The following is a 57,087-nucleotide window of genomic DNA, read 5'->3' on the forward strand; positions in this document are numbered from 1 at the left end:
GTCGCGAAAGCCACTTTCGAGACGCCTGACGTCCCGAAAGTGGCTTTCGCGACACCCTGACCCAGTCCTTCCGGCGCACTCGCGCTGGTGCTCAGCCTGACGGCGGGCCGGACCGCCGCCACGCGCGAACTCACTCCATGACGCGGATGGGCGAACCCGCCTGGAAGGCCGCGATGTCCTCGACCGCGTCGCGGTAGAAGATCTCGTAAGTCTCACGCGTGACGTAGCCGATGTGCGGGGTGAGCACGACGTTGTCCAGCGTCCGCAGCGGATGCTCCGCGGGCAGCGGCTCGACGTCGTACACGTCCAGCGCGGCGACCGCGATCTCCTTGCGGCGCAAGGCGTCCACCAGCGCGGCTTCGTCCACGATCGGGCCGCGCGAGGTGTTGACCAGCATGGCCGTCGGCTTCATCGCGGCGAGTTCGGGCGCGCCGACCAGCCCCCGGCTGCGGCGGCTGAGCACCAGGTGGATCGACAGCACGTCCGCGCGGGCGAACAGTTCGTCCTTCGACACCGCCGTCACCCCGTGGGGATCGGCCTTCTCCTGGGTCAGGTTCTGACTCCAGGCGATGGTCTCCATGCCGAAGGCCTGGCCGATCTTGGCCGCGCCCGCGCCGAGCCTGCCGAGCCCGAGCAGCCCGAGGGTCTTGCCGGACAGGATCGTGCCGACGGTGGTCTGCCAGCCGCCCTCACGCATGTTCCGCGACTCCACCGGCACGTTCCGCGCGGCGGCGAGGATCAGCGCCCAGGTGTGCTCGGCCGCCGGGGCCGCGATGTACCCGGTGGAACAGACGACCACCCCGTTGCGCCGGGCGGCGGCGACGTCGATCGCGGCGTTGCGGTGGCCGGTGCTCACCAGCAACTTGAGCGAGGGCAGCCGGTCGAGGACCTCGGCCGGGAAGCGGGTGCGCTCGCGCATCGCGACCACGACGTCGAAATCCCGGAGACGGCCCACCACGTCGGCGGGATCCGCGAACGGCTTCGTGAACACCTCGATGTCGGCGCCGAGGGAATCCCAGTCCCCGAAACCGAGCGCCACTTCCTGGTAGTCGTCGAGAATCGCGATCTTCATGCTTCCCAGGCTAGAGTCGGCGCCGAAGCCATGCCTGGGGAGGCCACCGTGATCCTGGAGTTCCGCACCTACCGGTTGAAGCCGGGGACCAGCGAAGAACTCCTCCGGGTGATGACCGAAGAGTCCATCCCCCTGCTGGAGCGGGCGGGGTTACGGGTCGTCGACTTCGGACGCTCGCTGGTCGCCGAGGACGGTCACGAAGAGGCGTACCTGATCCGCGCGTTCGGATCTCTCGAAGAACACGAACGGCAGGAACGCGAGTTCTATGGCAGCGAGGCCTGGCTGACGGGCCCGCGCGAGGCGATCGTCTCGCGGATCGAGAGCTACCACACGATCGTCGTCGAGACCACCGAAGAGGCGGTCAAGGCACTTGACCGACGATGACCGGGAACGAGGAGCGGGGATGCACGACGGCGAGATCCTGGCCTGGACCGAGACCGAGAGGCTGAGCTTCGCGGATCTGCTGGAGGGTCTCGCCGAGCGGGACTGGTCGGCGAAGACCCTGTGTACGGAGTGGACGGTCCACGCGATGGCGGGCCATCTCGCGCAGACCACCAGGAACCGGCTCAAGGACACCCTCGCCGGCATCGTGAAGGCCAGGGGGAACTGGGACCGGATGAACACCGACCAGGCCATCGCCTACGCCGCGCGGTACACCCCGGCCGAACTCGTCGCCCAGATCCGCGAGGACGCCGGATCGGCCCGCCGCTCGCCGGGCGCCAAACCGGTCGACCCGCTCGCCGACGTCCTCATCCACGGCCAGGACGTCGCCCGCCCGCTCGGCGTCGACCGCCCGATGCCGGAGAAGCCGGCGATCGCGGCACTGGAGCACATTCTCGTCAGCCCGTTCTGGGGCGCCAAGAAACGTTGCCGGGACCTCAGGCTGATCGCCACCGACTCCGGCTGGTCCGGCGGAACGGGCACCGAAGAGGTCCGGGGCCCGCTCGCCGACCTGCTCCTGGCGGTGAGCGGGCGCGGCGCCGGGCTGGCCACGCTCACCGGCCCGGGCGCCGCGCTGCTCGGCGCCCCCTGAGGGCTACCAGCGCGGGACGAACACGTCGACGCGCACCAGGTGGTGGTCCGACGCGTCGTTGAGCCGGGCCAGCGGTGAATCGGGCAGCGGCCAGAAGACCTCGGCGCGCCAGGGGAACAGGCCCTTCGACGGCAGGACGTAGTCGATCCGCAGGTTCCCTGGCGCGTTGTCGTTGAAGTCGCCGGTGTCGAAGTACGGGTCGCCCTTCTGGCCGATGTTGGCGCCGGCCTGGTCCTGCGCGGCCCGCACGCCGCCTTCGCTGCCCGGCCGGGTTTCGATGACGCGCGGGGCGTTCAGCAGGCGCGAGATGGCGCCGGGAACGCTGTCGCCGTCGAGCGGGTCGGAGTTCTGGTCGCCGGCGATGACGAACTTCTCGTGCGCGCCCAGCCCGCCGCGGCGGCCGCTGTCGTCGCGGATGTAGCGGCCCTTGCCCGGGGTCACGTAGTCCGCCCAGAAGCGGATCTCGTCGTGGTTGCGGGTGCCGTTGCGGTCTTCGGGGCCGTCGAAGGTGGGCGGCGTCGGATGCGAGGCCAGGAAGTGCACGGTCGAGCGGCCGACGCGGATCGGAACGTCCCAATGGGACTTCGACGACAGGCGCAGCACGTCGAGCACCTGCGGCGAGTACCAGTCGTTCGGCGCCGCGGTGGCCGGGTCGTCCGGGAGCAGCGCGCCCGGCATGTCTTTCCAGAGGAACTTCTGGAAGGTCCGCGCGTTCTTGGTGTCGATCGGGTACTTCGACAGCACGAGCATGCCGTACTGGCCCTCGAAGAGGCCGAAACCGTGCGCGTCGTTGCCGCCGCCGACCTGGCCGTTGCGGTCGAGGTCGAAACCGGTCGCGACACCGGTGTTCGACGGCGCGGTGAACGCGTACGGATAGTCGATCGGCGCCGCGCCGTTCTGGCCGCGCTTCAGGTAGTTCTCGCGGAACAGGTCCGCGGCGCGGTTGCCGGGCACGTAGTCGAACTCGTTGATCAGCAGCACGTCGGGCCGGTTGCGCTGGATCACCTCGGCGACCTCGTTCGCCTGCGCGTTGCCCGGCTGCGACAGATCGGTCACCAGCTGGCCGGCGGCTCCGCGGTTGAGCGAGGCGTTGTACGTCGCGAAGCGGATGTTCTGCCCGACGGTGGCTTCCGCCGGTGTGGCGGCCAGCAGCGTCCCGGCCAGCATGGCGCCCGATGTGAGCACGGCGGCGATGCGTTTCACGGTCTTACCTCCCGGAGTCCGGTGCGACCTTACGCACTCCGCGCGGCCGTACGGGTGAGCTTCAGGTGAACAGCGTCTCTTGAACGCGTTCAAAATCTGGGCTACGGTTCTTCTTGAACACGTTCAAAAGGAGGTCCCCATGCAACCCGTAGTCGTGGCCTACGCGCTCTACCTGGCCATCGCCGTTCCATTGACCGTGCTGGTCGCCCGCACGCTGAGCAGGCACGGCAAAACGTTCCTGGAAGACGTCTTCCAGGACAAACAAGCGCTGGCGCATTCGGTCAACCAACTGCTCGTCGTAGGCTTCTACCTGGTCAGCCTTGGTTTCGTGACCCTGTTCCTGACCAGTGACGACACCGTCCTCGACGCGCGCGACGTCTTCGAGATGCTGTCGGTCAAGGTCGGCACCGTGGCGCTCGTGCTCGGCGTGATGCACGTCGGGAACGTGCTGGTGTTCAACGGGATCCGGCGCAAGCACCTCAACCACGCCGCCGCGCGGCCCGCGCCGGTGCCGCCGCCCTACCCCGGCTACCCGGCGCCCGCTCCACACCCCGCGCCCTGACCGGATACCGTGCAGTGGTGGCGAAGAGTGAGGAAACCAAGTCACTGATCGTGGCGACCGCGTTGCGGTTGTTCGCCGAGAACGGCTACGACCGCACGACCATGCGGGCCATCGCCGCCGAAGCGGGCGTGTCGGTCGGGAACGCCTACTACTACTTCGCCTCCAAAGACCAGCTGATCCAAGGTTTCTATGACGAGATCGCCAACGCGCACCTGACCACCGTGCGCGAGACGATCGCAGGTGAGCGGGACTTCAGCGCCCGGCTCAGGTCCGTCCTGCTCACCTGGCTCGACGTCGCCGAGCCGTACCACCGCTTCGGCACCCAGCTCTTCGTCAACGCCGCCGACCCGGACTCACCGCTGAGCCCGTTCAGCGAGGAGTCCTCGCCCGCCCGGGACGCCTCCGTCGGCCTGATGCGCGACGTCATCGCCGACTCCGACGTCAAACTCGACCCGGACCTGCGGGACGATCTGCCCGATCTGCTGTGGCTGTACCAGATGGGGGTCGTGCTGTTCTGGGTCCACGACCGGTCCGCCGGGCAGAAACGCAGCCGGATCCTGGTGGAACGGACGGTCCCGCTGATCGCGCGGCTGGTGGGCCTTTCGCGGCTGCGGGTACTGCGGCCGGTGAGCCGGGAGATCGTTTCGCTGATCCGGGACCTCTCGAAGCGGGACGACGACTGAGCGGCAGACCATGTCGCGAAAGCCACTTTCGCGACGTCCGATGTCCCGAAAGTGGCTTTCGCGACGCCTCCGGCTTCCCGGGCGAGCCGCATTCAGAGGACTAAACGCGGGAGTCCCGGACGGTCCGGAAATACAGGAACCGCGGCTCGGTCCGCAGTTTCGCGTACCACTTCGGGTCCGATTCGGCGATCGCCTCGACCGGCATCGGTTCGACCAGCCGGTCGACGGCGAAACCGGCATCCCGCACCGCGTCGAACGTCCAGCTCAGCGGCCGCCGGTAGAACCGGACCTTCTGGCCCGCCGGGAACTCGTCCTCCAGCAGTTCGAGCTGGAAGTAGTTCCGCTTCTCGAACCAGCGCCAGTCCTCACCGGGATGGTGCACCGAGAACACCAGGAGACCGCCCGGTTTGAGCACCCGCCGGAACTCCGCCAGCGCCGGCGCCCAGTCCTTCAGGTAATGCAGCACCAGCGACGCCGTGACGACGTCGATCGAGCCGTCCTCGATGAACGGCATCGGCCGCGAGACGTCCGCCGTCTCGAAGCGAGCGACCTCCCCGAACTTCTCCCTGGCCACGGCGACCATGCCCTCGCTGGCGTCGACGCCGAGGACGTCCGCGCCCTTCGCGGCGAGCAGGGCGCTGAGGTGTCCGGCCGCGCTGCCGACGTCCAGCACCCGTTTGCCCGCCACGTCCCCCGCCAGCTCCACGATGGCGGGCCGGTCGTAGTGGGCGTTGGTGCTGCTGGTCTCGGCGTGCGCCGCGTAGAGCCGCGCGAAACCGTCGTACTGGGCGGCGCGCGCCCGTTCGATGATCGCGTCGACGACCTCGGATTTGGCGTCGGCGTACTGCTGGATGTACTTCCAGGTGCGCGACGCCAGTTCCCGTTTCCTGTCTTCGTAGAGCTTCCGCTCGTCCTCGTGCGCGATCAGGCGGTCACGGAAGAGCCGGTAACGCTCGGTCTGGCCGTTGTCCGGCGAGTAGACGTGCAGGTTGATGTTGGTGTCCGGGCCTTTGAAGCAGCGGTGCTTCTCCCACTCCGGCTCACGGATGACGAGCTTGTAGCCCTCGGCCTCCAGCTGCGGCACATAGGCGTCTTCGTCGTCCGAATCGGCGACGATCAGCATGATGTCGATGATCGGTTTCGCGCAGAGCCCCGGCACCGACGTGGAGCCGACGTGCTCCAGGACCAGCGCGCGCTCCCCCAGGATCCCCCTGACGCGCTTCGCTTCCCGGTCGAACAGCTCGGGCCACTCCGGGTCGTATTCGGCCAGCGTGACGGTGGAATTCAGTACCGGAGCCTGATCGACCCACGAGTCGTTGATGTCTTCTTCGGTGTAGTCGTCTCGATCGGGTTTAGGCATTGACCCCTTGTTCCTTCCTCAGCACTCCTCGCGAGTCTGCGCGCGACCACGATCGCGTCGCCAGGGCGCAAGTAGGAATCAGACGTCTCATCCCCCATCAAGAGCGCCCTGCCGCCGAGATCGCGGGCCGTCCGGCCAGGGGCGCGCGCGGAGGCAGTCCGACTGCCGCGACGCCCCTCTCGAGGCAGTCGGCCAGATTATCGAACCCGGGCGATCTTGTCAGCCGATCGGCAGAGAAAGGATCCCGCCGGTCGCCTCGCGCAGCGCGTCCCGCATCTCCGCCCGCGGCGCCGGCTGTCCGGTGAAGTACTCGGACTGCCCGAAGGCCTGATGCAGCAACATGTCCAGCCCGGTCGCGAGCCGCCCTCCCCGCTCCGCGACCGCTTCGGCGAGCGCGGTCGGCCAAGGGTGGTAGATGACGTCGAGGACGCAGGCGATCCGGGACAGCTCAGCGAGATGCGGCCGGACGGCGTCCGGGGGCACGGTGTTCACGAGTACCGCCGAATCGGCCGCGAGTTTCCCGAAGTCGGCCTCCGCCCAGCGGAGGACCTCGACATCGAGCCCGGCTCGCTGAGCCGCCTCGACCGTCTCCGTCGCCCGTGCGGGATCCCGCACGACGAGCCGCACCGTCCGCACGCCGAGCGACGCCAGCCCGACGACGGCCGCGGCGGCCGTGCCACCCGCACCGAGGACGACGGCGTCGTCGTCCGCACCGGGCGAGTACTCACCCGCGATCCGCAGCGCCTCGGTGACCCCGTCGACGTCGGTGCAGTCGGCGAGCCAGCCGGTTTCCCGGCGCACCAGCGTGTTCGCCGCGCCGACGGCCGCCGCGCGCGGCGTGACCTCGTCGGCGTGCTCCAGCGCGGCCCGTTTCCCGGGCATGGTCACCGAAAGCCCGGTCCACTCCGGACCGAGGCCGTCGACGAACGCGGGCAGCCCGGGACCGTCCATCTCGACCCGCTCGTAGGTCCAGCCGTCCAGCCCCAGCGCGCGGAAGGCGGCGCCGTGCAGCACGGGCGAGAGCGAGTGTTCGACCGGTTTCCCGAGTACCGCGGCCTTCCGGCTAGATGACACCTCGCCTCACCGCGTCGTCTCGGTTCTTCCGGTGGTCGTCGAAGTTCACCGCGAAGCAGGAAAGCCCGTTCTTCTCGCATTTGACGAAGAACAGCCACTCCCCCGCCGTCGGCTTCAGCGCGGCCTGGATCGCCTCCGCGCTCACGACCGCGATCGGTGTCGGAGTCAGGCCGACCGACTTGTAGGTGTTGTAGGCGCCCGCTTTTTCCCGTTCTTCGGGTTTGGTGAGCAGGGTCGGCCGGTCGAGGACGTAGTTGACCGTCGAGTCCATCTCGAGCCGCATCTTCTTGTCGATCCGGTTGTAGATGACCCGCGAGATCTTCCCGAAGTCGGCCTTCACCGCCTCGCGTTCGATGATCGACGCGATGACGAGCGTCTCGTAGGGGGTCTTGCCCTCCCCCTTCGACTGATCGCTCAACCCGGCGTTCAGGATGCGCTCCGCCGAGGTCTTGACGACGAACGTCAGCAGCTCTTCGGCACTCCAGCCGGGCTTGATGTTGTAGATGCCCGGGGCGATCAGCCCTTCGAGCCGCCGGTCCTTGTGCTCGGCGTTCGTGGCGGCCTCGACGGCCCAGGACGGGACGCCCAGCTTCGCCAGATCCGCGTTCTCGATCGTCTTGCGGAGCTCCTCGACCGGGATACAGGTGCTCTTGCCGTTCAGATCGGCGCAGGAAGCCTTGGACAGCAACGAATACACACCCGGGGTCACCTTGCCGTCGGGCTGGGTGATGTCGTGGAACTGGGTGTACGGCCGGATCTCGACCTGGCCGACCTTCGACGCGGGCGCGATCATCTTCTCGACCGCGCTGGCACCGGACATCTTCGTCTTCATGACGTAGTAGCCCTGCTGGAGCCGCGAGACGGCGGTGTTGTCCTCCCCCGCCTTCACGAACGCCTTGCCGCTGGCGACCACCCCGGCCGCCTGGAGCCGGTTGCCGATCGCCGACGTCGAGTCGCCCTTCTCCACCTGGACGAGGACGTCGCTCTCGCCGGCGCCTTCGTAGTCGTCGTACCCGAAGATCTCGGTGAAGCCGTAGTAGGCGCCACCGGCGAGCAGGACGAGCACGGTCAGCGCGGCGATCCAGCCCAGCGCGCGCTTCTTCTTGCGCTTCTTGGGCGGCGGCCCTTGACGTTCCGGGCGCTCGTCCTCGATGCGTTCGGGCTCGGCCCGGTCTTCGTCGTCGAAGTCTTCGTAATCCTCGTAGTCGTCGTACTCGTCATAGTCGTCGTACGGGTCGTCACCGAAGATCTCGTTGTATTCCTCTTCGCTGCCCTCGGGCGGCGAACCGGGTTTCGCGCCGGGACGCCGGGCGATCGGCGCCTCCTGGATGGCGGGGAGGATGTCGGTCGGCCGCTCGTCCGGGAGCGGGCCGTCGTCCTCGATGCGCCTGCGGCGGCCGGGACGGGGTACCTCGTCCTGGGCGTAGGCGGGCATGCCAAGACCCCGGTCACCCGGCTGGGCGGACCGTCGCTGCGGAGCGGGCGGCGGTGGCGGGACCGCGGGTTCCGGCACCCGCCTCGGCGGAACCGGACGCGACGGCTCGTCGGCGGCGCGCCGGGCACGCGGCGGCGGCTCCTCCGGCGACCGGCGGGCACGCGGCGGTTCTTCCGCCGGACGCCGCACGGGCGGCGGCTCGGGCGGTTCCTGCCGGACGTGCCGTCGTCCCGTCGGCTGGGGTTCCGGCCGTCGACGCGGCGGGGCCGGTGGCGGGCTGGCCTCCTCAGGCTCCCGCAACCGTCGTCTACCGCCCTGACGGCGCTCGGGCCGGCCGTGGGGCTCGGTCATGTATCGCCCTTCCGTGCGCGATGTGCCGCTACCGCGTCGATCCACGCCTGCAGGATCTCGACCGCGGCCGCCTGATCGACGACGGCACGTTGCTTACGTCCCTTCACCCCACGCTGCGACAGCATCCTGGATGCCGTCACCGTGGTCAACCGCTCGTCGGCCAGGCGCACCGGCACCGGAGCGATCCTGGCGGCGACCTTTTCGGCATAGTCCAGCGCCGCTTCGGCCGCCGGTCCATGACGGTCCTTGAGCGTCCTCGGCAAACCGACGACGACCTCGACCACGTCGTGTTCCGTGACGAGTCCGACGAGCAGGTCGACGTCCTTGTCGCCCGCCGCGTCGCGAGTGAGGGTAACGAGAGGGCTCGCGAGGATGGGGTCGGGATCGCTCAACGCGACCCCGACCCGGACGGATCCGACATCCACGCCAAGCCGCCTGCCACGCCCCGGATCGGACTCCCCTGGCCGATCCGGGCGCCGCTGGGGGGCGTCGTCAGCCAACTTGGGCGACCGCCGCGCGCAGGGAGGCGATGGCCTGCTCGGCCCCGGCCGGGTTGGTGCCCCCGCCCTGCGCCATGTCCGGCTTGCCGCCGCCACGGCCGCCGATCGCCTTGGCGAACGACGGGACGAGCTTGCCAGCCGCGATGCCCTTCTCCTGCGCCGCCTTCGTGGTGGCGACGACGAAGGCGACCTTTTCGCCCTGCGGGGCGAACAGCGCGACGATGCCGGGACGGTTGCCGAGCCTGCCGCGGATGTCCGAAGCCAGCGCGCGCAGGCCGTTCGAGTCGACCCCCTCGCCGAGCTTCTCCGCCACGACCGCGACGCCGCCGATGTCCTCGGCCTTGTCCGCGAGCGAGCCCGCCGAACCGAGCACCTGCTGGGTGCGCAGCTGCTCGATCTCCTTCTCGGCGTTCTTGAGCCGGGTGAGCACGTCGTCGATGCGCGACGGCAGCTGCTCCGAGGGCACCTTGAAGGTGTTCGCGAGCTGCGAGACCAGCAACTGCTCCTTGCGGACGTACTTGAGCGCGTCCGTGCCGACCAGCGCCTCGACGCGGTGCACGCCGGATCCGATGGACGAGTCGCCCACCAGCTTCACCAGGCCGAGCTGGCCGATGCGGTCGACGTGGGTGCCGCCGCAGAGTTCGCGGGAGTACTCGCCCATGTCGACGACGCGGACGTCGTTGCCGTACTTCTCGCCGAACAGCGCGACCGCGCCCAGTTCGAGGGCCTTGTCCTTCGTGGTGACGAAGGTGTTCACCTCGACGTTGGTCTGGAGGTAGTCGTTGACCTCCTCCTCGACCTCGGTCAGCACGTCGGCCGACACACCGCCGGAGGTGGTGAAGTCGAAACGCATCCGGCCCGGCGAGTTCAGCGAACCGGCCTGCGCCGCGCGCTTGCCGTACGCGCCGCGCACGGCGGCGTGCACCAGGTGCGTCGCGGAGTGCGACCGCTCGATCGACAGGCGGCGGTGCTGGTCGACCGAACCGGTCAGCGTGCTGCCGATGCCGACCTCGCCCTCGGTCACCTCGACGCGGTGCACGAACAGGCCGGGCACGATCTTCTGCACGTCGTGGACCTTGAGCTCGACGCCGTCGCCGAGCAGCACGCCGGTGTCGGCGACCTGGCCACCGCTCTCGGCGTAGAACGGCGTGCGGTCCAGGACCAGCTCCGCCTTCTTGCCCGCGCCGACACTGCGCACCGGGACGCCGTCTTCCAGCAGCGCGACGACCTTCGCCTCGGCCTGCAGATCGGTGTAGCCGAGGAACTCGGTCTCGCCGTTCTGTTCCAGCACCTTGCGGTACTCGGACAGGTCGCCGTGACCGGTCTTGCGCGACGCCGCGTCGGCCTTCGCGCGCTGCCGCTGCTCGTTCATGAGCGTGCGGAAGCCCTCTTCGTCGACGGTCAGGCCCTGCTCGGACGCCATCTCCAGGGTCAGGTCGATCGGGAAGCCGTAGGTGTCGTGCAGCTGGAACGCCTTGTCCCCGGCCAGCAGCGAGCCGCCGGCGCGCTTGGTCTCCTCGGCCGCGAGGTCGAAGATGCGCGAGCCGCTGGTGAGCGTGGAGAGGAAGGCCTCCTCCTCGACGCGCACGACGTCCTCGATGCGGTCGAAACCGGAGACCAGCTCGGGGTACGTCGGGCCCATGGTGTCGCGGACGACCGCGGCGAAGGCGGGCAGCACCGGCTCGTGCACGCCGAGCAGGCGCGCGGAGCGGATGATGCGGCGCAGCAGGCGGCGCAGCACGTAGCCGCGGCCGTCGTTGCCCGGGGTGACGCCGTCGCCGATGAGCAGCACGCCGGTGCGGGCGTGGTCGGCGATGACGCGGAAGCGGACGTCGTCGGTGTGGTCGGAGCCGTAGCGGCGGCCGGAGAACTCCTCGGCGCGGCCGATCACCGGGCGGACGAGGTCGGTCTCGTAGACGTTCTCGACACCCTGCAGGATCGTCGCGACCCGCTCGACACCCATGCCGGTGTCGATGTTCTTCTTCGGCAGCTCACCGATCGGCTTGTGGCCGTGTTTCGGGCTCTTGTCGCCCCGCACGTCCTGCATGAAGACGAGGTTCCAGATCTCGATGTAGCGGTCCTCGTCGGCGACCGGGCCGCCCTCGCGGCCGTAGTCCGGGCCGCGGTCGTAGTAGATCTCCGAGCACGGGCCGCCGGGACCGGGCACGCCCATGTCCCAGTAGTTGTCCTTGCCGTCACGGGACTGGATGCGCTCGCCGGGCAGGCCGGTGAGCTTCTTCCACAGGCCCGCGGCCTCGGAGTCGTCCTCGTAGACGGTCGCCCAGATGCGGTTCGGGTCGAGGCCGTAGCCGCCGTCGCTCTGGGGCTTCGTGATCAGCTCCCAGGCCGCCTCGATGGCGCCTTCCTTGAAGTAGTCGCCGAAGGAGAAGTTCCCGGCCATCTGGAAGAACGTGTTGTGCCGGGTGGTCTTGCCGACCTCGTCGATGTCCGGCGTGCGGACGCATTTCTGGACGCTGGTCGCGCGCGGGTACGGCGGCGGGGCCTCGCCGAGGAAGTACGGCTTGAACTGGACCATGCCGGCGTTGACGAACAGCAGGTTCGGGTCGTCGAGGATCAGCGGCGCGCTGGGGACGCGCGTGTGTCCCTTGTTCTCGAAATGGCTCAGAAAACGCTGGGTGATTTCGTGTGTTTCCACGGGATCGTCCTTGTATACGGGCTCGCGCGAAGGCGCTGGGAATGCGGACAGGCGGGAACGGCGAAGGGCTGGGCTTCCGGACGCGGCCGGATCAGCCCTCCGCCCGGCGAGCTCGCCGGACCGGGCGCCGCGACGACGCCGCGTGCCTGCCCTCGGTCACGGGGGCCGTGCTCAAGCCGGTCCGTTCGGACACCATGTCGTGCAACTCCTGTTCCCGCTCGCTCATCCCGGCGCGGACCTCCGCGCCGAACGAACCGACGGCGCCCGCGAGTTCCCGCACGGCGTCACCCAGGTTCGAGGCTAACCCCGCCGGGGTGGCCTGGCGAGCGGTTTCCGTCGCTTTGCGTGACAGGGCGACGCCGGCGACCACGCCGACGCCGAGCCAGAACAGGCGCTTCATTTGCGGCCCCGCTTCTTCGCCGGACGAGAGGCTTTCGCTTCCGCCTTCTTCCGGCGGGCCTTGATGGCCTTGCTGAGGCCGTAGGACAGCGCGGCCGTCTTCACCAGCGGTCCGCCGAGCGTCGCGGTGAACACCGACGACAGCGCGGACACGTTGCCCGACACGGCCTGCGCGTTGGCGGTGATGCCGTCGACCCGCTCCAGCTGCGTGTTGACGTGCGTGATCGTCTCGTTCGCGCCGATCAGCAGCGGGTCGGTGTTCTCGTGCGCCTTGCGGATGGCGATCGTGGCCTCGTCCAGGGTCCGGCCGAGCTTGAACAGCACGATCGCCAGCAGCACGACGAGTACGACGAATGCTCCTGCGGCGATCAGCGCGGCGATCTGCCCTGCCGACACGGGCCCTCCTCAAGGGTCTGCGGTCTTTGGTGCCCGTGAGGTTACCGCGCAGGCGCCCGTTCAGCGGTGTCACCCCGCCGAACGGTCACTCAGCGCAGTGACCTCACGACCGGCGGACTGGAATCGGACCCTCAGCGCCCGCTCTTGGGCGGCGTGGTCTTCGCGTGCTTGTGCGGGTCTTCGGGCGCGCGGCCGTTGCGGCGGTCGTTGCCCGGCTGCGGGGAGGTGGCGGGGGCCCGCGTCTCCGGCGTCTCGGGCGTCGCACGCGAAGCCGGGGCCTGGGCCGGAGGCGGCCCGGCGCTCGTGGGCGGAGCCTCGTGAACCGGCTCGGACGTTCCCCGCGATACCGGTGGCGAAGCCGTACGAGATGGCCCGTCCGGTGTCGTGGCGGACGGCGGCGTGGTGGGCGGTGCCACGGTGGGCGGCGCCGTCACGGGCGGCGGGGGCGTCACCTGTGGCGTGGGGAACGGCCTGAGCTCCAGCGCGCTGGGCAGATCCGGCACGCCGGAGAACGCCACCAGGAGGAGGACCCCGTAACCGGCGGCGGCACCGGCACTGATCGCGGCCCGGCGGACGAAGACGCGACGACGGCCATCAGGGTCTGCGAACATCGGTCTCACGAGGCCTCCCCGCCTTCGTTTCGTCGTGATGTCCGGGAACCACGGCCCTCCGGCTATCGACGCCGAGTGGACCTGTTCGGTTCTTGTGACGTTCATGTTACTGGGTCAAGGTTCCGGCATGCCTGAACTGTCACGCCGTACGTTGCTGGGCGCCACCGGCGCCGCGGCCGCCACCACCCTTCTCCCGCCGTCCGTGCACGCCGCCATGGCCGAACCCATGCGGCGGGGCGGGCTCGACGCCATCGAGCACGTGATCGTGCTGATGCAGGAGAACCGGTCGTTCGACCACTACTACGGCAGCCTGCGCGGGGTCCGGGGCTTCTCCGACGCGCATCCGCTCGAACTGCCGTCGGGGACGTCGGTGTTCGAGCAGCCGAATCCGGCGGGCGGCACGGTGCTGCCGTTCTCGGTGCGCGAGGCGGCCGAACTCGCCGGGCGGAAACCGGACGACATCCAGTACCTCGGCGACCTCGACCACAGCTGGAACGGCAGCGGCAAGGCGTGGGCACGCGGCTGGAACAACGGCTGGATCGCGGCGAAGACGCCGGCCACCATGACCTACTACGAGCGCCGCGACATCGCGCTCCAGTACGAACTCGCGGACACCTTCACCATCTGCGACGCCTACCACTGCTCGGTCTTCGGCTCCACCAACCCGAACCGGAACTTCCTGTGGACCGGGACCACCGGGTTCGAACCGGGCAGCACGACGAACCGCGCGGTCACGAACGCGGCGTACTCCTACGACCACAAGGGCTACGACTGGACGACGTACCCGGAGCGCCTGGAGGCCGCCGGGGTGCCGTGGCAGATCTACCAGGAGTGGGACAACTTCACCGACAACGCGGTCGAGTACTTCGTGCCGTTCAAGAAGGTCGGCACGAAGATCCTGGCTTCGGTCGAGGAGAAGTTCCGCACCACCGAAGAGTTCTACGACAACCTCCTCAAGAAGACCCCCGAAGAGCGCACCAAACTGCTGGCACAGTTCGACGCCGGGGTCGCGAAACTGACGCCCGCCGAGCGGAACCTGTTCCGGAAGGCCATGTACCGCAGCGAGCCGGAGACGCTGGTGACCCGGCTGAAGGCGGACATCCAGGCGCGGCGCCTGCCCGCGGTCAGCTGGCTGGTGCCGTCCGCGAAGGACTCCGAGCACCCCGGCGCGTCCACCCCGGTCGGCAGCGCGAACCTGATCTACCGCGTGCTCGACGCGCTGGCGTCCGACCGCGAGACCTGGTCCAAGACGGTGCTGCTGATCAACTTCGACGAGAACGACGGCTACTTCGACCACGTCCCGCCGCCGATGCCGCCCGGGAACGCGGCCAACGACGCCGACCACTTCAACGGCCAGCCGCTCGGCTTCGGCCCGCGCGTGCCGATGACGGTCGTCTCGCCGTGGTCGATCGGCGGCAACGTCGACTCCACCGTGTACGACCACACGTCGGTGCTGCGGTTCCTCGAACGCTGGACCGGGATCGCCGAGCCGAACATCAGCAAGTGGCGGCGGACCGTCGCGGGCGACCTCACCGGCGCCTTCGACTTCTCGCGCGCCGGACGTCAGCCGCGGGTGAACCGGCCCGGCCCGGTGCCCGCGCCGATCAGCCGCTGGCGGCCGTCCGCCCCGGCGGAGCAAAGCCTGCCCGTGGCCGAGCCCGGGAACCGGCCGTCCCGGCCGCTGCCGTACCAGGTGTCGGTCTCCGGCGCGGTGGACAAGTCGGGGAACCTGGCGCTTTCGCTGGCCAACAGCGGCTCGTCGTCGGCGCATTTCGCGCTGTACCCGTACAAGGGCGAATTCCCCGAGCCCGCGCACCGCGACGTCCGCGGCGAGGCGCCGGAGCTCGTCCGGCCGGCCGGTGACGAATACCGCGTCGTCGTCCAGGGACCGAACCGGTCGTGGTGGGAGTTTCGCGGTAACCGTCGCGGGGCCGCCGCGGGTGTCGATGTCCGGACGCGGTTCCTCACGTGGCGCTCGGGTGTCGAGTTCAAGCTGTCCAACTCGGGCGCTTCGGCGCTGACGCTGCGGCTGTCGTCTTCGCGGTTCACGCGTGTCGTGCGGGTCGGGGCCGGGCGTTCGGTCACGGTGGACTGGCCGGTTTCGGGTGGCTGGTACGACGTGAAGGTCACCGCGGACGGCGATCCGTCGTTCCTGCGGACGCTGACCGCGCGGGTGGAGAACGGGCGGACCGGCGTCTCCTGCTGATCGTTCCGTGAAGGCCTCCTTCCCTACTCTCAAGGTAGGGAAGGAGGCCTTCACGGACTCACGGCCGGCGCCTCCGCCAGTACGCGAAGCAGACTGCCGCCAGCAGCGGCCCCCAGAGCAGGAGCGGGGCGTAGGTGAGTTCGAAGAAGGCGAGTTTCCAGCCGTGCAGTGTCTTCGTGGGGTAGTCGGCCGGAAGGGGATCGCCTTGGAGGGTGATCCCGGCCATCTCGGTGACCACGGCGGAGGTCCACAGAACGGTCAGGACCGCGGCGCCGAGAGCGGCGGGCACGACGGCGGCGAGTGGCGGCACCCGTCGGCCGCCGAGTAGCGGAATCCAGCGCGGGAAGACCTCTCCCCACCCCGCGATCAGCCCGATGGCGGTGAAGGCGATCAGCTCGGAGACGACGGACAACGCGACGACGTACACCGGCCCCGGCAACCACGACGGGAGCTGGCCCGAACCGTGCGGGCCGTCACCGCCGATCTCGAAGACGACGGTCATGATCCGCCACAGGCCGGACGGGAGCACGGTGAAGGGGATGGCGTAAGCCGCCACCTTGGCCCAGCGGGGGACGCCGGGCACCGGGGCGTGCGCCCTGGTCCACGCGGCGCGCAGCCGCCCGGTCGCGGTGGCTTGGTGGACGGTCATCCGGGCTCCTCGGGTTTCGCTCGCTTGATCGGTTCCCACGATCACAGCCGCCCCGGTCCGCTTGCGTCCCTCGCCGGATGGAAGCGGGTCCACTCCATGGGGGAACGCGCCTTATCCGGTTGCGTGGAGGTCGCCGTCGTTCCTAGCGTCGCTCATGACCGTCACCCTGCACTCGCTCAGTTTCGCCGCACACGACCCGCGTCGTCTCTCCCGTTTCTGGACGGGCCTCCTCGGCCCGGAAATCGACGACGAGACCGGTTTCCGGCTCAGCTTCGTGCCGTCGGACGAACCGAAGACCCGCCAGAACCAGATGCATTTCGACCTGACGAGCGAGTCCATCGAAGACCAGGAGCGGACGGTCGCCAGGGCGCTCGAACTCGGCGGACGGCATATCGACGTCGGCCAGCGCCCCGAGGAGGGGCACGTGGTGCTCGCCGACCCCGAGGGCAACGAGTTCTGCGTCATCGGGCCGGGCAACGACTTCCTCGCCGACTGCGGTTTCGTCGGCGCCGTCGCGTGCGACGGTTCACAAGAGGTCGGCTACTTCTGGAGCGAGGCGCTCGGCTGGCCGCTGGTGTGGGACCAGGACCAGGAGACGGCGATCCGGTCTCCGCACGGCGGCCCGAAGATCACTTGGGGCGGCCCGCCGTTCACCCCGAAGGCCGGGCCGAACAGGCTGCGTTTCATTCTGACCGGCTCCCTGCCGGAAGTCGAGCGGCTCGTCGCGCTCGGCGCCACCCGGCTCGGCACCGGGGAGGGACCGGTGGGGATGGCGGATCCCGACGGGAACGAGTTTTCCTTCGTGGCACGGGCATAACACGTGTCGGATGTGGCCGGAGCGCCGGACGGCCTCCCTTCACCGGACCGCGTCCCTCACCGTGTGGATTTTGGTGCGTTGGATGACCCGAAATCCACACAGTCCGGCCGAGCCCGTCCCTGTCACCACGGGAACGAGTTTCCGTCGTGGTACGGGAAACGGCGGCATAACACGGATCGGATGGGGCCGGAAGTATGGTCACCGCCGGCAAAGCCGGACCTGACGGACCACAGGTACGCTCCGCCGTACGGCACCGGGCGGAAATTGGTCTACACCTATTGACGCGCGGCAGGTCAGCGGCCCAAGCTGCTGGGACCGAGGGCCATCTTCCACTGTCGGAGGTTCGGCGTGCCAAGGAGAACCAGGAAACTACTCCCCCTGCTGGCGTCGCTCGTCACGCTGGCCGGACTGATGATCGTCGTCGTCACCCCGTCCCCGTCGAGCGCGGCCGGCCATGAGGACTGCCGTCCCGACGGGCTGTACCGGACACCCGGCGTCGACACCCCCTACTGCACCGTCTACGACACCGCGGGCCGCGAATCCCTGGGAGAAGGGCATTCCCGCCGCGTGATCGGCTACTTCACCAGCTGGCGCACCGGGAAGAACGGCGCACCGGCCTATCTGGTCAACAACATCCCGTGGTCGAAGGTCACCCATCTCAACTACGCGTTCGCGCATGTGGACGCGCAGAACAAGGTCTCGGTCGGCGCGCCGAGCGCGACCAACGAGTCCATCGGCATGGAATGGCCGGGCGTGCCCGGCGCCGAGATGGATCCGTCGTTGCCCTACAAGGGACATTTCAACCTGCTGACCAAGTACAAGAAGCAGCACCCGAACGTGAAGTCGCTGATCTCGATCGGCGGCTGGGCCGAGACCGGCGGCTTCCTGAACCCCGACGGCACCCGCAACGCCTCCGGCGGGTTCTACAAGATGACGCAGACCCAGGCCGGTATCGACGTCTTCGCGGATTCCGTCGTGGAATTCCTGCGCGCCTACGGTTTCAACGGCGCGGACATCGACTACGAGTACGCGACGTCGGCGAACTACGCCGGGAACCCGGACGACTACTGGATCGCGCAGGCCAACCGGGGCACCCTCTGGGCGGGTTACGAGAACCTGATGCGCACGCTGCGCGAGAAACTCGACCGGGCGGGCGCCGCCGACGGCAAGCACTACCTGCTGACCGCCGCCGTGCCCGCGTCCGGCTGGCTGCTGCGCGGCCAGGAGGTCTACGGCGTCACGCGCTATCTCGACTACGCCAACATGATGAGCTACGACCTGCACGGCGCGTGGAACCAGTTCGTCGGGCCGAACGCCGCGCTCTACGACTCCGGCAACGACGCGGAACTCGCGCACTGGCAGGTGTACACGACACCGCAGTACGACGGGCAGGGCTACCTCAACACCGACTGGGCCTATCACTACTTCCGCGGCGCGATGCAGGCCGGCCGGATCAACATCGGCGTCGGGTTCTACACCCGCGGCTGGCAAGGCGTGTCCGGCGGGACGAACGGATTGTGGGGCAAGGCTCCGCTGCCGGACCAGAAACAGTGTCCACCGGGCACCGGGTCACACGTCGGTTCGACCGTGCCGTGCGGCAACGGCGCGATCGGCATCGACAACCTCTGGCACGACCTCGGCCTGGCGGGCGGCGAGGTCCCCGCCGGCGCGAACCCGATGTGGCACGCGAAGAACCTCGAAAACGAGATCACCCCGGACTACCTGGAGGCGTACGGGCTGACGCCGAAGACCGACCCGACGGATCGGATCTCCGGCTCCTACAACCGGTATTACGACAACACGATGGTGACACCGTGGCTGTGGAACAACGACAAGAAGGTGTTCCTGTCCACTGAGGACGAAGCCTCGCTCGCCACGAAGGCCAAGTACGTGGCCGACAAGGGCATCGGCGGGATCATGATCTGGGAACTGGCGGGCGACTACGCCTTCGACGAAGCCAAGGGCCAGTACTTCATGGGTGACACGCTGATCACGAAGATCAACGACGGCCTGCGCGGCGCCGCCCCGTACGGCAACGCCAAGTCGCCGCGTCCCGCGCCGTCGTCGGTGCTGAACGCGAACGTCAACCTGACCGGCTTCGCGCTGGGCGACGCGAACTACCCGATCACCCCGCGGATGCGCATCACCAACAATTCGACCACCACCATCCCCGGTGGAACGAAGATCGAGTTCGACTACGGCACCAGCGCACCCGGCAGCATGTCCGACCAATCCGGCTTCGGCCTGACCGTCACGAGCAAGGGGCACAGCGGGCCCAACGTCGGCGGGATGAAGGGAGACTTCCAGCATGTCGCGGTGACCGTGCCGACCTGGCAGAACATCGCGCCAGGCGCCACCGTCGAGATCCGGCTGAACTACTACATGCCGATCGCGTCGCCGTCGAACTTCACGTTCACCTTCGGCGGGACCACGTACGCGATCGCGTCGGATCACCCGCGTGGCGGTGGTGCTCCGCCGACCACCACCACGACCACGGGAACGACGACGGGTACGACCGCCACGACCAGTCCGACGACCACGACCCGGACGACCACCACCAGCCCGACGACGACCACGTCGGTGCCGTCCGATGCCTGGAAGCCAGGTGTCGACTACGCCACCGGCGCCAGGGTGACCTACAACGGCACGGCATACGTGTGCCGCCAGGGCCACCGGTCGCTGTCCGGCTGGGAGCCGCCGAACGTGCCCGCCCTCTGGACCCCCGCCTGACAGAGCCCGGCAGCGCGCTACGAAAGGTCCTTTCCTTGCGAATTTTGCAAGGAAAGGACCTTTCATAGCGTCCGGAGTGTCATCAACGGGTCAGGCGGACTCAGTGGCGCTCGGCGTCGCGAAAGCCACTTTCGCAACCACGCGTGTACCGCTGAGCGCCGCCCGCCGCCAACGAAGGCCCGAGCACGTCGCGAAAGCCAGGCGGGTTCAACTGGTTGTTGCAAGTAGTGCTTTGTCGAGTGCTTGTGCTGGTGTGAGGAGGCCGAGTGTAGGGCGTGGTCGGGTGTTGAGGCGTAGGGCGATGGTGTCGCAGTGGGTTTGGGTGAGGTGGCGCAGGTCTGAGCCTTTGGGCCAGTAGTGGCGTAGCAGGCCGTTGGTGTTTTCGTTGCTGCCGCGTTCCCAGGGGCTGTGGGGGTGGCAGAAGTAGACCTGCAGGCCGGTGTCGAGGGTGAATTGGGCGTGCTGGGCCATTTCGTTGCCTTGGTCCCAGGTCAGCGATCGTTTCAGTTCGGTGGGCAGGGTAGCGATCATGCTGGTGAGCAGTTCCCGGACTTCGACGGCTTTGTGGGTGTCGGGCAGGGGGGCCAGCAGCACGAATCGGGAGTGGCGTTCGACCAGGGTGATGACCGCGCCCTGGCCGACTGCCCCGAGGAGCAGGTCGCCTTCCCAGTGTCCGGGCACGGCCCGGTCGGCGGCCTCGGCGGGGCGTTCGCTGATCGGGGTCATCCCGGCGATCCGGCCCTTGCGGCGGCTGGAGGTGCTGGTGCGTGACCGGCGCTGGTCACGGCCTGACCGCAGGTGCTCGGTGAGTTCGTTGCGTAGTTCACCACGAGTCTGGATGAACAGTGACTGGTAGATCGTCTCGTGACTCACCCGCATAGCCTGATCGTCGGGGAACAACCTCGGCAACATCAGGGAGATCAGCCGGGGTGACCAGTCCGCTTGCAGCAGACCGGTCACCACCGCCGCCAACCTACCGGCCAGCAGGTGGGTTTTCGGGCGCCGGCCGCGGTCGACGGCCAGGCGCTGGGCTCGGTCGGCCCGGTAGCGGCGAGGCCGGCCCGTGACCTTGGTGCCGGGCCGCGAGCACCGCGGTCCACCACCGCGCGTACTTCTCGTGAAATCGTCGAGGGTGACTTACCCAGCACCTTCGCCACCGCCTCCTGGGTAAGACCTTGATCCAGACCGTTCTGGATCTTCTCCCGCTCCTCGCGCGTCAACCGGGCTCCTGGCATGACGACCTCCCTATCAGCCGCCACCACTTGCAACAACCAGTTGAAACCGCCCCACTTTCAGGACGTCAGATGTCCCGAAAGTGGCTTTCGCGACATGCCCACCACGCCCAAAGCGGTCAGTAGCGCCCGGCGGTCAACGTGTCGAAGTCCGGGAAATCCCCCGCCAGCGTGGCGCCCGTGAAGTTCCCGACCCACCCGCCGTCGTCGTGGAAGAACCGGATGGACACGTAGTCGGGCCGCGTCCCCATGTCGAACCAGTGCGTGGTGTTCGCGGGCACGCTCAGCAGATCCCCCGCCTCGCACAGCACCGCGTACACCTTGCCCCCGACGTGCAGGTAGAACACGCCGGCACCCCGCGCGAAGAAGCGGTCTTCGTCATCGTCGTGGGTGTGCTCGGCGAGGAACTTCTGCCGGGCTTCGGCGGCCTCGGCCGACCAGCCGGGCTCGTCCGACGGGGTCATGCGCACGGCGTCCACGAACGTGTAGCCCTCGGCCGCCGAGACCTTGGCGATCGGCTCCTCGTAGGCGGCCAGCACCTGCTCGGGCGTCACTTCGCGCGGCAGATCCGGGACGAGGTCCCACCGTTCGAAGCGGACGCCGAGCCGCCCCAGTTCCCCGGTGATCACGGCCGGATCCTCGGTCCTGAGCGCGATCTCGCCGGGCCGGTCGTCCGGCCACACGGTCAGCAGGGTCATCGCACTCCCCTTTCTCCACCGACAAGTCTTGTCTCTACCCGGAACCGGAGCAACCACTCCAAACATTCCAGGCGATGGCGCGCGTGGCGCAGGTCGTCGCCCCAGACGTAGATCCCGTGCCGCGCGACGATCACCGCCGGCGTGTCCGCCCGGAACCCCGCCTCGAACGCGTCACCGAGGACACGCATGTCCTGGCCGTTGGCGATCACCGGGATGGTCACCAGGTCGTCGTGCGCGGCGCGGCCGAAACCCTTGAGCATCTCCAGGTCCCGCAGTTCGACGCCGTCCGGCCAGTGCTCGGCGGCGACCACCGGCGCGAGCGCGTGCACGTGGATCACCGCTCCCGCGCCCGACACCGCCGCGATCCGGGCGTGCAGCCCGGCCTCGGCCGACGGCACCTTCTCCGGATGCGGCTGGTCGGCGACGGCCAGCCCGTCCTCGCCGACCACCACGACGTCGTCGCTGGTCAGCTCACCTTTGTCCCGGCCGCTGACGGTGACGGCGACCCGCAGCGGATCGCGCCCGAGCACCACCGAGAGGTTGCCGGACGTACCCCGCATCCAGCCCAGCCCGGCGAGCCGGGCGGACTCCTCGGCCAGCGCGCGTCCGGCGAGCTCCAGAAGACTCATCGAGGGACGACCTTCACCTCGTCGAACGTCCGGATCATCCGGTGTGTCCCGAAATCGGCGTCGCCGAACGGTTCACCCTCGCGGGCGAGGCCGACGGTCTGCCAGCCGTCGGCGGCGGCACCGTCGAGTTCGGCGGGGACGTCGGAGAAGAACACGATGTCGCCCGGCTCGGCGTCCAGGGCGGAGGCGATCGCGCGATAGGACGGCGCCTCGCGCTTCGGCCCGGCGTTGACGGTGTCGAAATGCTTCTCGAACAGGCCGGTGACGTCGCCGTCGGTGGTCCGCGAGAACGACGCGATCTGCCCGGCGACCGAACCGGAGGAGAACACCGCGAGCCGCAGCCCGGACTCGTGCCACGATCGCAGCGCCGGGGCGACGTCACCGAAGAACTCGGTCGTGAGGTCGCCCTCGGCGTACCCGCGCTGCCAGATGAGCCCCTGCAACGTCTTCAGCGGCGCGATCTTCCGATCCGCGTCCATCCAGCCGTGCAGCACCCGCACGACGTCCACTGTGGACGCGTCCGCCGGGAGCCCGCCGAGTTCCTTGATCTCGGCGACAGCGCGGGCGACTTCGGGGTCCTCCGGGTGGTCGTCGATCCACGGGCCCAGCCGCGGGCGCGCGTAGTCGTAGAGGGTCACGTGCACGTAGCTGGTGGCGGTCAGCGTGCCCTCGATGTCGAGGACCACCCATCGGGCGGTCAGCGTTGCGGTCACTGGTTCGCTTCCCCTTCTGCGTAGTACTCACGGAGCCGTCCGGGCTCGAAGGCCCCGCGGTCGGTCACCACCGCGGTCACGAACCGCGGTGGTGTCACGTCGAAGGCCGGATAGTGCCCACGGACGCGTTCGCTGGCGACGCGGTGGCCGAGCGCGCTCAGCACCTCGTCGCCGTCGCGGTATTCGATCGGCACGTCGGCGCCGGTCGGCGCGGCCTGGTCGGGTGCCTGGACCATCGCGAGGAACGGCACGCCGAACGCCTCCGCCGCCACCGCGAGCCCCAGGGTGCCGATCTTGTTGACGACGTGGCCGTCCATGGTGACCCGGTCGGCCGCGGTCACCAGCGCGCCGACCTCGCCGGAGGACAGCACCGCGGCGCCCATCCCGTCGGTGATCAACCGGGTGTCGGCGCCCATCTCGGCGAGCGTCTCGGCGGTCAGCCGCGCGCCCTGCAGATACGGCCGGGTTTCCGTGCACAGGAAGGAGAACTCCTTGCCCTGCCGCCGCGCGGCGAGCACGAATTCGACCAGGTACAGGTCCGCCCAGCAATGCGTCAGCACGGTCGCCTTGTCCGGCACCATCGCGGCCGCGTGTTCACCGAGCGCGCGGCTGCGCGACCGATACAATTCGTCACCTGCTCGCGCACCCCTCGACGCGGCTTCGACGAGGTCATCCGCCGAATTGTCCACTTCGGACAGTACGGCGGCGACGGCCTTGCGCAGATGGTTGTTGGTCTTGCGGGTCGCGACGATCCGCTCCCCCGCCCGCTCCAGGTACGCCCGAGGGTCGGCGAACCCGGACGCCTCGCGGGCGGCGAGCACCATCGCGCCCAACGCGGCGAAGTACGGCCCGGAAGACTGCGTGACCATCTCTTCGATGGCCACCGCGACCTCTTCCGAAGTCCGGCAGAGCACCCATTCCCGCTTGAACGGGAACACCCGGCGGTCGAGGATGTGCACGCCTTCGTCGTCGAGACGGACGCTTTCGGCGAGGATCGGCAACGTCATCAGCTGTACCCCGAAAGGCACGGCGGGATCCCGTTGAGGAAGTGGTCGCCGACCTCGCGCGCCTTGTACGTCACAGGGTCGTGCAGGGTCAACGTGCGGGCGTTGCGCCAGAAGCGGTCGAAGCCGTACTTCGTCGCCGTTGCCCGCGCTCCGGTGAACTCGAAGACCTTACTGGTGGTTTCGACCGCGGCCCGGCTCGCGACGATTTTCGCGGACGAGATCGCGATGGCCGCGTCGGCACGCTCGGCCGGGGTCAGGTCGAACCCGCGCTCGTCGGCCTCGCCGAGCGCGGAAACCGCGGCGTCGACGGCGAATCCGGCCGCCCTCGCCGTCGCGACCAGCTCGCCGTATCCGGCCAGGATGTACGGATCCTGCGCCGCTTTGTCCACATCGGACAGTGTCCAGGGCCGGGCGGACTCCCGCGTGTAGACGGCCGCCGCGTCGAGCGCGCCGAACGCGAGGCCGACGTACACCTGCGCGAGCATGAGCTGGAAACCGATCGCGGCCAAGGAGATGCGGGGCACCTTCGGATCCGACTGGTCCTCCGGCTGGGCACCGAGCACGTCGTCCTCGTCGACGCGGACGGCCTCGAACCGCACCGCGCCGCTCGCGGTGAGCCGCTGGCCGATGTTGTCCCACTCACCGGGGAAGGTGATCCCGTCGGCCCGCGCGTCGACGACGAAGGTCAGCTTCTCCTCGTTGTCGGTCCTCGTCGCGCTGACCACCAGGCGATCCGCGACGGCCGCGCCGGTGGCGAAGGTCTTGGTGCCCTCGACGGTGAACCCGCCGTCGACCGGGGTCAGGAGCAGGGCGGCGTCGAGCGGATTGCTCACGCCCGCCCAGAACCAGCCCGGTTCGCTCGCCGCGCGCGGCCCGAACAGGCCGGTGCGCCACAGCTGCAGGTAGTGGTAGCCGAGCAGATGGCCGACCGACGCGTCCGCGGCGGAGACGATCCGGGTGGCCTCGTTCGCGGCCGCCCAGCCGGCGGTGTCGAGCAGGGGCAAGAGCCCGGACTCGCGCAGCAGGCCGACTTCGTGCACCGGGAGGTCTCCGGCGAGGTCCCGCTCGGCCGCGTCCGCCGCCAGGGTGCCCGCCAGCTCGTGCGCCGCTTTTCGCCACACTTCGGTCATTCCGCCCCTTCCACGTCGATGAGAGCGTCCAGCGCCACGCGGGTCGCCCTCGCCACCCCTTCGGCCACGACGTCGCGATGCGGGTCGTAGGCCGACGGGTCGGGGTGCTCGGGCCGCGCGTCGCCGTCGATCACGAGCACACCACCGGCCCGCAGGCCGCGCAATGCCGCGAACACCAGCAACGTGGAGAGTTCCATCTCAATGGCGATCACCCGCGCGGCCAAGTACTCGGTCATCGGGAGGGTGAGCACCAGCGGGCTGAACGCGGCCCGCGTCCACACCACGCCGCGGTGCGCCTCCGGTGCCGAGCGGCTCAGCGCCACGACGATCTCCGGGGTGGCGAACGCCGGGTACTCCGGATGGATCAGCTGCTGGGTGACGCCGTCGTCGCGGACGGCGGCCTCGGCGATGACGAGATCGCCGTCGGTGATCCCGTCGGCCAGCGACCCGGCGGTGCCGAGCCGCAGGAACGTGCGGACGCCCGCCTCGGCCAGCTCACCGAACTGGCACAACGCGCCAGGGCCGCCGACACCGTGCGACGACACGACGACCGCGACACCCTTCCAGGTGCCGGTGTAGCTGCGATACTCGCGGTTCTGGCCGACCAGGACGGCGTTCTCCAGCGATCCGGCCACAGTGGTCGCGCGGTCCGGGTCGCCCACGACCAGCGCACGCGGCGGCAGTCCGTGCCGGGGGATCTTGGTGATGGGCAGGACGTCGCTCACGCGGGCTGTCCCTTCTTGCGCTTGAGATTCGACAGGAACAGCGCCACGAGCGTGACGACGTACGGGGCGGCGTCGGTGGCCTGCTGCGGCAGCCCGATTCCCTGGAGCCGGAAGCCGAACGCCTCGGCGAGGCCGAACAGCAGCGCCGCGAGCAGCACGCCGAGCGGATGCGCGCGGCCCAGCATGACCGCGACGACGGCGATCCAGCCGCGGCCCGCGGTCATGTTCTCGGCGAAGAGCGTCACCGAGCCGAGCGCCAGTTGCGCGCCGCCGAGACCGCACAACGCTCCCCCGGCGAGGATCACCCCGTAGCGGTACTTGGTCACGTTGACGCCGAGGCTGGACGCGGCCTCCGGGCGCTCGCCCACGCCGCGCAGCCGCAGCCCCCACGGATGCCGGTACAGCAGCACCGCGAGCGCGGGCACGGCCAGCCAAGACAGGTAGACCAGCAACGATTGCCCCGGGATCGGCCCGAACCGGCCCAGCCCTCGCAACGACGGATCGCTGAACGAGCCTTCGGTGCCGAAGACGGTGCGGATGAGGAAGCTCGTCAGGCCGACCGCGAGCAGGTTGCTCGCGACGCCCAGGACGATCGGATCACCGTCGAAGGTGATCGAACCGATCGCGAGGATCAGCGAGTACGCCGTCGCCGCGATCACCGCCACGACGACGCCGATCCACGCGCTCCCGGTGTACCAGCTCCCGGCGACGGCGCCGAAGCAGCCGACCAGGAGTGAACCCTCCAGCGAGATGTTGAAGACCCCGGCACGCTGGCACAGCGCCCCCGCGAGCGCGGCGAACAGGATCGGCGTCAGCGCGGTGAGCGCCGAGGAGAACAGGCTCGCGTCGATCATGCCCGCCTCGCCTTCCGCTTGAAGACGCCCGAGGTCGCCGCCAGGAAGATGATGAGCACCGCTTGCAGGACGGCGGTCAGTTCGCGCGGGACCTGGGTGGCGCGTTCCATCGCGAACCCGCCGCTGGTCAGCGCCGCGAAGAAGACCGCCGCGAGCAGTGTCCCGAGCGGGCTGGCCCCGGCGAGCAGCGCCGCGAGCAAGCCGATCCAGGTGTACTGCGGCGTGATCAGCGCGCCGTCGATGAACCGGTACGGGAAACCGAGGACGGCGATCGCACCGACCAGCCCGGCCGTCCCGCCCGAGGCGGCCAGTAGCCGCAGGGTGAGCTTCGGCCGGTCGATCCCGGCGTAGACGGCGAACCGCGGCGCCCAGCCGGTCACCTTCGTCTCGAAACCGGCGGGAGTGCGGGCGTCGATCACCGTGTAGACCGCGATGACCGCCACCACCAGGAAGATCCCGGTCGTCACGCCGTCGATCTCGGGCAGCCGCGCGCCTTCGGTCAGCTGCGGGCTCTGCGGCAGGCTGGAACCGGCGTCCTTCATCGGGAAACGCACCAGATACCCGGCGAGCGACATCGCCGGATAGCTCAGCAACAGCGTGCTGATCAGCAACGGGACGCCGAGCCGGTTCTCGCAGACCGCGGCCAGCGCGGCGTACGCGGCTCCGGCGAGGACGCCCGCGAGCAGCGCGAGGATCACCTTGACCGGCCCGGGGCCGGGGACGTACAGGCCGACGGCGAGCGCGCTGACCGCGCCGAGCACGAGCTGTCCCTCGCCGCCGAGGTTCACCATGCCCGCGCGCAGCGGGATCGCGAGCGCGGTCGCCATCCCGGCGACCGGGACGGCGTAGGCGAGGGTGTCGCCGATGCCGTCGGGACCGAACGCGCCGGAGAGGATCGCGCCGTACGCGGCCAGCGGGTCGGTTCCGGTGGCCAGCAACAGGATCGCGCCGAGCACGAGCGCGGCGGCGACCGGGACGGCGACGAGGCGGACGCGGGTCATCCGGCACCTCCGGCCATCGCGAGGCCGATCGTGTGCTGATCGGCCTCGTCCTTGGTGAACTCCGCGACGATCCGCCCCTCGAACAGCACCAGCACGCGGTCCGAGAGCGCGAGGATCTCGCTGAGTTCGGCGGAGATCAGCAGGACGGCGTGCCCGGCGTCGCGATGGGCGACGAGCCTCGCGTGGATGTTCTCGATCGCGCCGACGTCGACGCCACGCGTGGGCTGTTCGACCAGCAGGAACGGCACGTCGTGGGTGAGTTCGCGGCCGAAGATCGCTTTCTGCTGGTTACCGCCGGACAGCGTGCCCATCACGGCGGCGGTGCCGGACGCGCGGACGTCGTAGTCCTCGATGATCGCCGACGCGTGATCGCCGATCGCCTTGCGTCGCAGGAATCCCTTGCGCACCAGGGGGCGCTTGCGGTGGAAGCCGACGGCGAGGTTCTCCCGGAGGCTCGCCGTGGGCGCCGAGCCGACCTCGGCGCGATCTTCCGGGACGTGGGCGAGCCCGGCATCCCTCCGCGCGCGGACCGACAGTCCGTCGAGCTTCTGTCCTTTGAGGACGATGGTGCCGCCGGTCTTCAGGAGACCGGTGATGGCGCCGGAAAGCTCGGCCTGCCCGTTACCCGCAACCCCGGCGACACCGACGATCTCCCCGGCACGCACGGTCAGGGACACGTTGTCCAGCAACGGTTTTCCTTCCGTTCCGGGAACTGTCAGGGAACGGGCTTCGAGGACCGTGTCACCGGGCGTCCCGGCCGGATGGGCACGATCGAGGTCGACCTCGCGGCCGGTCATCGCCGCGGCGAGCCCGGCGGCCGTCTGGTCCGCGGTGCGCCCGCGGGCACTGACGCGGCCGTCCCTCAGCACCGTGACGTGGTCGCTGACCGCGAGGACCTCCTGGAGTTTGTGCGACACCAGCAGAATCGTGCGATCCTCGGCCGCGAGAGCGCGCAGCACACCGAACAACCGCTCGGTCTCGGGCGGGGTCAGCACGGCGGTGGGTTCGTCGAGGATCAGGACGCCGGCCTCGCGGTACAGCAGTTTGAGGATCTCGACGCGCTGACGGAGCCCGACCGGCAGGTCACGGACCCGGTCACCTGGCCGCAGCCGCAGCTCGTGCCGGTCGATCAGTTCGGTGACGCGGGCCGTCGCCGCCTTGCGGTCGAGCAGGCCGCGGCGGGTCGGTTCGCTGCCGAACACGACGTTCTCGGTGACGGTGAGTTCGCCGAACAGCGCGAAACCCTGCTGCACCATGCCGACACCGGCGTCGATGGCCTGCGCGGGCGAGCCGAAGGAGACTTCCTCGCCGTGCAGCGAGATCGTGCCCTCGTCGGGCCGGTGCAGACCGTAGAGCACGGACATGAGCGTCGACTTGCCCGCGCCGTTCTCGCCCATCAGTGCGTGGATCTCGCCCCTGCCGACGTCGAGGTCCACGTGGTCGTTCGCGAGCACTCCGGGGAACCGCTTGACGATCCCCCGGAGTGAGACGGCGTCAGGACTTGGCGGGGTCATCGACGACGATCGCGCCCGAGATGATCTGGTCCCGCAGCTCGCCGACCTTGGCCAGCACGTCGGGGTGGCTCGCGACGACACATTGCGACGTCGCGGCGTCCGGCTCCAGCCCGGTCAGGGAGATGCCCTTCTCCTTGAGGCCGTAGGACTTCGTCTCGCCGGTCTTGCCGCCGAGGATCGCGTCGACCCCGTCGCCGACGACGACGTTGGTGCGCTTGATGACGTTGTCCACGACCTGTCCCGGGCTGGCCGGGCACTGGTTGGCGTCGACGCCGAACGCGAAGAACCCGCCCTGTTTGGCCGCCTCGAACACACCGAGGTTGCCCGCCGCGGAGGCCGCGCCCATGACGTGGTCGACGCCCTGGCCGGCGAGCGTGGCGGCCAGGGCCTTCGCGCGGGCCGGGTCGTTGAACGGGTTCGCGCCGCCGATGAACAGCGGGGCCAGCGTGGTACCGGGCTTGGCCTTCTCGGCGCCCTGCCCGAACGGGATCGAGTACCGGCGGAACTGGGGCGCGTCGAGCACGACGACCGCGCCGACCTTGCCGCTCTTGCTCAGCAGCCCGGCCTCGGCACCGGCGAGGTAGCTGCCCTCGTGCTCGCGGAACACCGCGCAGGTGACGTTCGGGAACGGTTTCGCCGTGCAGGAGTCCACGAAGAGGAACTTCTGCTCCGGGTTGCGTTCGGCCTCGGCCGCGATCGCGTCGGCGAAGTTGAAGCCGACTGCGACGATCACGGCGGGCTTCTCGCGCACCGCGGCCGCGAGGTTCTGCTGGATCGACGCCGGATCGGTGCTCTGGTACACCTTCTGCGTCCCGTTGTGCTTCTTGGCCGAGTCCTCGATGCCCTGGACGGCGAGCTTGAGGAAGTCGTTGACGCCGACCGGGCTCGGCGTGATCAGGACCAGCGCGGGACCGGCGGCGTTCTGGGCGGCCGGGTCCTTGGCCGAGGCGTTGCACGCGGCGAGGAGCGTGGCGGCGGAAACGGCCATGACGGCCCGCAGGAGGGTTCTCGGCGACATGTCCCGGACTTTATGTCTCCGGTCCACGATATGACACCGAGTCCCATCATGCGGAACCGTGTAGGTCGTTATACATCCCCGAGATCCGCGCCGAGGACCGACACTTGCCTCGGCCGGTGGAGACCGGCGGTGCGGCGCAGGGTGAACCGGTCGATCTCGGCGCCGTCGTTGCGCAGGGTCCGCACGGTGAGCGTCGTCCGGCGGCCGGACCAGGCGGGCTCGACGTCGATCGCGAGGAACGAGTAACCGGTGTAGCGCACCCGCGACCAGGACACGGTCTCAGTCACCTTCTCACCGCCCTGGACCCAGTGGTACGACTGGAACTCCCCCGCGAACGTGTCGGGCACCGGGAAGCTGTAGAGACTCTTCCCGCCACCACCGCAGGTCGCGTACACGGTGCCGTCGCGGTCCGGCTCGACCGTGTCACCGATCTTGACTTCCCGGGTCACCTTGCCGCCACGGAGGGCGTCGGTGCGCTCGTAGATGTGGTTGTGGCCGTTGATCACGAGGTCGACGCGGTACTTGTCGAACAACGGGACCCACTGCTCACGGACGCCGCCCTCGGAGGCGTGCTGGTTGGTCGTCGAGTAGGCACAGTGGTGGAAGAACACCACGATGAAGTCGACGTCCGGCTGCGACCGCAGATACCGCAGGCGGCGCTTGAGCCACGCCGTCTGGGAGCCGTGCGAATAGCCGAGGTTGGCGGGGATCTCGTAGGAGACGTCGTTGGCGTCGAGGGAGATCACCCCGACGTTGCCGTAGATGAACGAGTACACACTGGGGCAGTCGTGCGGGCCGCCGCCGGGGAAGTCCCAGCGTTTGACCTGGCCGCCGTAGCCGTCGGGCGAGTAGAGGGCCTCCATGTCGTGATTGCCGGTGGTGACCATCCACGGCACGGACGCGGCGACACCCTCGATCTGCCGGTAGTAGGCGTCCCAGACCTTGGGGTCGAAGAGGTCGTGGTCGGTGTCGGGCTTATTACCGGGCGGCTTGCCCGCGCCACTCGGGTCGGCGTACGCGATGTCGCCCGCCAGCAGGTGGAAACGCGGGTTCTGCCGCGCGACCGCACCGTCCTGCGCGAGCGCCGTCGTCGAAACGCCCTGGTCACCGAACGCGGTGAAGGTGAACTTGCCCGTCGGGATCCCCCGGGCGGGCGCGGTGGTGAACGTCGAGATCGCGGCGGGCCCGCCGTCGCCCGACGCCGGGTCGAAACCCTCGTGCCCGACGGCGTACCGGTAGGTGTGACCGGGCCAGAGGTGATCGGCCTCGGCGTGCAGGTAGTACTGGTCGTACGGCGCGATGACCCCGGCGACCTCGGAATGCAGCGCGCGAACCTCGGCCGGGATGCGGTGACTCCATCCGCCGTGCCCGTCGGCGATCCGCAGGAACGGCTTCCGCACCGGCGCCGGCACCTGCCACGCGACCCGCATCGACGTCCGCGGATTCCGGCCGAACGCGATGTGCCGTCCCGCGGGGACGACCTTGTCGCCGTCGGCGTACGCGGTGCCCTGCAAGAGAAGCGGTCCGGCGGCGAGGACGGCGCCCTTGAGGATCGTGCGGCGGCTCAGGAACTCGTGTTGCTCGGCCATCGTGAGGTACGAGGCCAGCGCGTCGGGGACACCGACCCTGGGGATTTCCATACGCGGGATGGTCGCCGACGGATGTGTTCGGCTCACGACGACGAGACGAACGGGAGTGGTCGAACTGTCCATCATGGACTCAAGGCTTCCCCAAGCTTCCTTTACCCTTCCCGCCTCGTGCATTTAGCCGACTAATTGCTTTCCGCATTTAGCTGACTAATTACACCCTCGCTTAGCAGGCTAAATGCGTCCCTCATTTAGTCGACTAAATGCACTCGGCATCTAGTCGACTAAATGCGTTCCTTGCGCAGCCTTCACGGGTGCCGATGCCACGACCGTGGCGGCCCCGCGAGCAGCCGCGCGTTTAGTCGGCTAAATGCGGTCCGCTTTCTTTGCGTGATCCCCTGCGCAGCCACATCACCCTTCAGTGTTGTATGCGCGTTTCGCTTGTCGCTTAAAATTACGAACATCTGTTCGATGGTTTTCGGTATTATGAAGGCGTGTCCGNCATCCACTGGGCAGACAACGGACCCACCGACCTCCGCAATCTCGTGCTCCTGTGCGGTTTCCACCACCGGCTGATTCATCACGGTGATTGGGAAGTACGGATGGCGGCCGATGGGTTACCCGAGTTCATTCCGCCTCAGTATCGGGATCCGCTTCGGCAACCTCGCCGCAATACCTTGCATCACCGCTGAACGTCGAGGAGCCCGTCGGTCACACCGGCGACGGGCCCTTCGGCATGCCCGCCGGACGCTACCGTCGTTGACGAAGGGACACTCAACGTCCCAAATCCTTCATCAACGACCGAGACAGGCATCGTGGACGCACGAGCGAACCGGCTCCGCGGAACCCGACCATCCATCACCGAAAACCTCATGACCGGACCGACCACGCACGACCGTGCGGGTTTCGGGACATCAGATGTCCCGAAACCCACACAGTCCCATCACCAATGGACCAGTCACGACCGAAAAGAGCCGGGCCACTCAACGTCCCTCGATCAAGGCCAACAGTCGCCAACGTCCCGAACCGTCCTACGCGCCCGGGCCAATCAGGCACGGCAGCTGGACCTGACTGCCGGACGCGCAGCTTGCTCCAGATCTCGCGCACCAGACAGGCGCCTCACTCCGCACGCGGAACTAACGCTCACCTCGGACCGTCCGCCGCAGCTTCGGCACCCGCTCGTACAACGTCCGCTCCGCCCCACGCTGCGTCGGCTCGTAGTAGTCCCGTCCCACCAGCTCGTCCGGCGGATACTGCTGCGCCAGAACACCTTCCTGCACTTTTTGCGGATGCCGGTAGCCCTTCGCGTTGCCGAGTTTCTCCGCCCCCGCGTAATGCCCGTCCCGCAGATGCGGCGGCACCGTCCCGATCCGCCCGGACCGGACGTCGCTGAGCGCGGCGTCGATACCGGTGATGATGGCGTTCGACTTCGGCGCCGTCGCCAGGTGCACGGTCGCCTGCGCCAGCGCGAGACGGCCTTCCGGCATGCCGATGAACTGCACCGCGTGCGCCGCCGCGATGGCCGACTGCAACGCCGTCGGATCGGCCATGCCGATGTCCTCGCTCGCGTGCACGACCAGACGCCGGGCCAGGAACCGCGGATCCTCCCCCGCCTCGATCATCCGTGCCAGATAGTGCAGCGCGGCGTCCACATCGGACCCTCGGATGGATTTGATGAACGCGCTGATGACGTCGTAGTGCTGATCGCCGTCGCGGTCGTAGCGCACCGCCGCCTTGTCCACTGTGGACTCGACGATGGCGAGGTCGATCGTTTTGGCCTCGGTCGCGCTCGCCGCGTCCGCTGCCGCTTCCAGCGCGGTGAGCGCGCGCCGCGCGTCACCGGAGGCCAGCCGCACCAGATGTTCCCGCGCGTCTTCGGTCAGGGTGAGTTCGCCGCCGAGGCCACGTTCGTCGGTCAGGGCGCGTTCGATCAGCGCGACGATGTCGGCGTCGGTCAGCGGCCGCAACTGCAGCACCAGCGACCGTGAAAGCAGCGGCGAGACGACGGAGAACGACGGGTTCTCCGTGGTGGCCGCCACCAGCAGCACTGTCCGGTCCTCCACTGCGCCGAGCAGGGCGTCCTGCTGCGTCTTGGAGAACCGGTGGACCTCGTCGATGAACAGCACCGTGTTCTCGGCGTTGTAGTTCCGGCGGCGACGGGCCTCTTCGATGACTCCGCGCACCTCTTTCACCCCAGCCGACAGCGCGGACATCGCCACGAAGCGGCGGCCGGTCGCGGCCGAGACCAGGTTCGCGAGCGTGGTCTTACCCGTCCCCGGCGGACCGTAGAGCAGCACGGAAGCGGGAGCGGCGCCTTCGACGAGCCGCCGCAGCGGCGCGCCCTCACGCAGCAGGTGCTGCTGGCCGACGACCTCGTCGAGCGAACGCGGCCGCATCCGCACCGCCAGCGGTGAGCCCGCCGGAACAGCGGTCTCCCTCGGCTCGGCCGGCTCCGGCGGCGGCCCGAGGTCGGGGTTCACGGTGAAGAGTTCGTCCTGTGCCACGGTGTCGACGGTAGCCGCACCCACCGACGGTTCCGGCCACAGGTCAGCGCAGCCGCTCCCGGAACGCGTGCCACATGATCACGGCCGCGTACGGCACGAACTCGCGCCCGCGCCGCCACACCCACGGGATGCCCTTGAGCACCAGCCAGCCGACGTGCCCGGCGGTACTCGGCTCCACGCCTCCCGAGCAGGTCAGGCTGACCGGCCGCGGTACCGCGAACCCGGCCTCGGCCAGCCGTTCGGTGAACCCGGTCGCCAGCATCCGGTGACCGAGTTCCGACGGGTGCAGCCGGTCGACGCTCCACGCGGTGAGGTCGTAGGCGCCGGGCAGCAGTTCGAGGTCGAGACACGGCACGCCCTCACGTGCGACGACCTCGTCGATGGCGGCGTTCAGTTCGGCCACCCGCTGGCTCAACGCCCGGCGCAGCGACTGCGGAAGACGGAACACCTTGCCGTGGTCGTGGTACCGCACCGGGACCACGGTGGTTCCGGCGGCGGCCAGGGCGTGGATCACCTCGGTGAGGTCCGCGGCGATCTTCTCGGCGCTGAAATCGGGGCGCAGCGTGTCGTTCATACCCGCCACCACCAGCGCGACGTCCGGCCGGTGCGCGACGGCCGCGGGGAGCTGCTTCGTCAGCACACAGCCCATGCGCGCGCCGGTGAACGACGGGTTCAGGTAGCCGTCCGGCTCGACGCCCAGCGCTTCGGCGACGAGCGGGCCGACCCCGCGCCAGCCGCCTCGATCCGGCAGCGGGTCGCCAAGGCCCACGGCCGTGGAATCGCCGAGCACGACCAGTCTGCGCGCCGACCGCGGTACGGCGGGCGCGGGAGGGAGGAGAGGTTCGGGACTCGGAGTGACTTCGACACTGATCACGGTCACGGTAGCCACCATCGGCCACGCAGACTCACCCGTGGTGATGCCTGGGTAACGCGGTGAGGACGGTCGAGCGAAAAGTCCGTGCGGCGGTTACCGGAACGCCGGATAGAAGGCGAGATCCGCGTGCGGCCCCAGCCTCGCGCCGAGTGCGGCCGCGACCCTGGTGGCGTGCTCGGAGATATGGGTCAGGCGGGCGCGCAGCGAATGTTTGGCCAGCTCCCGCCACCAGGTCACCAGCGCGGCCTCCCGGCTGATCGGCGTGGCGTGCCGGTCCAGGTCCAGCTCCGGGAGGATCTCCCACGTGATGACCCACAGCAGGAGGAGCTGACCGTCCATCAGGTGCTCGGCCAGCGCGTCCTCGTCCGCGAGCCCGGGCCAGACCGAGACGACCTCGGCCCGCCAGGCCGCGATCATCGCCTCGCTCATCCCCGGCGGCAGCGCCAGCGCGTCCTCGCTCGACGCGAACGGGAGCCGCAGATACGCAGCGTCCATCAGGGTGCTGCGCACCCGGCCGCGTTCGAAGTCGAGGAACCGCACTCCCCCGCTGGTCACGAGGTTGTTGTCCGGGCTGAGATCCACGGGACTGAACGCGCGGTACGACGGCGAACCCGCCCGCTCGGCGACCTCCATGACCCGCCGCTGCACCGGCTCCGGCGTCTCGACGTCGAGCAGTTCCTCCAGCAGCCCCGGCAACTGGGCACAGACCGCGGGCAGCGGCGCGTCCTCGTTCTTGACCGGGCCGCCGAGACGGCGCAGCAGCGCGTTGAAATCGGGCTCGCGGCTCGCCGTGCTCGCGTGCAGCCTGCCCAGCGACCGGGCCCAGGACAGCAGCGCGCGTTCGGCGCCGCGCGCGTCCCGCGCGTGGAGCTTGTCGTGCAGCGTCGGGACGCCGCCGAGGTCCTCGATCACCAGGACCCGGTCCCGGCCGTCGTGGGCCAGCAGCTCCGGGCACATCCGGTCCTCCGGCGCGAGCGCGGTGAACAGCTGGTAGCTGACCGCCTCCTGCGCGAACGGGTCGGGCCGCCCCGGTTCGGGTTGGTCGGGGTAGTGCTTGATGACGAGGGTGCGCGGCAGCGCGAACGGCGACGACGCCACCCGCGCCCGCACGACCGTCGCCGGGCCGCTGCCGGCGAGGTCTTCGGGGGCCACGAGGGTGATCGCGCTGCCGAATCGGCGCGAAAGGACCGACTCGCCCGCGGCGACCGCGGCCGCGATGGCGAGGGTTTCGGCTCCAGCTCCGACGGTCGAATCGTCGGCAGAGGAGGTATCGACTGTCATTGCCACCGACCCTACTCGTGACTGAGCAACCATGACCACTGAGATCCGGGCAATCGCGCGCACTGGCGCGATCTGGGACTCATCCGCGTGAAAGCGGACGTTCCGTCACCCTCGATCGTTGCCCACGACGGCGCATTGTCAGCACAATGGCCGCAGCTGCAACGATTCCGATGAGATTGACCAGCAGCTGACCGGCCGAATAAAGGCACCGTTCCCACTGACCGGCAACCGCCGCGACCACCGCGTAACCCGCCGCGGGAACGGTCGTCACCGAGATGAACACGCCGACGAGCGCGGCGGATTTGGCCGAAGTCATGGAAAGCATCCCGGCCGCCCCGGCGAGCAGCGCGACGATCAGCGACGCGATCCCCACCTGGTAAACGAAATCGACCTCGTGGTTGTCGGCGAGCTTGCTGACCTCCAGCACGCCGGTGGCGTTGCCCACCAGCACCACACCGAGGGTGATCACCATCGCGATCGGGAAGCCGCCGAGCAGCGCGAGGGCGCCCTGCTTCACGAGATCCTTCCGGCGCAGCACCAGACCGACCGCGATGGCCGCCAGCGGGCCGAATTCCGGCCCGACGACCATGGCGCCGACGATGGTGACCGCCGAGTTCGTGACGACACCGACCGACGCCAGCAGGCACGCGATGGTCAGGAACGCCTGAAATGTCCAAGTGAGGCGCGACTCCTCGCCGGTGCGGCCGACGAGTTCCTGCCACACCACCGCGTCCGCGGCCTCACCCGGCGCCGCCTCCTCCGCTTTGTCGGCGGCGTCGGACACCGCGGTGTCCAGCGCTTCAAGCGTGATCCCGCCGGTGTGGTCGAGGTCGAGACCGCACAGCGACTCGATGATGTCGTCGGTCGCCTCGCGTGCGATGTCCGCCTCGATCAGGTCGCCTTCGGGCGCGACCGCCACCCCGCGGTGCACCACGAGGTGCGCCGTCCCGGCGTGTGCCCGCAGGATCCGGATCGCTTCTTCGGTCCGGTCCGGCGGGCACACGGCCCTGAGGTGGAGCATCAGTTCTTGACGGGCGGCGCGGGCTTGGCGTCGATGCCCGCCTCCTTGCGCTGCTCCGCGGTGATCGGCGCGGGAGCCGCGGTCNGGCCGGGCCCGCCCCCCCCACGGCCCTGAGGTGGAGCATCAGTTCTTGACGGGCGGCGCGGGCTTGGCGTCGATGCCCGCCTCCTTGCGCTGCTCCGCGGTGATCGGCGCGGGAGCCGCGGTCAGCGGGTCGAACCCGCCACCGGTCTTCGGGAACGCGATGACGTCACGCAGTGACTCGGCCTTGGCCAGCAGCATGACGATGCGGTCCCAGCCGAACGCGATCCCGCCGTGCGGCGGCGGGCCGAAGGCGAAGGCGTCGAGCAGGAAGCCGAACTTCTCCTGCGCCTCCTCCTCGGACAGGCCCATCAGCTCGAAGACCTGCTTCTGCAGCTCCTGCTGGTGGATACGGATCGAGCCGCCGCCGATCTCGTTGCCGTTGCAGACGATGTCGTAGGCGTAGGCCAGCGCGTTGCCGGGGTCGTCGGCGAGTTTGCCGATCCACTCCGGGGTCGGCGAGGTGAAGGCGTGGTGCAGGGCCTTCCACTTTCCGCCGCCGACCGCGACGTCGTCGGACTCCTCGGCCGAGATGAACATCGGGAAGTCGACGACCCAGACGAACGACCAGGCGTTCTCGTCGATCAGCCCGAGACGGCTGCCGATCTCCAGCCGGGTGGCGCCCAGAAGCGCACGCGCGTCGGCCGGCTTGCCCGCGGCGAAGAAGATGCAGTCACCGGGCTTGGCGCCGGCGGCTTCGGCGACCGTCTCGCGCTCCTTCTCCGACAGGTTCTTCGCGACCGGCCCGCCGAGCGTGCCGTCCTCGTTGACGAGGATGTACGCGAGGCCGCGGTGGCCGCGCTGCTTGGCGAAGTCCTGCCAGGCGTCGAGGGTGCGGCGCGGCTGGTCGGCCCCGCCCGCCATCACGACGGCGCCGACGTACGGCGCCTGGAACACGCGGAACGGGGTGTCGGCGAAGAACGCCGTCATGTCGGTCAGTTCGAGGTCGAAGCGCAGGTCCGGCTTGTCCGAGCCGTACTTCTCCATCGCCTCGGCGTAGGTGATGCGCCGGAACGGCCGGGGGATCTCGGCGCCGATCAGCTTCCACAGCGCCGTCACGATGTCCTCGCCGAGCGCGATGACGTCGTCCTGCTCGACGAAGCTCATCTCGATGTCGAGCTGGGTGAACTCCGGCTGCCGGTCGGCGCGGAAGTCCTCGTCCCGGTAGCAGCGCGCGATCTGGTAGTACCGCTCCAGGCCGCCGACCATGAGCAGCTGCTTGAACAGCTGCGGCGACTGCGGGAGCGCGTACCAGGAGCCGGGCTTGAGCCGGGCGGGGACCACGAAGTCGCGGGCGCCCTCGGGGGTGGAACGGGTCATGGTCGGAGTCTCGACCTCGACGAACTCCTGCGCGTGCAGTACCTCGCGGGCCGCGCGGTTCACCTCGCTGCGCAGGCGCATCGCGGCCGCGGGGCCGCTGCGGCGCAGGTCGAGGTAGCGGTGCTTGAGCCGCACCTCCTCGCCGACGTCGACCCGGTCGTCGATCGGGAACGGCAGCACGGCGGCCTCGGACAGCACCTCGAGCTCGGTGGCCAGCACCTCGATCTCACCGGTGGGGATCTCGGTGTTGGCGTTGCCTTCCGGCCGCGTCGAGACCTCACCGACGATGCGGACGCAGTACTCGGAGCGCAGCTGGTGGGCGCGCTCGGCCATCTCGCCCTCGCGGAAGACGACCTGGCTCACGCCGCTGGCGTCGCGCAGATCGATGAAGATGACGCCGCCGTGATCGCGCCGCCGGGCCACCCATCCGGTGAGGGTGACCGTCTGACCGGCGTGCTCGGCACGCAAGGTGCCGGCTTTGTGGGTGCGAAGCACTGCGGGTGCTCTCCTTCGGCATCACGATTCTGCGATTCGACGGTTTTTCGCCGACGTCGAAGGCTAACGAATCGCCCCGGATGCCTCGCGACCAGGTGTTCTCAGGGCCGGTTGGCGGAGCCGAGGTCTTGTCGGGAACGGGACCACAGGCGTGAACCCACCCCGGCCGCAGGCCCCGCTATCGCGGTGGCAGGGCGCCTACACCGCCTTCGCGACCTGGAAGACCAGATCGCGCCCGCGCCCTGCCGACGTCGATCGCGGACGCGGGTTCACCCGAGAGACTCAGATCGTCGGCCAGGCCTCCAGCGCCGCGACCATCCGCCGGGTGTGCGCCAGGTAGTCCGGCACGGACAGGACCCGGCCGTCGATGTTCTCCAGCAGCCAGCCCGAGGCAGCCTCCTTCGACGCGAAGAACTGCGTGCACACCAGCGCCTCGACGTAGTCCTGGCCGAGGACGAGGTCGATCCCGGACAACCGCGACGCGGCGACCACGGCCTGCGGCGGGTCGACGCTCAAGACCCGTTCCCGGGTGAAATGGACCCGGACGTGGGCCCCGGTCGCCGGGCAGACCGCGTCCGCGTGCACGGGTTCGCCGGTGGCGACGGCCAGGAGGAACAGGTCGACGCGGTACCGGTCGGCACCCGCCCGGTCGGCCGGGCGGGCTCCGCGGTCCATCACGACCAGGCCGTCGCGGATGACGAAACCCATCAGGTCCATCAGCCGGTGGGCTTCGGCGGGGTCCATGCCGACGGTGGCGGCGAGCCTTCCGATGGCGATGGGGTGTCTGCCCGCTCTGGTCAGCTTGGTCGCGGCCCAGGCGATGCGGACAGCGGCGGTGCGATCCGTACGGGTGGTCAACAGGCACCTCCTCGCCTTCGTCCCGTTGAGATTAAGCACGAAAAGGTTTTCCGCCAAGTCACTGCGCCGAACGGCCGAATGCGTTGTGCGGTAAGAAAATTCACAATGCACATCGAGCAACGGCAAGGCATTCTCCCCGATTGCTCGAAACGGAGCGCACTTTCGGCCGCGTGCGGCGAAAGTCGCCCGTCGCCGCGGGCCGGCATGAGCTTCCGACCAGGTTGCGAAAGTGGCTTTCGCAACGCGCCATCAGCGCAGGTGAGGCCGCCTAGGCGGACGTGAGAGCCGCAGGCGCTTCACAGCAGTTTCAGTTGTTCCGCCGCCGGGATCACCACCTCCTCCGAACGCTGCACGGGCATCGTCACCTGCATTCGCTCCCCGTCGTCCGCACGGGCATCGAAGCCGTGACGGCGCAACAACGGGCCGACGCGGGCACCCAGCCGCTCCCGGTACGCCTTCGGCAGATAGGCGCCGCGCGAGTACAGCTCGCGGTATTTCGGCACGAGCTCCGGATGCTCCCGGCCGAGCCAGCGGGCGAACCATTCCCGCGCGCCCGGCCGCAGATGCAGGGGGAGGACGGTGACCCGCGTGGCGCCCGCCTCGGCCAGCCGCGAGAACAAGGCGTCGAGCGCGGCCACCGAGTCGGTCAGGTACGGCAGCACCGGCGCGACCAGCACCGAACACGGCAACCCCGCTTCCCGCGCCTTGCGGATCAGGTCGAGCCTCGCGCGCGGGCTCGGCGTCCCCGGCTCGAGGCGGCGCTGCAGGTCTTCGTCGAGCAGCGCGAGCGAGATCGCCAGCCCGGCCGGCACGTCCTTCGACACCGACTCCAGCAGCGGCAGATCCCTGGCCAGCACGGTCCCCTTGGTGAGGATCGACAGCGGCGTGCCCGAATCCGCCAGCGCGGTGATGATGCGCGGCATCAGCTTGTACCGGCCTTCGGCGCGCTGGTAGGGATCGGTGTTCGTGCCCATCGCGACGTGCTCGCGTGTCCAGCTCGGCCGCCGCAGTTGCGCGGCCAGCACCTCGGGCGCGTTGACCTTCACGATCACCTGCGTGTCGAAGTCGCGCCCGGCGTCGAAGTCCAGGTAGGTGTGGGTGTTCCGGGCGAAGCAGTTGTGCGTGACCATGCCGTCGGCGATGAAGTCGCCGGTGCCGGTGGTGATGTCGAACAACGGCAGCTCGATGCCCAGCGGCTCGATCGAGGTCACCTTCCGCCTCGTCCGGCCGATCGGGAGGCCGTCGAGCGACCGTTTCCAGCCGACGGCGGGATCGGCTAGGTGGAAGAACCGCACCTCCTCCGACGGCCCGCCGAGGAGCTGCACCGTCCACAGCGGACGGAATTTGACGTTTTCGGTTCTCACGTAACGGAAGCCGAAGTTGTCCAGCGCGGAGCAGAAGGTCGAGACGATATCCTGCTCGTCGTGCGTGACACGCAGCGCACCGTGCCGGTAGCCGCCGGCGAGATCGAACAAGCCGGCGAGGAATCCGCGCTGCCAATGGGAATCCGGCGAGGGCGGCACCTGCACGAAACCGACCGACGCGCCGAAATCGGGCAGGTACCGGAGCGCGCGGTCCGCGGCGTCCTTCTCGGTCGAGAACCCGCCGGAGCGCAGCATCCCGCACAGATACCCGGCGCGATAGCCGAGGGTGTCGTCCGGGGTGCGGGCGAGCTTCCCGACGCCGACGAGTTCGGTGCCGCCGACCAGATGCGGCCGTTGCGCGGCGCCGAACCGGGTACCGGTGACGTGTTTCCACCCGCGCCCGGTCAGGAACCGGTGATCGCCACTGGCCACGATGGACGTTCCGTCGTCGAGGGTCAGGCGGTACGCCGGCTTCAGCGTCGACCAGTGCGCGAGCACCTTCGTCGGCACCAGGCGGCGGCCCGCGCCACGCCCGCGCGTCCCGTAGATCGCGTCACCGGGCGCGAGCTCCGCCAGCGTCTTCGTCCGGCCATCGGCCATCAGGACCGGCGTCGCGCCTTCGAGGCAGTACGTGCACGCGTGAGAGCAACCGCGATACGGGTTCACCGTCCATCCGAACGGGACACCCGAACCGTCGGGCACCTTGTTCAGCACGGATTTGGCGTGCACCTCGTGGAAGGTGACGCCGTCGAACTCGGGCGTGCGCACCGAACGCAGCAACCCGTCCAATCCGGGCAGGACCGGCTCGCCGCCGTCCGCCCGCTGTCGATCCCATCGCACCAGGCCAGTCGAACACATGTTCTAGACGGGTGTCAAACGTATGTTCGAACGCGGGTGATCTTCGCGGCATTCAGTCCTCTGGATGCGGTAGTTGCGCGCGCAAGTACCGCATCAAGAGGACTAAATGCGAGCTAGAGCTTCGTGACCTCTTCCGCCACATACCCGGCGGGCTGGATCAGCCCCGCGCACCGGCTCTCCCCGCGCGGCGTCGCCGACCGGCGGCGCACCGTCACCGCGTAGAAGTCCTCGCCACCGCGCACGGTGACGACCCGGGCGTCGGCTTCGAGCAACGGCTCCTCCTGGACGGCGAGCACGTCGTCCAAACCGGACAGGTCCAGCCGCCGCCGGAGGGCGATCTCCGCGAACTGCGCCCACGCCGTCCGGGCGGACGTCCGGCCGCGAAGCTGCTCCGGCTCGACCTGGCCGCGCAGGGCGGACTTGGCGACCAGCGCCGCTTCGGCCGGGTTGAGCTGGCCGTGCAGGAAACCGTCGGGGACCACCAGGAGATTGCCCGCCCAGCGGTCTCCGCCGACATGGCTCACCTCCCAGGCCCGGCCGGGGTGATTGGTGTTGAGCGTCGAAGCCAGGGGGCGGCCGAGCACCGCGCAGCACATGTCCTTCGTGCCGTGCGTGCAGACCAGGAACAGCGGCCCGCCCACTCGCGTGCCGAGCCCGCCCGTGCCTTCCGCGACCGCTTCGAGATCCAGCCCGGCCAAGTCGCCGAGATCGTGGATCTCCAGCCGCTCGAGCCAGCGGTTGCCCGGTTCGCCGCCGCCGACGTACACGGACCGGGGACGATCGGGATCGCGCTGATGTTTGCCCGGCCGACGGATCAGCAGCGGGCGGAGCCCATGGGACCGTCTCAGGCCTTCGAGCAGCTCACGGCGCTCGGCGGGGAACGCCTCGTCGAGGACGTTTTCCAGCGCGTCCGCGGGCCAGGGGCCCGGCTGCTCGATGAGCAGCCAGCAGCGCATGTCCGCGGCGGTGCCGGCGGGGCTCGCGCCCAGCATACGCGCGACGGTGGCGCAGCCCGGCAAAGCGGCGGGCGGCGCTGTGGTGTCCGAGAGCTGAGCGGTCATCGGCCGACCGCTCCGGACTTCACCTTAGGCATGCCTTAGCTTACCCCGCCCGGCCTCCCTTCACACTTCCCGTCTCCTGTGACTTTCAGCCGATCGAGAGAAGTCCCTGTGTCGTGAGCTCGCCGAGGAACGCCCGCACCGTCCCCCGATCGAGTTCGGACAGCTCGGCGAGTCGTTTGACCGCCTGCGGCGTTCCGTCGAGCAGCGCCTTCAGCAGCGGAGCCGCGGCACCCGCGAAGACGAACCGTTTGCCGTCCGCGAGCAGGGTCACCCGGCCGTCACCTTCTTCGAGCACCGCCCTCGGGACGAGGAACCGGACCTCGGTCTCGTCGCCGTCCGGCAGCAGGCCGGGGGTCGCCGCCCAGGGCAGCCCGACCCGCGGATGCGCCGGGGCAGCCGAGTCGCGTTCGGCGAGGAACCTGCCGACGACGTCGCCGGTCAGCGCTGCTTCCAGCTCGGCACGCAGCGCCGCGGCACGGGCCGCCCGCTCCTCGTCCGTCCCGAACCGCGGGAGGTCCTGCCGGAACACGGTGCTCGCGCGGAGCTTGTCGGCGAGCCAGGACACCAGGTCGATCCCGGTGGCCGGGCTGAACCCGAGCGTGAGGTGCAGCGACATCTCCCCCACCGCGGTGACGTCGTGCCAGTGCCCGCGCGGGACGTAGAGGACGTCGCCGTCTTCGAGGATGAAGTCGTCGATCGGCTCACCGGGCCGCTCGGGCTGCTCGACGTCGCGATGCAGCGGAGCGGGCCTGGTCGGGCCGTGCATCCGCCAGCGTTTGCGGCCGGCGACCTGGATGATGAACGCGTCGTGGTCGTCCCAGTGCACGTCGAAGCCGTGCGTCACGCCCCAGCCCGCGTACAGGTTGACCTGGACGCTCTCGCGGAGGTCGTGTTCGAGGCTTCTGGCGAGATCGCCGATCGGGTCGCTGAGTTCCTGGATGGCGTCGAGCACCATCGTCGCGCCGCCGCGGAGGTGCTCGGTGAACGGAGCGGCCTGCAGGCGGGGGACGGTGCCACTGCGGCGGGTGGGGACGAGATCGGTGTAGCTCTCCATGTGCACCGGGGTGCCATCGAGCGCGAGGCGCAGGCGCGGGAACTCCAGGCGGTGCTGCCGGAGGATCGCGTTCAGCGCGGGCCACGGCAGCAGGTCGGCGAACCGGCCCGCGCGGCCTTCGAATCGGCGGTAGGTCTCGCCCTGGACGTCTTGGAAGAACTGGCTGACCCCGAGCGGAGCCACGAGGTCAGCCAGTGTCGGCGTTTCGGGCACTCAGCCGTCGTTGCCGTCGTTGTCGGCGGCCGCGCCGTTGGCCTTCCCGCGGTCGACCGCGGTCGGGATCATTTCGACCTCCAGCAGCAAACCGCTGTCGGGAGCCTGCGTACCTGACTGTTCCTGTGCCATCCTGCCACCTTTTTCTCAGACGAGCGGACGGACCGAAAATCGGTCTGGAGCGCCGCCAAGCCTACGACACGTTTCGAGAAAATTCACTGTCCAGCAGGCAAAAACGGCCTTGTGAGCGATCTTCGACACCGCGGCGCCGGTTCACCCGGACAGCGGTTCTAAGCTGCCATTCATGGCTGATCCGGCATCCGTCCCCCGCCCGCGGTGGGACGTGCTCGCGGCCGTCGGCGCCGGCGGCGCGCTGGGCAGCCTCGCCCGCTACGGACTGTCGGTCGCGATCCCCCATCCCCGGGGTCAGTTCGCGTTTTCCACCTTCGCCACCAACGTTTCCGGCTGTCTGCTGATCGGGATCCTGATGGCGTCGCTGACCGCGTCGGAAGATCCGCACCGGTTGCTGCGTCCCTTTCTCGGGGTCGGGATCCTGGGCGGCTACACGACGTTTTCGACCTACGCGACGGACACACTCGATCTTGTGACGGCCGGGCGCCCGTTCACCGGGTTGGCGTACGCGTTCGGAACGGTGGCCGCGGCGCTGGTAGCCGTCTACGCCGGGCACGAGATCACCCGGGCGGTGAAGAAATGACGCTCGTCTTCGTCGCGCTAGGCGGCGGTTTCGGGGCGATCGTCCGTTTCCTGACCGATCTCCGGATGCGCGCGTGGCGGGGTACCGCCTTCCCGTGGGGCACGCTGGTGGTCAACATCGCGGGCTCGTTGATCCTCGGTGTCCTGACCGGCTGGGCACTGCACGGCGGCCAGCCCGGCGGAGTCCGCTCGCTGCTGGCCGTCGGATTTTGCGGCGGCCTCACCACGTTTTCGACGTTCGGGTACGAAACCCTGCGCCTGTTCACCGAGAAGACGCGGGCCCGCGCGGTGGTGAACGCCGTCGTCACGATGGCCGCCGGAATCGGCGCCGCGGCGGCCGGGTTGCTGCTCGCCGCCGCCATCTGGCACTGACTCAGCCTTCGGGCGCCATCCGCCACGCCGCGGCCGCGACCGCCTCACGCTGCTCTGACGGGAGGTCCGCCGCCATCTCCTCCAGCTTTTCGACGACGCCTTCGTGCGCGGCGTTCGCGAGCCGGAGCCCCTCCTCGGTCAGCGTGATCTTCAGCGCGCGGCGATCGCCGGAATCCGCGACACGCTCGACGAGCGCGCGCCGCTGCACGCGATCCACCAGGCCGGTGACGCTGGACTTCTCCAGGTTCAGCATCTTGCCGAGGTCGGTCATCCCGACGCCCGTCTCCCCCTGCGCCAGCACGCAGAGCAGCTGAGCCTGCTGCGGCGTGAGGTCGTGGGACCGGCCGACGTCGATGAAAGCGCGCTGCACCAGATGGGAGAGCCGCACCAGCGCCGTCGCGAATCCGAGGTCTTCGGCCGTGGTCATGAGCTCAGTCTACTTGACGATCGTTCGGAGTACGAACTACTGTAGTTCGCAGTACCAACATTCCGCATTACGAACTAGGGGATCTCATGACCACGACCGTGGCCGTCATCGGCGGGGGATACGGCGGCACGACCGTCGCCAAGGAGCTGGACTCGTTCACCGACGTCGTGCTCGTCGAACCGCGCGAGGACTTCGTCCACCACGTCGCCGCCTTGCGGGGGCTCGTCGATCCCGAGTGGACGGATCGGCTCTTCTACCCATACGCCCGGCTCCTCGAACGGGGACGCGTGCTCCGCGACCGCGCGGTGAGCGTGGACCAGGACGGCGTCACGCTGGCGTCGGGCGAACGGCTCACACCGGACTACGTCGTGCTGGCGACCGGCTCGGCGTACCCGTTCCCGGCGAAGATCGATTTCCACGACAGCGCTTCGGCGAAGGCGAAGATCCGTGCCACCCGGGAGGAACTCGCGGGCGCGGAGAAGGTGCTGCTGCTCGGCGCGGGCCCGGTGGGCCTCGAACTGGCCGGCGAGATCAAGGCGGTGTGGCCGGAGAAGGCCGTGACGATCGTCGACCCGGCGAAGGAGATCCTGCCCGGTTTCCCGGAGGACTTCCGCGCGGAGATCCGCCGTCAGCTCGACGGACTGGGCGTCGAACTGCTGCTCGGCACTTCGCTGACCGAGCCGCCGGTCTCGGAACCGGGGCAGGCCAAGACGTTCACCTCGGGGCTCACCGGCGGCGGCGAGGTGACCGCCGACCTGTGGTTCCAGTGCTTCGGCGGCGCGCCGCACACCGCGTACCTCGACGGCGAACTGGCCGCGGCGCGGCAGGCGAACGGCCAGGTGGAGGTGACTCCCGAGCTGCGCCTTCCGGGGCAGCCCGGCGTGTTCGCGCTCGGCGACATCACCGCGTTGCCGGAGGGGAAGCTGGCGAAGGTGGCCGGTGACCACGCGGAGGTCGTCGTGGCCAACATCCGGGCGCTGGTCGAAGGCGGCGAACTGCGGACGCACACCCCGGGCGGACCGATGATCTCGTTGCCGCTCGGGCCTTCCGGGGGCGCGACCTACGCCGAGGAGGTCGGGATCCTGGACGCGGCGACCACCGCGGAGATCAAGGGGTCGCACATGATGGTGTCCCGCTACGAGGAGCTGTTCGGACAGGCGTAGCGCTCGTGAGTGGTAAGGACGGTCAGAACCGTCCTTACCACTCACGAGTCCCTAACGCGGAGCGAGACCTCGCACCTGGGCGAACGGGTCCTTCCCCGTCGGCAGCAGCGCGATGATCGGCGTCGTCAGTCCGTTGTCCACATAGGACTGCACCTGCTCGCGGCAGGAGTCGAGGCTGCCGTGGACGATCAGGTCGTCGACGACCTCGTCCGGGATGACCTGGTTCGCCTTCTGCCGGTCGCCCGCGGCCCACGCCTCGTGCATCGGCGCGAGCGCGTCGCCCCGGCCGAGCCATTCGTGGAACGCCGCGTACACCGGCACGGTGAGATAGCTCGAGATGAGCATCCGGCCGAGCCCGCGGGCGGCGGCCTTGTCCTCGGTGGGGCACACGAAGATCCGCGCGGCCAGTTCGGTGTCCGGACCGACTTCCGCCCGCACCTTCGGCACGTCGGAGGCGGCGAGCCAGTTGGTGATGGCGCCGTCGGCCTCCTTCGCCGCCAGCCGCAGCATCCCCGGCCGCAGCGCGGCGAGCATGATCGACGGCGGCGGGTCGGCGGGCCGCTCCAGCCGGAACTTGCTGACGGAGAACGACTCGTACTCCTCGGTGACCTTCTCCCCCGCCAGCGCCGAACGCAGGAAGCGCAGGGTGTCCCGCGAACGCGCGAACGGCGCTTCGAACTCGGCGGCGTTCCAGTTCTTCACGATCACCGGCGACGACGCGCCGATGCCGAGCACGAACCGGCCGGGCGCCAGTTCCGCGACGGTCGCCGCGCTCATCGCCAGCAGCCCGGGCCCGCGCGTGTACACCGGCACGATCGCGGTGCCCAGGCGCAGCTGCGGCGCCCACTGCGAGGCCAGCACCAGCGGCGTGAAGGCGTCGTGGCCCGCCGTCTCGGCCGACCACGCGTCGGTGTAGCCGAGATCCGGCAGCTCCCGCACCATCTCCTCGTGCGCCGCGAGCGGCACCCCGGTCAGCGGAATGGTGATGCCCCACCGTTTCATGCGTTCTCCTCGCTCTTGACCGCGGCACCGGACAGCTCACGCACGATCCAGTCCACCTGCGTGCGCATCAGGTTCTCGGCGACCTCTTCGGCTTGCGGTGTCATATGCGTCGCGCCGGCCAGCGGCAGGAACACGTGCGCGCGTCCCTTGGCCAGCAAGGCCGACGACAGGCGCAACGAGTGGGCGACGAAAACGTTGTCGTCGGCCAGTCCGTGCACGATCAGCAGCGCCCGTGAGAGGTCACCGGCGCCGGCGATCAGCGAGTTGTGCTCGTACGAAGCCGTTTCCTCCCGCGGAAGCCCGAGGTAACGCTCGGTGTAGTGCGTGTCGTACAGCGACCAGTCGGTCACCGGGGCGCCCGCGACAGCGGCGTGGAAGACGTCCGGGCGGCGCAGCACGGCCAGCGCGGACAGGTAACCGCCGTAGGACCAGCCGCGGATCGCGACCCGTTCCAGATCCAGTTCCGGATGGAGCTCGGCCGCCGCGTGCAGGGCGTCGACCTGGTCGGCGAGGGTGACGTCGGCGAGCTTGCCCGCGATCTCCTTCTCCCAGGCCGAACCCCGGCCGGGCGTCCCGCGCCCGTCGGCGACCAGCACCGCGAATCCCTGGTCCGCGAGCCACTGCGGGGTCAGGAAGGCGTTGCGGGTCTGCAGGACACGCTGGGCGTGCGGGCCGCCGTACGGGTCGAGCAGCACCGGGAGCTTGCCTTCGCTCTCCTCGTACCCGGTCGGCAGCACCAGCGCGGCGCGCAGGCCCCGCTCCCCCAGCGTCAGCCAGGTCACGTTCGGCACGACGTCGGGGTCGACGGTGAAGGAACCGATACGCGCCACGGTCTTCTCGCCGGACACGACGGTCACCACCGGGCCGCTGCGCTCCAGGGTCCACGACGAGAGCACGGTCAGCGAAGCGGTCCCGGACCCGACGTGCACACCGTCCTCAGTGGACAGACGACGGAGCTCGCCGCCTTCGGTGCGGAAGACGTGGATCTGGGTCGGGTCGGCCTCCGACGCGCTGAAAAGCACCTCGTCGCCGACGTGCAGGATCGACCGCACCTGCAGCCCCGGCGGGGTGACGGCGGCCCCGTCGACGACCAGCCGGTGGTCACCGTCGGTGGCGCTCTCGCGGACCAGGCGGCCGTCGGCCGTCCACGCCGGGACGCCCGCGGCGAGCTCGACCCAGTGCTCGTCGGTCTCGGTGTGCAGCACCTCGACCGAACCGGTCGCAGGGTCGACCGCCTGGATCTCGAGTTTCCGCTGGTCACGCGACTGCACCGACAGCAGCGGCTTACCCGCGCCGGACCAGTGCACCGCGGCGAGGTACTCCCAATCGGTCTTCTCGACGTCGACGCGGGAGCCGTCGAGGCCGAGGAAGGCCAGCGTCACGTCCGCGTTCGTGGTGCCCGCCGCCGGATACGCGACGACGTTCGCCGCCGACTGCGGGTTCGCCGGATCGGCGATCGTCCAGCGCGGCACCGCGGCCCGGTCCGAGCGCTCGACCAGGAGGCTCTTCCCGTCCGGCGCCCACCAGTAGCCGCGGGTGCGGCCCATCTCCTCGGCCGCGATGAACTCCGCGAGCCCCCAGGCGATGTCGTCACCCGCTGCCTCTACGAGCAGCCGGTCATCACCGGTGGCCCGGTCGATCACCCGCAGGCGCCGATCCCGGACGTAGGCGACGTGCGTACCGTCCGGGCTGGGCCGCGGGTCGACGACCGAACCGTCGACCAGCACCGACACCTCGCCGGTGGCCAGGTCGAGGGTGTGGAGCTTGCCCGAGAGCGAGAACGCGGCGACGGTGAAAGCGTCGTCGACCGCGTAGCCGACCACGCCGCCACCGGTCTCCCGGCTGCGCTCGCGGCGGGCACGCTCTTCCGGCGGCAGATCCTCTTCACCGGGCAGCAGCTCGGCGGCGTCGACCAGCTTCGTCTCCTCGCCCGACGCGACGTCGAACGACCACAGGCTGTGCCGGGGGTCGGTGCCGGACTCGGACCGCAGGAACAGGATGCGGGAACCGTCCGGGGCGACCTTGAACTCTTTCGGCGCGCCGAGGGTGAAGCGCTGGGTGCGGGCCTGACGGCGGAGGAACGGGAGATCTTCGAGGCTGATGTCGGTCACCTCCGCACTCTTTCAGAAGATCAAGCGGAGACGCCAACGCCTTCGAGCTTCTTCAGTTCGGTCTCGGGGTCGAAGTCGGCGGGCGGGAACTTCGGATCCATCCCCTCGATCGTCTCGATCAGGAGCCGCGCGACCAGCCAGTTGCGGTACCACTTCCGATCGGCCGGGACGGCGTACCAGGGCGCGGCCACCGTCGAGGTCTTGGCGAAGATGTCGGCGTAGGCCTTCTGGTAGTCGTTCCACTGGGCGCGCGCGTCGAGGTCCGCGGGGTTGTACTTCCACCACTTCGCCGGATTCTCCAGCCTCGCCTTGAGACGCTTCAGCTGCTCTTCCGGCGAGATGTCGAGGAAGACCTTCACGATCGTCGTGCCGGCGTCGGTCAGCTCCTTCTCGAACGCGTTGATCTCGGCGTAGCGCTTGCGCCATTCCGTCGCGGGCACCAGCTTCTGCACGCGCGGGACCAGGATGTCCTCGTAGTGGGAGCGGTCGAAGACACCGATCTGCCCCGGCGCCGGGAGCTGTTTGCGGATCCGCCAGAGGTAGTGGTGACGCCGCTCCGTCGCGGTCGGCTTCTTGAACCCGGCGTACCGCACGCCCATCGGGTTGACCAGGCCGAGGACGTGGCCGACGGTGCCGCCCTTGCCGGAGGTGTCCATCCCCTGCAGGACCAGCAGGACACTACGGTTCCCGCCGCCGACGCCCTCCGCGTACAGGGCCTCCTGCAACTCGGCGAGCCTGCCTCCGGCGTCGGCCAGGTCCTTGAGCACCTTGGGCTTCTTGTGCGGTCCGATCGGGAACGAGCCCGGCTCGTGCCGCTCGCCGCCCCTGCCGATCCTCAGCGTGTCCCGGACGGAGTCGGTGTCCTTTTTCGCCATCCGGCGACGATAACCGCGCTCCGCGCACCGCGCCTCCGGTGATCGAGTACGCCGATGCACGATTTCGCCACCCGGAAGACTCGATACGCAATGAACAACGGGTCAAAGCAACGTTTCCCGGATGAAACCAGCCGGATGGGCATCTAACCTGAACGCATGACGACCGCCGACTTCATCGCGCTCGACGAGCAGTGGAGCACGCACAACTACCACCCGCTCCCGGTGGTGATCGCCACCGCCGAAGGAGCCTCGGTCACCGACGTCGAGGGCAAGACCTACCTCGACTTCCTCTCCGGCTACTCCGCGCTGAACTTCGGGCACCGCCACCCCGGGCTCATCGCCGCCGCGATCGAGCAGTTCGGCCGGGTGACGCTGACCTCGCGCGCCTTCCACCACGACCAGCTCGGGCTGTTCTGCAAGGAGCTCGCCGAGCTGACCGGCACCGAGATGACCCTGCCGATGAACTCCGGCGCCGAAGCCGTCGAGTCGGCGGTGAAGATCGCCAGGAAGTGGGCGTACCGGGTCAAGGGCGTCCCCGACGGGACCGCGGAGATCATCGTCGCCGGCTCCAACTTCCACGGCCGCACGACGACCATCGTGTCCTTCTCCACCGACGAGACCGCACGCGCGGACTTCGGCCCGTTCACCCCGGGCTTCGTCACGGTCAAGTACGGCGACGCCGCGGCGCTGCGCGACGCCATCACCGAGCGCACCGCCGCGATCCTGCTGGAGCCGGTACAGGGCGAGGCGGGCGTCATCGTGCCGCCCGCCGGCTACTTCGCCGAGGCCCGGCGGCTCTGCGACGAGCACAACGTGCTGCTGATCGCCGACGAGATCCAGTCCGGTCTCGCCCGCACCGGCACCGTCCTCGCGCTCGACCACGAAGGCGTCCGCGCCGACGTCTACACCCTGGGCAAGGCACTGGGCGGCGGGATCATGCCGGTGTCGGCCGTGGTCGGCGGCAAGGACGTGCTCGGTGTCCTTCGGCCGGGTGAACACGGCTCCACCTTCGGCGGGAACCCGGTCGCCTGCGCGATCGGGCGGGCCGTGGTCGGGCTGCTGAAGACCGGAGAGTTCCAGCAGCGCTCACGGGAACTGGGCGCCCACCTGCACTCGCGGCTCGGCGAACTGGTCGGCGACGGGCTCGCCGAGGTCCGCGGGCGCGGGCTCTGGGCGGGCATCGACATCGCGCCCGGCGGGCCGACCGGCCGGGAGGCGTCCACCGCGCTGGCCGAACGCGGCGTCCTGTGCAAGGAGACCCACGACCACACCCTGCGGATCGCGCCGCCGCTGGTGATCAGCCGCGAGGAACTCGACCGCGGTATCGACGCGATCACGGAGGTCGTCAAGACCCGGTGAACCTTTCGGACGGGCTGTACGTTGCCTGTCCATGGGAGACGAGCGGGAGTGGGTGGAGCGGCCTCTGGTCGGCACCGAGTCGGTGTCGCCGGAGGACTGGTTCGCGAGGGGTAAGGCACTGCGGGACGAGGCGCCCTCCTCCGCGCACGACCACGCGGCGGCGGGCGAGGGCCGGCCCAGCGTCGCGGAGTTCTTCGCGCGCACCAACGAAGGCCGCCTGCCGGAACTGGTGGACCTGCGGCGCGAGCGCATGCTCGCGTCGCCGTTCACCTTCTACCGCGGGGCCGCCGGGCTGATGGCCGCCGACCTGGCGGGTTCGCCGTCGTCCGGGCTGACCGCGCAGCTCTGCGGGGACGCGCACGCCGCGAACTTCGGGCTGTACGGCACGCCCGAAGGCCAGATCGTCATGGACATCAACGACTTCGACGAATCCGTGCCGGGCCCGTGGGAGTGGGATCTCAAACGGCTCGCGGCGAGTCTCGTCCTCGCCGGGCGCGAGGGCGGCATCGGGGAAGCGGGCTGCCGGGAAGCCGCCGAGGACGCCGTGAAGTCGTACCGGCGCACCATCCGGGGGCTGGCGGAGCTGCCGTTCCTGCGGTCGTGGAACGCGCTGCCGGACGCGTCGGTGCTGAGCAAGGTCAAGGCGCACGACCTGATCGACGACTTCGAGGAAGCGGCCGAGAAGGCGCGGAAGAACACCAGCGCCAAGGTCACCGCGAAATGGACCCGGCGGATCGACGACCACGAGACCGGCCTCGAACGGCATCGCTTCGTCGAAGACCCGCCGGTGCTCACTCACGTCGACGACGCGACCGCCGAAGCGATCGTCGCCGGACTCGTGTCCTATGTGGACACGCTACGCGAGTCGCGGCGGACGCTGGTCTCGCGGTACCGGGTGTCCGATGTGGCCTTCCGGGTGGTCGGCACCGGCAGCGTCGGGCTGCGCAGCTATGTCGCGCTCCTGCACGGGAACTCCGGTGAAGATCTTGTCCTGCAAGTGAAACAGGCCGTCCCGTCGGCGCTCGCGCCGTTCCTCGGCCTGCCCGCCCCGGAGCACGAGGGGCGGCGGATCGTCGAAGGCGCGCGGCTGGTGCAGGCCGAAACGGACATCCTGCTCGGCTGGACGACCATCGACGGCCTGCCGTACATCGTGCGGCAGTTCCGGAACCTCAAGGGCGACATCGACCCGGCGGAGCTGAAGAAGGACCACCTCGACGACTACGGCCGGCTCGCCGGCGCGTTGCTCGCGCGGGCGCACGCGCGGTCTCTGCATCCGCGGATGCTGGCCGGCTACTTCGAGGACGACGAAGACCTCGACGAGGCCATCGGGGCCTACGCGGTGCGATACGCGGATCAGACCGAAGCGGACTTCGCCGCCTTCGCCGCCCTCTGACCTCCCGCATTTCGTCCTCTAAATGCGGGCCGGTGCGTCGGCATGTCCTGAAGGTGCCCTTTGAGACGTTGATCGTCCCGAAGGGCACCTTCGGGACACCGGCCCGTGCGGGCGCGGGTGGACGGCGGCTCACACCAGGGCCAGGACGTCGTCCGCGCATCCCCACGCCACCGTGATCCCCGCGCCCCCGTGCCCGTAGCAGTGCACGACCCGGCCGTCCCGGTCCAGCCGCACCTCGGGCCGGAACGGCCGCAGCCCCACCTTCGCGCCCAGCACGGGCGCGTCGGCCAGCGCGGGCACGAGTTCCCGGCACCGCCGCACGATGTCGGCGGTCACCCCGGGATCCGGTTCGACGGAGCCGCGCCCCGGCTCCTGCGTGCCGCCGCAGACGACGTGCCTTCCGTGCGGGATCACGTGCCGCAGCACCGGCGTGGCCCCGTCGACGATCCATTCGGTCAGTCCCGGGTCGGCGAGATGGACGACCTGGCCGCCGACCGGCACCACGGTGCCGTCCCCCGCGAGCCGCCCGCCGCCGAGCCCGGCGGCGTTCACGACGAGGTCCGCGTCGAGGTCGTCCAGCCGCGAGACGGTGCGGTACTCGGTGCGCGCGCCCAGCGCGGCGACCTGTCCGGCGAGCCAGGCGAGGTACACCGGGGTGTCGACCAGTGCGGTCGTGAAGGTGAGCCGTCCGGGTTCGTGGTCCAGGCCGGGCATCGACAACGCCCACGAAGGCAGCGGCGCCTCGCGCGGGACGAGGTACGTGCCCCGGACCATGCGGACCCCGGGCGCGCCCAGGGCGCGGTACTCCTCGACGCTCGTCGCGGTCCAGCGGTCGACGCGGTCGGAGTTCGCCGCCAGCGGCGGGAAGAGCACGCCACCGGCGACCGCCGACGTCGTCTCCTCCGGCCGGGCATCGGTGACGACCGTGACGTCGTGCCCGGCCACGGCCAGCCGGTGCGCGCAGCTGAGCCCGATCACGCCGCCACCGACCACACTGATCCGCATCGAAAGCCCCCTTCGTCCTCGCGAGCCGTCCTTGCATGGTGACTGATCACCTGTCACGTAATCTCGCCGGATGAGCGGAAGAGGGCCGTACGGGCCGGTCGCGGTGACCTGCGCCGTGATCATGGTGGTTCTCGGCCTGCTGGTCTCCGGCGAAGGCCCGTCCGTCCCCGACGAGCTCGCCGTCAGGTGGGTGGAGCGGTCGTTCGGCCCCGACACCGCCCTCCTGCGGCTCCTGGTGCTGCCGACCGAGGCCTACGTCCTGATCCCGGTCGCGGTCCTCGCCGCCGTCCTCTGCCTGATCGGACGGCGCAGGCTCGAAGCGGTGCTGACGATCGCCGGCCCGCTCATCGCGATCCTCGCGAACACCTGGGTGCTCAAACCGCTCTTCGACCGCTGGAAGTACACGTACCTCGCCTATCCGAGCGGGCACACCGTCGCGCTGGTCGCGGTGCTGACGGTGCTCGTCCTGCTCGCCCGCCCCGGCGTCGCGAAGGCGGTCATCGCGACGGTGGGCGCCGTGGCGCTCTGCGGGGTCACGATCGGCATGCTCGGCCTCGGCTACCACTACCTGACCGACGTCGTGGGCGGCGCGCTGTTCGCCGTCGCGACCGTGTGCGCGACGTGGGTGCTGCTCAGCTGGGCTGCACGGCGTCGCGCGCCAGTGCCGTCAGACGGCTGACGGCGCGCAGGTACTTCTTGCGGTAGCCGCCGTTCACCATCTCCTCGGTGAACAGCTCCGGCACCGGCTCGCCCGAGACCACCAGCGGGATCGCGCGGTCGTAGAGCCGGTCGGCGAAGGCGACCAGCCGCAGTCCGACGTTCTGGTCCGGCACCGGGTGGATGTCGCGCAGGTGCACCCGCGTCACGCCGTCGAGAAGCCTTCCGTAGCGCGAAGGGTGCAGGCCGCCCAGGTGTTCGCACAACGCGTCGAAATCGTCCACAGTGGACTCCGGATGCGCGGCGGCGGAGGCTTCCAGCGCCTCGGGGCTCGCGGGCGGCGGGGCGTCCGGCAGGCCGCGGTGGCGGTAGTCCGGGCCGTCGACGCGGCAGACGCCGAACCGGGCGGACAGCGACTGGATCTCGCGCAGGAAGTCCGCCGCGGCGAACCGGCCCTCGCCGAGTTTGTCCGGCAGCGTGTTGGACGTCGCCGCCACGAACACTCCCGCCGAGATCAGCTCCTGCAGCAGCCGCGTGACGAGCATGGTGTCGCCAGGGTCGTCGAGCTCGAACTCGTCGATCGCCAGGAACCGGTGCTCGGACAGCCGCCGCACCGCCTCGGCGAACCCCAGCGCGCCGACGAGGTGGGTCAGCTCCACGAACGTCCCGTACGCCTTGGGCGACGGCGTCTCGTGCCAGGTCGAGGCGAGCAGGTGGGTCTTGCCGACGCCGAAACCGCCGTCGAGGTAGAGCCCCATCGGCCCGGACGGCGCGTCGTCCCCGCCGCCGAAGAGGGCGCGCAGCTTCGACTTCGGCTTCCGGTTCGACGCCTCCGCCACGCGTTTCGCGAACGCGCCACAGGTGACGACGGCCTCGGCCTGGCTCGGCTCGTCCGGGTTGGGCACGTACGTGGAGAACCGGACCGCGTCGAACCTCGGCGGCGGGACGAGCGCGGTGATCAGCTCGTCGGCGGACAGCTCCGGACGGCGATCGATCAGGCGGGCGGGCATTCGCCGAGCGTAACGGCACGGGCGTGACGGGTTCACCCTCCCTGACCGGGCGTATCCCCCGCTCAGCGGTGTCGTCGGGCGCGTGCTGGGATGTCGGTGTGCAGCTTTTGTGGCCAACGACACCGGGCGATGCCGTCTCCGATGCCGACCTCGAACGGCTCTATGGATACC

General features: G+C 69.6%; 52 protein-coding genes and 2 pseudogenes (1 of these 54 cut by a window edge). 15 read left to right on the top strand and 39 right to left on the bottom strand.

Annotated elements, in window-relative coordinates; translation table 11 throughout:
* Nucleotides 1-130: 130 nt before the first annotated feature.
* Complete coding sequence (locus ACXIZN_RS18820) at nt 131-1,072, bottom strand: D-2-hydroxyacid dehydrogenase family protein (protein WP_457955938.1); 942 nt, start codon at nt 1,070-1,072, stop codon at nt 131-133.
* A gap of 30 nt (nt 1,073-1,102) precedes the next feature.
* Here ACXIZN_RS18820 and ACXIZN_RS18825 point away from each other — a divergent pair, with 30 nt between their 5' ends.
* Both ACXIZN_RS18825 and ACXIZN_RS18830 read left to right on the top strand, forming a co-directional pair.
* Entirely contained in the window at nt 1,103-1,456 is a 354-nt protein-coding gene (locus ACXIZN_RS18825) for an NIPSNAP family protein (protein WP_457955939.1), read from the top strand.
* Between the two features lie 19 nt (nt 1,457-1,475).
* On the top strand, nt 1,476-2,105 hold the full coding sequence (locus tag ACXIZN_RS18830) for a maleylpyruvate isomerase family mycothiol-dependent enzyme (protein WP_457955941.1): 630 nt from the start codon (nt 1,476-1,478) through the stop codon (nt 2,103-2,105).
* Between the two features lie 3 nt (nt 2,106-2,108).
* Here the strand turns inward: ACXIZN_RS18830 and ACXIZN_RS18835 are convergent, their stop codons facing one another.
* On the bottom strand, nt 2,109-3,308 hold the full coding sequence (locus tag ACXIZN_RS18835; RefSeq protein WP_457955943.1) for an endonuclease/exonuclease/phosphatase family protein: 1,200 nt from the start codon (nt 3,306-3,308) through the stop codon (nt 2,109-2,111).
* 139 nt (nt 3,309-3,447) lie between these two features.
* Between ACXIZN_RS18835 and ACXIZN_RS18840 the strand changes: the two genes are divergently transcribed.
* Entirely contained in the window at nt 3,448-3,870 is a 423-nt protein-coding gene (locus ACXIZN_RS18840) for a hypothetical protein (protein WP_126731685.1), read from the top strand.
* 17 nt (nt 3,871-3,887) lie between these two features.
* Entirely contained in the window at nt 3,888-4,553 is a 666-nt protein-coding gene (locus tag ACXIZN_RS18845) for a TetR family transcriptional regulator (RefSeq protein WP_457955944.1), read from the top strand.
* Between the two features lie 100 nt (nt 4,554-4,653).
* Here the strand turns inward: ACXIZN_RS18845 and ACXIZN_RS18850 are convergent, their stop codons facing one another.
* From ACXIZN_RS18850 to ACXIZN_RS18885, 8 genes are all read right to left on the bottom strand, one after another.
* Entirely contained in the window at nt 4,654-5,913 is a 1,260-nt protein-coding gene (locus ACXIZN_RS18850; protein ID WP_457955945.1) for a GrpB family protein, read from the bottom strand.
* Nucleotides 5,914-6,132: 219 nt separating this feature from the next.
* On the bottom strand, nt 6,133-6,987 hold the full coding sequence (locus ACXIZN_RS18855; protein WP_457955946.1) for a shikimate dehydrogenase: 855 nt from the start codon (nt 6,985-6,987) through the stop codon (nt 6,133-6,135).
* A complete protein-coding gene (gene mltG / locus ACXIZN_RS18860) occupies nt 6,977-8,422 on the bottom strand; it encodes an endolytic transglycosylase MltG (RefSeq protein ID WP_457960554.1) in 1,446 nt (481 codons plus the stop codon). The genes ACXIZN_RS18855 and mltG overlap by 11 nt, the downstream gene beginning before the upstream one ends.
* 347 nt (nt 8,423-8,769) lie before the next feature.
* A complete protein-coding gene (gene ruvX / locus ACXIZN_RS18865; RefSeq protein WP_034318271.1) occupies nt 8,770-9,273 on the bottom strand; it encodes a Holliday junction resolvase RuvX in 504 nt (167 codons plus the stop codon).
* Nucleotides 9,266-11,929: an alanine--tRNA ligase gene (alaS, locus tag ACXIZN_RS18870; protein ID WP_457955947.1), complete on the bottom strand. Its 2,664-nt coding sequence runs from the start codon at nt 11,927-11,929 to the stop codon at nt 9,266-9,268. Before alaS ends, ruvX begins: the two co-directional genes overlap by 8 nt.
* Before the next feature lie 91 nt (nt 11,930-12,020).
* Complete coding sequence (locus ACXIZN_RS18875; protein ID WP_016333063.1) at nt 12,021-12,329, bottom strand: hypothetical protein; 309 nt, start codon at nt 12,327-12,329, stop codon at nt 12,021-12,023.
* Nucleotides 12,326-12,724: a DUF948 domain-containing protein gene (locus ACXIZN_RS18880; RefSeq protein ID WP_007031187.1), complete on the bottom strand. Its 399-nt coding sequence runs from the start codon at nt 12,722-12,724 to the stop codon at nt 12,326-12,328. Before ACXIZN_RS18880 ends, ACXIZN_RS18875 begins: the two co-directional genes overlap by 4 nt.
* 131 nt (nt 12,725-12,855) lie before the next feature.
* The gene (locus tag ACXIZN_RS18885; RefSeq protein ID WP_457955948.1) at nt 12,856-13,344 is read right to left on the bottom strand and encodes a hypothetical protein; all 489 of its coding nucleotides are present in this window, start codon (nt 13,342-13,344) and stop codon (nt 12,856-12,858) included.
* Between the two features lie 118 nt (nt 13,345-13,462).
* Here ACXIZN_RS18885 and ACXIZN_RS18890 point away from each other — a divergent pair, with 118 nt between their 5' ends.
* Nucleotides 13,463-15,541 carry a phosphocholine-specific phospholipase C gene (locus ACXIZN_RS18890; protein ID WP_457955950.1) on the top strand — a complete coding sequence of 693 codons (2,079 nt, stop codon included), beginning with the start codon at nt 13,463-13,465 and terminating at the stop codon, nt 15,539-15,541.
* Nucleotides 15,542-15,599: 58 nt separating this feature from the next.
* Here ACXIZN_RS18890 and ACXIZN_RS18895 read toward each other — a convergent pair whose 3' ends face one another.
* The gene (locus tag ACXIZN_RS18895; RefSeq protein WP_126731674.1) at nt 15,600-16,190 is read right to left on the bottom strand and encodes a hypothetical protein; all 591 of its coding nucleotides are present in this window, start codon (nt 16,188-16,190) and stop codon (nt 15,600-15,602) included.
* A 154-nt stretch (nt 16,191-16,344) separates the two neighbouring features.
* Here ACXIZN_RS18895 and ACXIZN_RS18900 point away from each other — a divergent pair, with 154 nt between their 5' ends.
* Nucleotides 16,345-17,007, top strand: a complete 663-nt coding sequence (locus ACXIZN_RS18900) for a VOC family protein (protein ID WP_457955952.1) — start codon at nt 16,345-16,347, stop codon at nt 17,005-17,007.
* Between the two features lie 348 nt (nt 17,008-17,355).
* Entirely contained in the window at nt 17,356-19,737 is a 2,382-nt protein-coding gene (locus ACXIZN_RS18905; RefSeq protein ID WP_457955954.1) for a chitinase C-terminal domain-containing protein, read from the top strand.
* 207 nt (nt 19,738-19,944) lie between these two features.
* On the opposite strand, the pseudogene ACXIZN_RS18910 reads toward ACXIZN_RS18905, so the two are convergent.
* From ACXIZN_RS18910 to ACXIZN_RS18965, 12 genes and pseudogenes are all read right to left on the bottom strand, one after another.
* A pseudogene (locus tag ACXIZN_RS18910) lies at nt 19,945-20,972 on the bottom strand (IS30 family transposase).
* A 116-nt stretch (nt 20,973-21,088) separates the two neighbouring features.
* Entirely contained in the window at nt 21,089-21,667 is a 579-nt protein-coding gene (locus ACXIZN_RS18915) for a 1,2-dihydroxy-3-keto-5-methylthiopentene dioxygenase (RefSeq protein ID WP_457955955.1), read from the bottom strand.
* Entirely contained in the window at nt 21,664-22,296 is a 633-nt protein-coding gene (gene mtnB / locus ACXIZN_RS18920) for a methylthioribulose 1-phosphate dehydratase (protein ID WP_457955957.1), read from the bottom strand. The genes ACXIZN_RS18915 and mtnB overlap by 4 nt, the downstream gene beginning before the upstream one ends.
* Nucleotides 22,293-23,009, bottom strand: a complete 717-nt coding sequence (mtnC, locus tag ACXIZN_RS18925; RefSeq protein ID WP_457955959.1) for an acireductone synthase — start codon at nt 23,007-23,009, stop codon at nt 22,293-22,295. The genes mtnB and mtnC overlap by 4 nt, the downstream gene beginning before the upstream one ends.
* A complete protein-coding gene (locus tag ACXIZN_RS18930; RefSeq protein ID WP_457955961.1) occupies nt 23,006-24,016 on the bottom strand; it encodes a methylthioribose-1-phosphate isomerase in 1,011 nt (336 codons plus the stop codon). Before ACXIZN_RS18930 ends, mtnC begins: the two co-directional genes overlap by 4 nt.
* Complete coding sequence (locus ACXIZN_RS18935; protein WP_457955963.1) at nt 24,016-25,146, bottom strand: acyl-CoA dehydrogenase family protein; 1,131 nt, start codon at nt 25,144-25,146, stop codon at nt 24,016-24,018. The genes ACXIZN_RS18930 and ACXIZN_RS18935 overlap by 1 nt, the downstream gene beginning before the upstream one ends.
* On the bottom strand, nt 25,143-25,871 hold the full coding sequence (locus ACXIZN_RS18940; protein ID WP_457955964.1) for a nucleoside phosphorylase: 729 nt from the start codon (nt 25,869-25,871) through the stop codon (nt 25,143-25,145). Before ACXIZN_RS18940 ends, ACXIZN_RS18935 begins: the two co-directional genes overlap by 4 nt.
* The gene (locus ACXIZN_RS18945; RefSeq protein WP_457955965.1) at nt 25,868-26,725 is read right to left on the bottom strand and encodes an ABC transporter permease; all 858 of its coding nucleotides are present in this window, start codon (nt 26,723-26,725) and stop codon (nt 25,868-25,870) included. Before ACXIZN_RS18945 ends, ACXIZN_RS18940 begins: the two co-directional genes overlap by 4 nt.
* Nucleotides 26,722-27,726, bottom strand: a complete 1,005-nt coding sequence (locus tag ACXIZN_RS18950; RefSeq protein ID WP_457955966.1) for an ABC transporter permease — start codon at nt 27,724-27,726, stop codon at nt 26,722-26,724. Before ACXIZN_RS18950 ends, ACXIZN_RS18945 begins: the two co-directional genes overlap by 4 nt.
* On the bottom strand, nt 27,723-29,240 hold the full coding sequence (locus tag ACXIZN_RS18955; RefSeq protein WP_457955967.1) for an ABC transporter ATP-binding protein: 1,518 nt from the start codon (nt 29,238-29,240) through the stop codon (nt 27,723-27,725). Before ACXIZN_RS18955 ends, ACXIZN_RS18950 begins: the two co-directional genes overlap by 4 nt.
* On the bottom strand, nt 29,221-30,258 hold the full coding sequence (locus tag ACXIZN_RS18960) for a BMP family ABC transporter substrate-binding protein (RefSeq protein WP_457955968.1): 1,038 nt from the start codon (nt 30,256-30,258) through the stop codon (nt 29,221-29,223). The genes ACXIZN_RS18955 and ACXIZN_RS18960 overlap by 20 nt, the downstream gene beginning before the upstream one ends.
* Before the next feature lie 68 nt (nt 30,259-30,326).
* The gene (locus tag ACXIZN_RS18965; protein WP_457955969.1) at nt 30,327-31,898 is read right to left on the bottom strand and encodes a purple acid phosphatase family protein; all 1,572 of its coding nucleotides are present in this window, start codon (nt 31,896-31,898) and stop codon (nt 30,327-30,329) included.
* Between the two features lie 452 nt (nt 31,899-32,350).
* Here ACXIZN_RS18965 and ACXIZN_RS18970 point away from each other — a divergent pair.
* A pseudogene (locus tag ACXIZN_RS18970) lies at nt 32,351-32,536 on the top strand (HNH endonuclease signature motif containing protein); the annotation flags it as partial.
* 444 nt (nt 32,537-32,980) lie between these two features.
* Here ACXIZN_RS18970 and ACXIZN_RS18975 read toward each other — a convergent pair.
* The 10 genes from ACXIZN_RS18975 to ACXIZN_RS19020 all read right to left on the bottom strand — a co-directional run bounded on the left by ACXIZN_RS18975 (nt 32,981) and on the right by ACXIZN_RS19020 (nt 44,960).
* A complete protein-coding gene (locus ACXIZN_RS18975) occupies nt 32,981-34,348 on the bottom strand; it encodes a replication-associated recombination protein A (RefSeq protein WP_457955970.1) in 1,368 nt (455 codons plus the stop codon).
* A 43-nt stretch (nt 34,349-34,391) separates the two neighbouring features.
* Nucleotides 34,392-35,240, bottom strand: coding sequence for an SGNH/GDSL hydrolase family protein (locus tag ACXIZN_RS18980; RefSeq protein WP_457955971.1), 849 nt, complete (start codon nt 35,238-35,240; stop codon nt 34,392-34,394).
* A 75-nt stretch (nt 35,241-35,315) separates the two neighbouring features.
* Nucleotides 35,316-36,503, bottom strand: coding sequence for a phosphotransferase (locus ACXIZN_RS18985; RefSeq protein WP_457955972.1), 1,188 nt, complete (start codon nt 36,501-36,503; stop codon nt 35,316-35,318).
* Between the two features lie 79 nt (nt 36,504-36,582).
* Entirely contained in the window at nt 36,583-37,524 is a 942-nt protein-coding gene (locus ACXIZN_RS18990; protein WP_457955973.1) for a DUF389 domain-containing protein, read from the bottom strand.
* 123 nt (nt 37,525-37,647) lie between these two features.
* Nucleotides 37,648-39,420, bottom strand: a complete 1,773-nt coding sequence (aspS, locus tag ACXIZN_RS18995) for an aspartate--tRNA ligase (RefSeq protein WP_457955974.1) — start codon at nt 39,418-39,420, stop codon at nt 37,648-37,650.
* A 282-nt stretch (nt 39,421-39,702) separates the two neighbouring features.
* Nucleotides 39,703-40,278 carry an organomercurial lyase gene (gene merB / locus ACXIZN_RS19000; protein WP_457955976.1) on the bottom strand — a complete coding sequence of 192 codons (576 nt, stop codon included), beginning with the start codon at nt 40,276-40,278 and terminating at the stop codon, nt 39,703-39,705.
* Between the two features lie 296 nt (nt 40,279-40,574).
* Nucleotides 40,575-42,482, bottom strand: coding sequence for an intein-containing Rv2578c family radical SAM protein (locus ACXIZN_RS19005; protein WP_457955977.1), 1,908 nt, complete (start codon nt 42,480-42,482; stop codon nt 40,575-40,577).
* 131 nt (nt 42,483-42,613) lie between these two features.
* A complete protein-coding gene (locus ACXIZN_RS19010) occupies nt 42,614-43,561 on the bottom strand; it encodes a sucrase ferredoxin (RefSeq protein ID WP_457955979.1) in 948 nt (315 codons plus the stop codon).
* Between the two features lie 85 nt (nt 43,562-43,646).
* On the bottom strand, nt 43,647-44,828 hold the full coding sequence (locus ACXIZN_RS19015; protein ID WP_457955980.1) for a cupin domain-containing protein: 1,182 nt from the start codon (nt 44,826-44,828) through the stop codon (nt 43,647-43,649).
* Nucleotides 44,829-44,960 carry a hypothetical protein gene (locus tag ACXIZN_RS19020; protein WP_255431246.1) on the bottom strand — a complete coding sequence of 44 codons (132 nt, stop codon included), beginning with the start codon at nt 44,958-44,960 and terminating at the stop codon, nt 44,829-44,831.
* 172 nt (nt 44,961-45,132) lie between these two features.
* Between ACXIZN_RS19020 and crcB (ACXIZN_RS19025) the strand changes: the two genes are divergently transcribed.
* Both crcB (ACXIZN_RS19025) and crcB (ACXIZN_RS19030) read left to right on the top strand, forming a co-directional pair.
* Nucleotides 45,133-45,543 (top strand): fluoride efflux transporter CrcB, encoded by a 411-nt coding sequence (crcB, locus tag ACXIZN_RS19025; RefSeq protein WP_126731643.1) that lies wholly within the window; start codon nt 45,133-45,135, stop codon nt 45,541-45,543.
* Entirely contained in the window at nt 45,540-45,914 is a 375-nt protein-coding gene (gene crcB / locus ACXIZN_RS19030) for a fluoride efflux transporter CrcB (protein WP_257487791.1), read from the top strand. Before crcB (ACXIZN_RS19025) ends, crcB (ACXIZN_RS19030) begins: the two co-directional genes overlap by 4 nt.
* Nucleotide 45,915: 1 nt before the next feature.
* On the opposite strand, the gene ACXIZN_RS19035 is transcribed toward crcB (ACXIZN_RS19030), so the two are convergent.
* Entirely contained in the window at nt 45,916-46,341 is a 426-nt protein-coding gene (locus tag ACXIZN_RS19035) for a MarR family winged helix-turn-helix transcriptional regulator (RefSeq protein WP_457955981.1), read from the bottom strand.
* An 86-nt stretch (nt 46,342-46,427) separates the two neighbouring features.
* On the opposite strand from ACXIZN_RS19035, the gene ACXIZN_RS19040 reads away from it, so the two are divergent.
* On the top strand, nt 46,428-47,504 hold the full coding sequence (locus tag ACXIZN_RS19040; protein ID WP_457955982.1) for an NAD(P)/FAD-dependent oxidoreductase: 1,077 nt from the start codon (nt 46,428-46,430) through the stop codon (nt 47,502-47,504).
* Nucleotides 47,505-47,555: 51 nt separating this feature from the next.
* Here the strand turns inward: ACXIZN_RS19040 and ACXIZN_RS19045 are convergent, their stop codons facing one another.
* Genes ACXIZN_RS19045 through ACXIZN_RS19055 form a run of 3 tightly spaced genes read right to left on the bottom strand, consistent with a single transcriptional unit; the run spans nt 47,556 to nt 51,492 of the window.
* Nucleotides 47,556-48,506, bottom strand: coding sequence for an LLM class F420-dependent oxidoreductase (locus tag ACXIZN_RS19045; RefSeq protein ID WP_457955983.1), 951 nt, complete (start codon nt 48,504-48,506; stop codon nt 47,556-47,558).
* Entirely contained in the window at nt 48,503-50,617 is a 2,115-nt protein-coding gene (locus ACXIZN_RS19050; RefSeq protein WP_457955984.1) for a prolyl oligopeptidase family serine peptidase, read from the bottom strand. The genes ACXIZN_RS19045 and ACXIZN_RS19050 overlap by 4 nt, the downstream gene beginning before the upstream one ends.
* 20 nt (nt 50,618-50,637) lie before the next feature.
* On the bottom strand, nt 50,638-51,492 hold the full coding sequence (locus ACXIZN_RS19055) for a PPK2 family polyphosphate kinase (RefSeq protein WP_457955985.1): 855 nt from the start codon (nt 51,490-51,492) through the stop codon (nt 50,638-50,640).
* Between the two features lie 156 nt (nt 51,493-51,648).
* On the opposite strand from ACXIZN_RS19055, the gene rocD reads away from it, so the two are divergent.
* Together rocD and ACXIZN_RS19065 are read left to right on the top strand one after the other, a co-directional pair.
* Nucleotides 51,649-52,851, top strand: a complete 1,203-nt coding sequence (gene rocD / locus ACXIZN_RS19060; protein ID WP_457955986.1) for an ornithine--oxo-acid transaminase — start codon at nt 51,649-51,651, stop codon at nt 52,849-52,851.
* Between the two features lie 31 nt (nt 52,852-52,882).
* On the top strand, nt 52,883-54,244 hold the full coding sequence (locus ACXIZN_RS19065; protein ID WP_457955987.1) for a DUF2252 domain-containing protein: 1,362 nt from the start codon (nt 52,883-52,885) through the stop codon (nt 54,242-54,244).
* A gap of 129 nt (nt 54,245-54,373) precedes the next feature.
* Here ACXIZN_RS19065 and ACXIZN_RS19070 read toward each other — a convergent pair whose 3' ends face one another.
* Nucleotides 54,374-55,249, bottom strand: coding sequence for an FAD-dependent oxidoreductase (locus ACXIZN_RS19070; RefSeq protein ID WP_457955988.1), 876 nt, complete (start codon nt 55,247-55,249; stop codon nt 54,374-54,376).
* A gap of 70 nt (nt 55,250-55,319) precedes the next feature.
* Between ACXIZN_RS19070 and ACXIZN_RS19075 the strand changes: the two genes are divergently transcribed.
* On the top strand, nt 55,320-55,928 hold the full coding sequence (locus tag ACXIZN_RS19075) for a phosphatase PAP2 family protein (protein WP_457955989.1): 609 nt from the start codon (nt 55,320-55,322) through the stop codon (nt 55,926-55,928).
* On the opposite strand, the gene zapE is transcribed toward ACXIZN_RS19075, so the two are convergent.
* Entirely contained in the window at nt 55,882-56,916 is a 1,035-nt protein-coding gene (gene zapE, locus ACXIZN_RS19080; protein WP_457955990.1) for a cell division protein ZapE, read from the bottom strand. The two genes, ACXIZN_RS19075 and zapE, sit on opposite strands and share 47 nt — an antisense overlap.
* Nucleotides 56,917-57,014: 98 nt before the next feature.
* Between zapE and ACXIZN_RS19085 the strand changes: the two genes are divergently transcribed.
* Nucleotides 57,015-57,087 carry the 5' end (the start) of a pyrimidine reductase family protein gene (locus tag ACXIZN_RS19085; protein ID WP_457955991.1) on the top strand. Its footprint extends 674 nt past the window's final position, so the window shows 73 of its 747 coding nt (coding positions 1-73); it begins with the start codon at nt 57,015-57,017; its stop codon lies off the right edge, out of view.

The sequence above is a fragment of the Amycolatopsis sp. TRM77291 genome (genome assembly GCF_054166285.1).

Coding starts and splice junctions, on each gene's coding strand:
- ACXIZN_RS19070 (WP_457955988.1), bottom strand. CDS start 55,249: ATGCGGATCAGTGTGGTCGGTGGCGGCGTGATCGGGCTCAGCTGCGCG.
- crcB (WP_126731643.1), top strand. CDS start 45,133: ATGGCTGATCCGGCATCCGTCCCCCGCCCGCGGTGGGACGTGCTCGCG.
- ACXIZN_RS19035 (WP_457955981.1), bottom strand. CDS start 46,341: ATGACCACGGCCGAAGACCTCGGATTCGCGACGGCGCTGGTGCGGCTC.
- ACXIZN_RS18935 (WP_457955963.1), bottom strand. CDS start 25,146: ATGACCGAAGTGTGGCGAAAAGCGGCGCACGAGCTGGCGGGCACCCTG.
- ACXIZN_RS18875 (WP_016333063.1), bottom strand. CDS start 12,329: ATGAAGCGCCTGTTCTGGCTCGGCGTCGGCGTGGTCGCCGGCGTCGCC.
- ACXIZN_RS18895 (WP_126731674.1), bottom strand. CDS start 16,190: ATGACCGTCCACCAAGCCACCGCGACCGGGCGGCTGCGCGCCGCGTGG.
- ACXIZN_RS18960 (WP_457955968.1), bottom strand. CDS start 30,258: ATGTCGCCGAGAACCCTCCTGCGGGCCGTCATGGCCGTTTCCGCCGCC.
- ACXIZN_RS19075 (WP_457955989.1), top strand. CDS start 55,320: ATGAGCGGAAGAGGGCCGTACGGGCCGGTCGCGGTGACCTGCGCCGTG.
- rocD (WP_457955986.1), top strand. CDS start 51,649: ATGACGACCGCCGACTTCATCGCGCTCGACGAGCAGTGGAGCACGCAC.
- ACXIZN_RS18915 (WP_457955955.1), bottom strand. CDS start 21,667: ATGACCCTGCTGACCGTGTGGCCGGACGACCGGCCCGGCGAGATCGCG.
- ACXIZN_RS19045 (WP_457955983.1), bottom strand. CDS start 48,506: ATGAAACGGTGGGGCATCACCATTCCGCTGACCGGGGTGCCGCTCGCG.
- crcB (WP_257487791.1), top strand. CDS start 45,540: ATGACGCTCGTCTTCGTCGCGCTAGGCGGCGGTTTCGGGGCGATCGTC.
- ACXIZN_RS18945 (WP_457955965.1), bottom strand. CDS start 26,725: ATGATCGACGCGAGCCTGTTCTCCTCGGCGCTCACCGCGCTGACGCCG.
- ACXIZN_RS18930 (WP_457955961.1), bottom strand. CDS start 24,016: ATGACGTTGCCGATCCTCGCCGAAAGCGTCCGTCTCGACGACGAAGGC.
- ACXIZN_RS18890 (WP_457955950.1), top strand. CDS start 13,463: ATGCCTGAACTGTCACGCCGTACGTTGCTGGGCGCCACCGGCGCCGCG.
- ACXIZN_RS18950 (WP_457955966.1), bottom strand. CDS start 27,726: ATGACCCGCGTCCGCCTCGTCGCCGTCCCGGTCGCCGCCGCGCTCGTG.
- ACXIZN_RS18825 (WP_457955939.1), top strand. CDS start 1,103: ATGCCTGGGGAGGCCACCGTGATCCTGGAGTTCCGCACCTACCGGTTG.
- ACXIZN_RS18900 (WP_457955952.1), top strand. CDS start 16,345: ATGACCGTCACCCTGCACTCGCTCAGTTTCGCCGCACACGACCCGCGT.
- ACXIZN_RS18985 (WP_457955972.1), bottom strand. CDS start 36,503: ATGACAGTCGATACCTCCTCTGCCGACGATTCGACCGTCGGAGCTGGA.
- ACXIZN_RS18990 (WP_457955973.1), bottom strand. CDS start 37,524: ATGCTCCACCTCAGGGCCGTGTGCCCGCCGGACCGGACCGAAGAAGCG.
- mtnB (WP_457955957.1), bottom strand. CDS start 22,296: ATGAGTCTTCTGGAGCTCGCCGGACGCGCGCTGGCCGAGGAGTCCGCC.
- ACXIZN_RS19020 (WP_255431246.1), bottom strand. CDS start 44,960: ATGGCACAGGAACAGTCAGGTACGCAGGCTCCCGACAGCGGTTTGCTG.
- ACXIZN_RS18850 (WP_457955945.1), bottom strand. CDS start 5,913: ATGCCTAAACCCGATCGAGACGACTACACCGAAGAAGACATCAACGAC.
- ACXIZN_RS19065 (WP_457955987.1), top strand. CDS start 52,883: ATGGGAGACGAGCGGGAGTGGGTGGAGCGGCCTCTGGTCGGCACCGAG.
- ACXIZN_RS18820 (WP_457955938.1), bottom strand. CDS start 1,072: ATGAAGATCGCGATTCTCGACGACTACCAGGAAGTGGCGCTCGGTTTC.
- mltG (WP_457960554.1), bottom strand. CDS start 8,422: ATGCCCGCCTACGCCCAGGACGAGGTACCCCGTCCCGGCCGCCGCAGG.
- ACXIZN_RS18955 (WP_457955967.1), bottom strand. CDS start 29,240: ATGACCCCGCCAAGTCCTGACGCCGTCTCACTCCGGGGGATCGTCAAG.
- ACXIZN_RS19055 (WP_457955985.1), bottom strand. CDS start 51,492: ATGGCGAAAAAGGACACCGACTCCGTCCGGGACACGCTGAGGATCGGC.
- ACXIZN_RS18980 (WP_457955971.1), bottom strand. CDS start 35,240: ATGGTGGCTACCGTGACCGTGATCAGTGTCGAAGTCACTCCGAGTCCC.
- ACXIZN_RS19010 (WP_457955979.1), bottom strand. CDS start 43,561: ATGACCGCTCAGCTCTCGGACACCACAGCGCCGCCCGCCGCTTTGCCG.
- ACXIZN_RS18965 (WP_457955969.1), bottom strand. CDS start 31,898: ATGGAAATCCCCAGGGTCGGTGTCCCCGACGCGCTGGCCTCGTACCTC.
- ACXIZN_RS18840 (WP_126731685.1), top strand. CDS start 3,448: ATGCAACCCGTAGTCGTGGCCTACGCGCTCTACCTGGCCATCGCCGTT.
- ACXIZN_RS18830 (WP_457955941.1), top strand. CDS start 1,476: ATGCACGACGGCGAGATCCTGGCCTGGACCGAGACCGAGAGGCTGAGC.
- zapE (WP_457955990.1), bottom strand. CDS start 56,916: ATGCCCGCCCGCCTGATCGATCGCCGTCCGGAGCTGTCCGCCGACGAG.
- ACXIZN_RS19040 (WP_457955982.1), top strand. CDS start 46,428: ATGACCACGACCGTGGCCGTCATCGGCGGGGGATACGGCGGCACGACC.